Origin of the sequence: Paraburkholderia sp. CNPSo 3281 (assembly GCF_024206515.1) — a bacterium.
Taxonomy (GTDB): Bacteria; Pseudomonadota; Gammaproteobacteria; order Burkholderiales; family Burkholderiaceae; genus Paraburkholderia; species Paraburkholderia nodosa.
Map to the genome: position 1 here is coordinate 230687 of NZ_JAMBPS010000005.1, position 57402 is coordinate 288088.

General features: G+C 63.7%; 52 protein-coding genes and 4 pseudogenes. 35 read left to right on the top strand and 21 right to left on the bottom strand.

The window, feature by feature from the left end; genetic code table 11:
- Window positions 1–255 precede the first annotated feature (255 nt).
- Complete coding sequence (locus M3I56_RS08620) at window positions 256–594, top strand: L-rhamnose mutarotase (RefSeq protein WP_254353482.1); 339 nt, start codon at window positions 256–258, stop codon at window positions 592–594.
- A 138-nt stretch (window positions 595–732) separates the two neighbouring features.
- Here the strand turns inward: M3I56_RS08620 and M3I56_RS08625 are convergent, their stop codons facing one another.
- The 3 genes from M3I56_RS08625 to M3I56_RS08635 form a co-directional block, all read right to left on the bottom strand.
- Window positions 733–1320, bottom strand: a complete 588-nt coding sequence (locus M3I56_RS08625) for a hypothetical protein (RefSeq protein WP_254353431.1) — start codon at window positions 1318–1320, stop codon at window positions 733–735.
- 86 nt (window positions 1321–1406) lie between these two features.
- Complete coding sequence (locus M3I56_RS08630; RefSeq protein WP_254353432.1) at window positions 1407–1763, bottom strand: nuclear transport factor 2 family protein; 357 nt, start codon at window positions 1761–1763, stop codon at window positions 1407–1409.
- Complete coding sequence (locus M3I56_RS08635; RefSeq protein WP_254353433.1) at window positions 1757–1984, bottom strand: hydantoinase B/oxoprolinase family protein; 228 nt, start codon at window positions 1982–1984, stop codon at window positions 1757–1759. The genes M3I56_RS08630 and M3I56_RS08635 overlap by 7 nt, the downstream gene beginning before the upstream one ends.
- On the opposite strand from M3I56_RS08635, the gene M3I56_RS08640 reads away from it, so the two are divergent.
- Complete coding sequence (locus M3I56_RS08640; protein ID WP_254353434.1) at window positions 1978–2223, top strand: hypothetical protein; 246 nt, start codon at window positions 1978–1980, stop codon at window positions 2221–2223. The genes M3I56_RS08635 and M3I56_RS08640 overlap by 7 nt on opposite strands.
- Window positions 2224–2289: 66 nt before the next feature.
- Here the strand turns inward: M3I56_RS08640 and M3I56_RS08645 are convergent, their stop codons facing one another.
- From M3I56_RS08645 to M3I56_RS08660, 4 genes and pseudogenes are all read right to left on the bottom strand, one after another.
- Entirely contained in the window at window positions 2290–2613 is a 324-nt protein-coding gene (locus M3I56_RS08645; RefSeq protein ID WP_309249137.1) for a calcium-binding protein, read from the bottom strand.
- A gap of 66 nt (window positions 2614–2679) precedes the next feature.
- Window positions 2680–3099 carry a hypothetical protein gene (locus tag M3I56_RS08650; RefSeq protein WP_254353435.1) on the bottom strand — a complete coding sequence of 140 codons (420 nt, stop codon included), beginning with the start codon at window positions 3097–3099 and terminating at the stop codon, window positions 2680–2682.
- A 110-nt stretch (window positions 3100–3209) separates the two neighbouring features.
- Window positions 3210–6560, bottom strand: coding sequence for a DEAD/DEAH box helicase (locus M3I56_RS08655; RefSeq protein ID WP_254353436.1), 3351 nt, complete (start codon window positions 6558–6560; stop codon window positions 3210–3212).
- A 76-nt stretch (window positions 6561–6636) separates the two neighbouring features.
- A pseudogene (locus M3I56_RS08660) lies at window positions 6637–7727 on the bottom strand (tyrosine-type recombinase/integrase).
- Here M3I56_RS08660 and M3I56_RS08665 point away from each other — a divergent pair.
- Window positions 7713–8960, top strand: a pseudogene (locus tag M3I56_RS08665) (Tn3 family transposase); the annotation flags it as partial. The pseudogenes M3I56_RS08660 and M3I56_RS08665 overlap by 15 nt on opposite strands.
- 56 nt (window positions 8961–9016) lie before the next feature.
- Here the strand turns inward: M3I56_RS08665 and M3I56_RS08670 are convergent.
- The 3 genes from M3I56_RS08670 to M3I56_RS41590 all read right to left on the bottom strand — a co-directional run bounded on the left by M3I56_RS08670 (window position 9017) and on the right by M3I56_RS41590 (window position 12615).
- A complete protein-coding gene (locus M3I56_RS08670; RefSeq protein ID WP_254353438.1) occupies window positions 9017–11164 on the bottom strand; it encodes a molybdopterin-dependent oxidoreductase in 2148 nt (715 codons plus the stop codon).
- Window positions 11165–11684: 520 nt separating this feature from the next.
- Complete coding sequence (locus M3I56_RS08675) at window positions 11685–11867, bottom strand: hypothetical protein (RefSeq protein ID WP_254353439.1); 183 nt, start codon at window positions 11865–11867, stop codon at window positions 11685–11687.
- Window positions 11868–12303: 436 nt separating this feature from the next.
- On the bottom strand, window positions 12304–12615 hold the full coding sequence (locus M3I56_RS41590; protein WP_375541692.1) for a hypothetical protein: 312 nt from the start codon (window positions 12613–12615) through the stop codon (window positions 12304–12306).
- 145 nt (window positions 12616–12760) lie between these two features.
- Here M3I56_RS41590 and M3I56_RS08685 point away from each other — a divergent pair, with 145 nt between their 5' ends.
- The 16 genes and pseudogenes from M3I56_RS08685 to M3I56_RS08765 all read left to right on the top strand — a co-directional run bounded on the left by M3I56_RS08685 (window position 12761) and on the right by M3I56_RS08765 (window position 29398).
- Window positions 12761–13762: a succinylglutamate desuccinylase/aspartoacylase family protein gene (locus tag M3I56_RS08685; RefSeq protein ID WP_254353441.1), complete on the top strand. Its 1002-nt coding sequence runs from the start codon at window positions 12761–12763 to the stop codon at window positions 13760–13762.
- A gap of 234 nt (window positions 13763–13996) precedes the next feature.
- Window positions 13997–14548: a GNAT family N-acetyltransferase gene (locus M3I56_RS08690; protein WP_254353483.1), complete on the top strand. Its 552-nt coding sequence runs from the start codon at window positions 13997–13999 to the stop codon at window positions 14546–14548.
- Window positions 14549–14592: 44 nt separating this feature from the next.
- Window positions 14593–15522 (top strand): ABC transporter substrate-binding protein, encoded by a 930-nt coding sequence (locus M3I56_RS08695; protein WP_254353442.1) that lies wholly within the window; start codon window positions 14593–14595, stop codon window positions 15520–15522.
- A 156-nt stretch (window positions 15523–15678) separates the two neighbouring features.
- Window positions 15679–16374: an energy transducer TonB gene (locus M3I56_RS08700; protein ID WP_254353443.1), complete on the top strand. Its 696-nt coding sequence runs from the start codon at window positions 15679–15681 to the stop codon at window positions 16372–16374.
- Window positions 16375–16451: 77 nt separating this feature from the next.
- A complete protein-coding gene (locus M3I56_RS08705; RefSeq protein ID WP_254353444.1) occupies window positions 16452–17261 on the top strand; it encodes a MotA/TolQ/ExbB proton channel family protein in 810 nt (269 codons plus the stop codon).
- 35 nt (window positions 17262–17296) lie between these two features.
- Entirely contained in the window at window positions 17297–17722 is a 426-nt protein-coding gene (locus tag M3I56_RS08710; protein WP_254353445.1) for a biopolymer transporter ExbD, read from the top strand.
- Between the two features lie 12 nt (window positions 17723–17734).
- A complete protein-coding gene (locus tag M3I56_RS08715) occupies window positions 17735–18163 on the top strand; it encodes a biopolymer transporter ExbD (protein WP_254353446.1) in 429 nt (142 codons plus the stop codon).
- A gap of 701 nt (window positions 18164–18864) precedes the next feature.
- Complete coding sequence (locus M3I56_RS08720) at window positions 18865–21309, top strand: TonB-dependent siderophore receptor (RefSeq protein WP_254353447.1); 2445 nt, start codon at window positions 18865–18867, stop codon at window positions 21307–21309.
- 135 nt (window positions 21310–21444) lie between these two features.
- Window positions 21445–22446, top strand: a complete 1002-nt coding sequence (locus tag M3I56_RS08725; RefSeq protein ID WP_254353448.1) for an LLM class flavin-dependent oxidoreductase — start codon at window positions 21445–21447, stop codon at window positions 22444–22446.
- Between the two features lie 34 nt (window positions 22447–22480).
- A complete protein-coding gene (locus tag M3I56_RS08730; RefSeq protein WP_254353449.1) occupies window positions 22481–23803 on the top strand; it encodes an LLM class flavin-dependent oxidoreductase in 1323 nt (440 codons plus the stop codon).
- A gap of 32 nt (window positions 23804–23835) precedes the next feature.
- A complete protein-coding gene (locus tag M3I56_RS41020) occupies window positions 23836–25635 on the top strand; it encodes an amino acid ABC transporter permease/ATP-binding protein (protein WP_302056721.1) in 1800 nt (599 codons plus the stop codon).
- 46 nt (window positions 25636–25681) lie between these two features.
- A pseudogene (locus M3I56_RS08745) lies at window positions 25682–26433 on the top strand (transporter substrate-binding domain-containing protein); the annotation flags it as partial.
- Window positions 26434–26460: 27 nt separating this feature from the next.
- A pseudogene (locus M3I56_RS08750) lies at window positions 26461–26820 on the top strand (LLM class flavin-dependent oxidoreductase); the annotation flags it as partial.
- 237 nt (window positions 26821–27057) lie between these two features.
- Complete coding sequence (locus M3I56_RS08755) at window positions 27058–27402, top strand: DUF3088 domain-containing protein (protein WP_254353450.1); 345 nt, start codon at window positions 27058–27060, stop codon at window positions 27400–27402.
- 78 nt (window positions 27403–27480) lie between these two features.
- A complete protein-coding gene (gene argE, locus M3I56_RS08760; RefSeq protein WP_254353451.1) occupies window positions 27481–28704 on the top strand; it encodes an acetylornithine deacetylase in 1224 nt (407 codons plus the stop codon).
- A gap of 157 nt (window positions 28705–28861) precedes the next feature.
- Window positions 28862–29398, top strand: a complete 537-nt coding sequence (locus tag M3I56_RS08765) for a GNAT family N-acetyltransferase (RefSeq protein ID WP_254353452.1) — start codon at window positions 28862–28864, stop codon at window positions 29396–29398.
- Window positions 29399–29447: 49 nt separating this feature from the next.
- Here the strand turns inward: M3I56_RS08765 and M3I56_RS08770 are convergent, their stop codons facing one another.
- Window positions 29448–29990, bottom strand: coding sequence for a HisA/HisF-related TIM barrel protein (locus tag M3I56_RS08770; RefSeq protein ID WP_254353453.1), 543 nt, complete (start codon window positions 29988–29990; stop codon window positions 29448–29450).
- 28 nt (window positions 29991–30018) lie between these two features.
- Window positions 30019–30402, bottom strand: coding sequence for a hypothetical protein (locus M3I56_RS08775; protein WP_254353454.1), 384 nt, complete (start codon window positions 30400–30402; stop codon window positions 30019–30021).
- A gap of 50 nt (window positions 30403–30452) precedes the next feature.
- Between M3I56_RS08775 and M3I56_RS08780 the strand changes: the two genes are divergently transcribed.
- The 5 genes from M3I56_RS08780 to M3I56_RS08800 all read left to right on the top strand — a co-directional run bounded on the left by M3I56_RS08780 (window position 30453) and on the right by M3I56_RS08800 (window position 35689).
- On the top strand, window positions 30453–30710 hold the full coding sequence (locus M3I56_RS08780; RefSeq protein ID WP_254335039.1) for an H-NS family nucleoid-associated regulatory protein: 258 nt from the start codon (window positions 30453–30455) through the stop codon (window positions 30708–30710).
- 308 nt (window positions 30711–31018) lie between these two features.
- Window positions 31019–31543, top strand: a complete 525-nt coding sequence (locus M3I56_RS08785) for a spore coat U domain-containing protein (RefSeq protein WP_254353455.1) — start codon at window positions 31019–31021, stop codon at window positions 31541–31543.
- Window positions 31544–31560: 17 nt separating this feature from the next.
- Complete coding sequence (locus M3I56_RS08790) at window positions 31561–32298, top strand: molecular chaperone (protein WP_254353456.1); 738 nt, start codon at window positions 31561–31563, stop codon at window positions 32296–32298.
- A gap of 71 nt (window positions 32299–32369) precedes the next feature.
- A complete protein-coding gene (locus M3I56_RS08795; protein WP_254353457.1) occupies window positions 32370–34730 on the top strand; it encodes a fimbria/pilus outer membrane usher protein in 2361 nt (786 codons plus the stop codon).
- 35 nt (window positions 34731–34765) lie between these two features.
- The gene (locus tag M3I56_RS08800; RefSeq protein WP_254353485.1) at window positions 34766–35689 is read left to right on the top strand and encodes a spore coat U domain-containing protein; all 924 of its coding nucleotides are present in this window, start codon (window positions 34766–34768) and stop codon (window positions 35687–35689) included.
- A 30-nt stretch (window positions 35690–35719) separates the two neighbouring features.
- Here the strand turns inward: M3I56_RS08800 and M3I56_RS08805 are convergent, their stop codons facing one another.
- Window positions 35720–36010, bottom strand: coding sequence for a hypothetical protein (locus M3I56_RS08805; RefSeq protein ID WP_254353458.1), 291 nt, complete (start codon window positions 36008–36010; stop codon window positions 35720–35722).
- Between the two features lie 449 nt (window positions 36011–36459).
- Window positions 36460–37935: a sensor domain-containing diguanylate cyclase gene (locus tag M3I56_RS08810; RefSeq protein ID WP_254353486.1), complete on the bottom strand. Its 1476-nt coding sequence runs from the start codon at window positions 37933–37935 to the stop codon at window positions 36460–36462.
- 397 nt (window positions 37936–38332) lie between these two features.
- Between M3I56_RS08810 and M3I56_RS08815 the strand changes: the two genes are divergently transcribed.
- The gene (locus M3I56_RS08815; RefSeq protein WP_254353459.1) at window positions 38333–38845 is read left to right on the top strand and encodes a hypothetical protein; all 513 of its coding nucleotides are present in this window, start codon (window positions 38333–38335) and stop codon (window positions 38843–38845) included.
- A gap of 380 nt (window positions 38846–39225) precedes the next feature.
- Here the strand turns inward: M3I56_RS08815 and M3I56_RS08820 are convergent, their stop codons facing one another.
- The 6 genes from M3I56_RS08820 to M3I56_RS08845 form a co-directional block, all read right to left on the bottom strand.
- The gene (locus M3I56_RS08820) at window positions 39226–40389 is read right to left on the bottom strand and encodes an ATP-binding protein (protein ID WP_254353460.1); all 1164 of its coding nucleotides are present in this window, start codon (window positions 40387–40389) and stop codon (window positions 39226–39228) included.
- A gap of 110 nt (window positions 40390–40499) precedes the next feature.
- Window positions 40500–41702 (bottom strand): RsbRD N-terminal domain-containing protein, encoded by a 1203-nt coding sequence (locus M3I56_RS08825; RefSeq protein WP_254353461.1) that lies wholly within the window; start codon window positions 41700–41702, stop codon window positions 40500–40502.
- Window positions 41703–42177: 475 nt separating this feature from the next.
- On the bottom strand, window positions 42178–42489 hold the full coding sequence (locus M3I56_RS08830) for a hypothetical protein (RefSeq protein WP_254353462.1): 312 nt from the start codon (window positions 42487–42489) through the stop codon (window positions 42178–42180).
- Between the two features lie 685 nt (window positions 42490–43174).
- On the bottom strand, window positions 43175–43489 hold the full coding sequence (locus M3I56_RS08835) for a high-potential iron-sulfur protein (protein ID WP_254353463.1): 315 nt from the start codon (window positions 43487–43489) through the stop codon (window positions 43175–43177).
- Between the two features lie 56 nt (window positions 43490–43545).
- A complete protein-coding gene (locus M3I56_RS08840) occupies window positions 43546–44763 on the bottom strand; it encodes a c-type cytochrome (RefSeq protein ID WP_254353464.1) in 1218 nt (405 codons plus the stop codon).
- Between the two features lie 95 nt (window positions 44764–44858).
- On the bottom strand, window positions 44859–46586 hold the full coding sequence (locus tag M3I56_RS08845) for a methanol/ethanol family PQQ-dependent dehydrogenase (protein ID WP_254345643.1): 1728 nt from the start codon (window positions 46584–46586) through the stop codon (window positions 44859–44861).
- A gap of 437 nt (window positions 46587–47023) precedes the next feature.
- Between M3I56_RS08845 and M3I56_RS08850 the strand changes: the two genes are divergently transcribed.
- From M3I56_RS08850 to M3I56_RS08895, 10 genes are all read left to right on the top strand, one after another.
- On the top strand, window positions 47024–49378 hold the full coding sequence (locus M3I56_RS08850; protein ID WP_254353465.1) for a TonB-dependent receptor: 2355 nt from the start codon (window positions 47024–47026) through the stop codon (window positions 49376–49378).
- Window positions 49379–49658: 280 nt separating this feature from the next.
- Window positions 49659–51647 carry a sigma-54-dependent Fis family transcriptional regulator gene (locus tag M3I56_RS08855; RefSeq protein WP_254353466.1) on the top strand — a complete coding sequence of 663 codons (1989 nt, stop codon included), beginning with the start codon at window positions 49659–49661 and terminating at the stop codon, window positions 51645–51647.
- A 226-nt stretch (window positions 51648–51873) separates the two neighbouring features.
- On the top strand, window positions 51874–51948 hold the full coding sequence (gene pqqA / locus M3I56_RS08860; protein WP_006410019.1) for a pyrroloquinoline quinone precursor peptide PqqA: 75 nt from the start codon (window positions 51874–51876) through the stop codon (window positions 51946–51948).
- 66 nt (window positions 51949–52014) lie between these two features.
- Complete coding sequence (pqqB, locus tag M3I56_RS08865) at window positions 52015–52938, top strand: pyrroloquinoline quinone biosynthesis protein PqqB (protein ID WP_254353467.1); 924 nt, start codon at window positions 52015–52017, stop codon at window positions 52936–52938.
- Between the two features lie 2 nt (window positions 52939–52940).
- Window positions 52941–53660, top strand: coding sequence for a pyrroloquinoline-quinone synthase PqqC (gene pqqC, locus M3I56_RS08870; protein WP_375541693.1), 720 nt, complete (start codon window positions 52941–52943; stop codon window positions 53658–53660).
- Window positions 53657–53944 (top strand): pyrroloquinoline quinone biosynthesis peptide chaperone PqqD, encoded by a 288-nt coding sequence (gene pqqD / locus M3I56_RS08875; RefSeq protein ID WP_254353469.1) that lies wholly within the window; start codon window positions 53657–53659, stop codon window positions 53942–53944. The genes pqqC and pqqD overlap by 4 nt, the downstream gene beginning before the upstream one ends.
- 1 nt (window position 53945) lies before the next feature.
- The gene (pqqE, locus tag M3I56_RS08880) at window positions 53946–55064 is read left to right on the top strand and encodes a pyrroloquinoline quinone biosynthesis protein PqqE (RefSeq protein WP_254353470.1); all 1119 of its coding nucleotides are present in this window, start codon (window positions 53946–53948) and stop codon (window positions 55062–55064) included.
- 13 nt (window positions 55065–55077) lie between these two features.
- Window positions 55078–55833, top strand: coding sequence for an energy transducer TonB (locus M3I56_RS08885; protein WP_254353471.1), 756 nt, complete (start codon window positions 55078–55080; stop codon window positions 55831–55833).
- Window positions 55834–55846: 13 nt separating this feature from the next.
- A complete protein-coding gene (locus tag M3I56_RS08890) occupies window positions 55847–56545 on the top strand; it encodes a MotA/TolQ/ExbB proton channel family protein (RefSeq protein WP_254353472.1) in 699 nt (232 codons plus the stop codon).
- Window positions 56542–56970, top strand: coding sequence for a biopolymer transporter ExbD (locus M3I56_RS08895; protein WP_254353473.1), 429 nt, complete (start codon window positions 56542–56544; stop codon window positions 56968–56970). Before M3I56_RS08890 ends, M3I56_RS08895 begins: the two co-directional genes overlap by 4 nt.
- A 31-nt stretch (window positions 56971–57001) precedes the next feature.
- Here the strand turns inward: M3I56_RS08895 and M3I56_RS08900 are convergent, their stop codons facing one another.
- Window positions 57002–57232, bottom strand: coding sequence for a hypothetical protein (locus M3I56_RS08900; RefSeq protein WP_375541694.1), 231 nt, complete (start codon window positions 57230–57232; stop codon window positions 57002–57004).
- Window positions 57233–57402: the final 170 nt, after the last annotated feature.

The following is a 57402-nucleotide window of genomic DNA, read 5'->3' on the forward strand; positions in this document are numbered from 1 at the left end:
CGCGCGGACACGGGCGATGGAACTCACCGCAGAGATGTGCCAGAAACGACGCCTTGGGGTACCTGGCGTTCACGATTTTCACCTGCCCGCAGTGCTTCATCTCTTACGGCGATTCGGCGCTAGCGTTTAGCGATGCGACTGTGAGGGATAAGGTTTGCGATTCATTTGACGGCATGCATGGAACGCCATGCGGCAGCGAGGCACGCAAGGCGTGATCCCAGCTGGATGACTGCGGCATTTAAAACAGGAGTGATCGTGCGTTACTGCTTCGCCCTGGATCTGAAAGAAGATCCTGAGCTTATTACCCGTTATGAAGAACTTCACCGCCAGGTCTGGCCTGAAGTGATCCGGCACATACGAGACCATGGCGTTCTGGACATGGAGATTTACCGTCTGGGAACCCGATTGCTCATGGTGATGGAAACAGACGACGCAACATATGACGCTGACATGATGGCGACTGCTGCTCAAAATAACCCCGCGGTCCAGCGGTGGGAGACGTTGATGTGGCAGTTTCAGGCGCCCACACCGTGGACGCCGTCCGGACAGAAGTGGATGGCGATGAGCCGGATATTCGACCTGGCACATCATTAGAACCGCCGGCGAGTGCGGGCTCGGCGAAGGAGTGAATCAGGCTCATCGCGGACAGTGAATATGCCGTGGACAAACGGTGAGCCGCGTTAAAAGACGCGATTCAACATACAGCCAGGCAGCCGCCCGAGACTTTGTGCTTCACAATATGAGAAAGCTACGCTTTAGACAGCGCTTCAAAGAAGCTTCCACTCGAGTATGGGATATTGTCAGGGACGCGTCGCCGACATGCACGCCCATCTCGAGCATATCAAGTAGCGCTCGTAATCGACGCTGGCGAGCCAGTATTTCAGAGAACGCGGCATTCTCGCGAAAGATGCGCGCTTGCAGTGCTCGAACCGTCGTGTGAGTGTGTTCTGCGATAGTCGTCAACGCCCAGCGGTCACGCGGGTAGAGAAACATCTTGCGGGCAAGCGACAGGGAAATCGAGGCGGTCTTATTGCTACTCGCTTGGGCCAAGTCCGACCAATCCTCCGCCGTCATCGCACTGCCGCTATTGTGTTCGCAAAGAATGTGTGCCACCGCCGCTGCTGCGCCACTGACATCTGGCTGCAAATGATAATCGAAGCGACGACTTACCGGTATCTGAACGCAACGTTGTCGTAGACTCGGCGCCGGCTCAACACCTTCGACATTGTGGTGGCCTCGCGAACATTCGAGGATGACATCAAATGGGAAGCTCAGCCCATAAAGGTGTAGCGAACGGGTAACCGAAAAGTCGAATTTCATCGCAGTAGAGCCCCAAAACATCGACCACAACGTGGGTAAGATTCCCGCGCGAACTTCACGCGGGTGAAGATCATCGTTTCGACCGCTTAGACCCCGGCGACCGCCCCTTTGAAACTGCCTTCTACGTACATCTGCCCTTTACAGTTCCAGTTGCCGTCGATGCGTTCCCAAACGTAGAGAACCTTGTACGGATGACTTTCTTTCTGGCCATCCGTTGACACGAGTGTGACCTCAGCGAAGTCCCACCCCGCATCGCCGACCCGGCGGGCTGAGACGGACTTTGCCTCAAAGGTGTATGCGCCAACAAAGTCGGCATAGAGCGTCTCAATAGCCTTCGCACCAACGGCCGTCTCGTCTCCTTCGCCGATGGACCACGCATCGGGAGTGAAGAATTCGTACGCGACGGTAGCCGGGTTATTGTTAGCAAAGCCGTCGGTTAGCACCGAGTATTTGGCGGCAATCGCCTTCTGAAACTCCTGGTCCAGTTGCTCTTCAGTACGTCGGACTCGGGGCGCTCGTTGAAAATGGCGTTGCTGTAATCATGCGCGACGTTGAACACGCTCGAACGCGCGGTTTTTTCCAGCGTCATGGTCATTTCGCGCTGGGTCGTCTCCAGTACGCCCCGCACCACCGCCAGTGTGATCGGATCGACATCTCGTGCCATTGCTCTCTCCACTTTATAAGCTGTTGGTCGGGCGAAGGGCTGCCGCCCGAACCGTTGTTGCCAGCATCAAAAATAGAAAGGCAAAAAAAACCGGACAATGCACAGCGCTGCGCATGGCGAGCCACGCTGTGCTGCTCGCGCGCACCACACAGGCGAGGGCGCCCGGCGTGCACTATGCTGCGGCGGTGGCCGATCTGCTGGAAGAATGTGGCTATGTCTTCCCATCCCCCGAAATCTGAGAATCCGCCGCAACCCCTTACTTGACAAGGCTCCGCGTGGCCTTACCCGGGTGGGCGGCACGGGAATCAGAACGAATAGCCCTGATCGTGCCAGTAATGCCAGTCGGCCACCGCCTCCCGTGTGTTCCGGTCGGCTCCAACGGGAACAAGCTGGGCCAGAGGCGCGACAACTTCGCGTTCGCCGTGCCGTGCCATGACAAATATCGCGATGCGGCAAAGTTGGTCGTGAGCGAGGGCGATGACAGTGACGTTCTCGCCGCTCTTTAGCGGTGAGGCATCCATCGTCTTGCGCACCCGGGCCTTGAAAGGAAACGAGAGCTGATCTTCAAGGTAGCAATACCAGCCCATCGCGCATTCCTCTTCGGTATAGGTGTCGACCACGATTTCCATCGTGATCCGATGTTCGCGTCTGGCGTCGATTTTAGATCTGGCCATGATGGGGGCAGCGATGATGGGTTAGACATCGACAACGCGACGCAGCAATCCATACGACACACGCCAGTGCCCTTCGATGCCGCTGCACGCAATCGACGCCGTTTTCTGGTTGAGTCTGACGATGGTGCCGACGCGCTCGCGCAGGTGCTTGTCGGTAAAGCCAACGGTATCGCCGACGAAAAACTCTTCCGGGTTTGCGCGTGGCGGAGGCGCGGGTTCTGGTTGCGCTTCGGGGTACGAACCATCCGGTACGATGGCGGCATAACGAACGGCCCATCTCTGGCGCGAATTCAGGTCCTCGATGACGGCCTGGGTCGCGCGCAGTTCGACCACTCGACCCTGACGCGCTGCGCCGAAGGGGGCGTCCGCCACATAGCCGACGGTCATGCCCAGGCGCAGGCTCTGCCGCACCTGCAGGGTGCGCTGGGGATCGTCGAGCATTTTGCCGATGATCAGGTAGAGGCGATACAGTTCGCCGCTGGGCGCCTGCCGAAGGTTATCGAGAGAGGGCTGGATCATGGAGACGGGGATGTAGAAGGTGACTATGCTCGCTATGTTCCGGTCCGGGTACGCGAGGGACGTTGAGCGGCCGGTGCGCGCGCCGGTACGCCAGGAATGGGTTCGAACAGCGCCTCCAGATCATCGGCTGAGAACTTGACGGTACTGGCAGCATCGTCGGAGAGGATCGCATTGGCCAGTGCAGCCTTCTTTTCCTGGAGGGCGACGATTTTTTCCTCCACGCTGCCAGCGGTGATCAGCTTGTAGACAAACACGGGCTTGTCCTGCCCAAGCCGGTGCGCGCGATCGGTGGCCTGGTTTTCCACGGCCGGATTCCACCACGGATCGTAGTGGATGACGGTGTCGGCTGCGGTCAGGTTCAGACCCACGCCTCCAGCCTTCAGGCTGATTAGGAAGAGCGGTACCTCGCCCTGCTGGAAGCGGCGGACCGGGGCCGCCCGATCGACCGTCTCGCCGGTCAGGACAACGTAGGGAATCCCGGCTCTGTCGAACGCGGAAGCGATGAGATCGAGCATGCTGGTGAACTGCGAGAAGAGCAGGATGCGGCGACCTTCCTCGATGAGTTCAGGCACCATCTCGAGCAGCAGCGCAAGCTTGGCGGATTCCCGCACGCGAGCCGCCTGCGTGGTCTTGAGCAATCCTGGATCGCAGCAGACCTGCCGGAGCTTGAGCAGCGCGTCGAGCACGATCAGATGGCTGCGCGCCAGACCATTGACGGCGATCGCATCGCGCACCTTCTTCTGCATTGTGGCCCGCACGGTCTCGTACAGGTCGCGCTGTGCACCTTCAAGCTCGACCGTGCGTACGATGGTGGTCTTCGGCGGCAGTTCAGTGGCCACTTCGTCCTTGCGCCGGCGCAGCATGAAGGGGCGCAGGCGGCGCGCGAGCAGTTCACGTCGCACCGCATCGCCGCCTTTTTCGATCGGGGTGCGCCAGCGCCGCGTGAAATCGTCGCGCGAGCCCAGAAACCCGGGGAGCAGGAAGTCGAACTGCGCCCACAGTTCGCCCAGGTGATTCTCCAGCGGCGTGCCGGTCAGGCACAGGCGGTGTCTTGCCCGCAGGGCGCGAATGGTCGCGGCGGCCCTGGTGGCCGCGTTCTTGACGTACTGGGCCTCGTCCAAAATCAGCAGGTGGTATTCGTGCTGCACAAGGACGTCCTCGTCACGCCAGGCGAGTGCATAGGTCGTGAGCACGAGGTCATGCTCCGCGATCTCCTCGAAACGCGCGTGGCGTTGCGCGCCATGCAGGTTCAGCACGCGCAGCGCGGGCGCGAAGCGTTGCGCCTCGTCACACCAGTTGTGTACGAGCGTGGTGGGCACGACAATCAGCGCGGGCTGTCCGAGCCGGCCGGCCTCCTTTTCGGCGAGAAGGTGCGCGAGCGTCTGCACCGTCTTGCCCAGGCCCATGTCGTCGGCCAGCACGCCGGAGAGGTTGCGTTCGCGCAGGAACTGCATCCAGGCGAGCCCCTGACGCTGATAACCTCGCAGGTCGGCCTTCAGTCCCTGCGGCACGGACACCTCGGTGACGCCGGGTCCGGCCACCAGGCTCTGCGCGAGCTGACGGACCGACTCGTTGCCATGAAACTGCCAGCGGCCGGTATCGTCGAGCGCCGTCAGGCGTGCGGCATCCCACTCTGGAATCTGCATGCCGCTGCCAACGTGCTCGAGCAGATCGACCAGGACACGTACGACCGGTTTCAGGCGCCCGGCCGGCAGGCGCAACCGCTCGTTGCGTGGCGACCTCAGCTCCACCGCCTCATCGTCGGCAATGCTCTCAAGCTGCCCGGAGAGCCAGCGCCCGTCCCGCGCAAAAAGGCTGGCCAGCAGAGGCTCAAGGCGTACCATCTCGCCGTTGACCGTAATGCCCATCTCGACGTCGAACCAGCCTTCGTCGGTCTGCCGCAGGCTGCCCTCGATCGCGTCGATCTCGATTACGTTGTGGCGGAATTCCGGCGTCATCTCGACCTGCCAGCCCTTCTCGCGAAGCGCGGGTAGTGCATACGTCATGAAGCCGGACCAGCCGGTCTCCTGGGCGGGTTCGAGCATGCCCTGCGGAAACGGTCTCGGGCCATGGGCCTGGCTGGGTGGAATGGCACGCAGGCCGACGCGCTGCAACTCTGTCAGCCGGCGCTTCTCACCAACTGCATCGCGCTGGATCTGCATGACCTCACCGTTCGCACCGAGACGGATGAGCGCCGTCTCGCCCCTGGCTGGAATGCGTTCGCCGTCGTAGTCAAAGCTCACGGTCGCGAAATCGAGCGCATCCTGTGCCTTTGTCGACGCCCAGTTCATGTTCCAGGTTGGCAACGTATCGAGCACGAGCACCGGGACCGGCGCGCAGCCGATCATGCGCACGCGCGACCGGTCATGCGCGGGCGGCAGCGGCAGGCCGGGGGCCACTTCGCGCAGCACGTTACCCACAAGAGGCGCCTCGTCGAGGGTGATGGCGGGCATCGAGAGCACGTCCGCGATATTCCGGGCGGGCCCGGCCAGCTCGACGGGACCGGCAACGCCCGCCTGCGCATCCAGATACCAGCAGGGCTGCGTGGTCGTGATGAGCGCGGGGGCGGCTGGCTCGGTTTGCAGCACGGGACGCACCCGCATGTCGGGCAGTTTCTGCCAGGCAAGGTGCCCCGGGCGGGCCGGACCGCCCTGCAGCGCGCAGGGCTCTGCGTAATCCATGGTGCTGGCCGCGGGAAAAGCAAAGACGCGGCCGGTGGCAACGAGTTTTTCGAGCAGGGCTGCGCCCGTGGTGCCCTGCAGGGAGAACTGGCCGCCAAAGGAGTCACGCGAGCGCCCAAGCCACAGGCCGCGCAGGATCGGCAGATCGTCTTCACTCACAAATTTCGGTGGCTTGACGAGCGCTTTCTCGATGTTGTACCACGCGTCATCGAGCGAGCGGATCGTGCCGTCGGTGCTCACGCGTGACTTGTAGATCACGATCTGCGGATAGCCCTCGTACGCGCCGGTGATCACGTAGGCAAGCGCATGCGAGGCCCGGGGGCTCGCCCGCTTGCCAGCGGCAGATGTGTCCAGATTCCGGGCCCGGAAACCTTCGAGCCAGCCCACCAGTTCGGGGCGCACTCCGGTGATGGCCTGCCGGGGAACATGGGTCAGGCCCGCGAACAGGAGCGCGGCGACGTGCTTGCAGTGGCCGCCGACCGGGCAGGAGCATTCACTCTCGATCCACAGGTCGTCCTCGGGGGCGTTGAACCAGACCCGTACGTTGTAGGGCCGCGAGCGGGTGCCCTGTACCTTGCCGACAAGGATATCGTCACCCTGCCACCGTAAATCCGAGACAGCCTGCACATAGTCGCGCGCCTTCGCGACCGTGTAGGCGTCCAGCCATGCGGTGATCTGTTTCCGGTCGTACTGGATGGCCATCGGCGGGAGATCCTGATCAGTCGTACTTCGAGGCGCTTGCAGGCCTGCCTGGGTGCAGGCTGAAGCGCTGCGTATTTTACGCGGGCACGTCATCCGGTTGGGCGGCGGAATTTGTTGGGGTGTGCGCATCAGTGGTCTGCGCGTGCCGGCGGTCGTCCTCCGCGTGCAGGTAAAGCCCCGTTGTCTCGATCGAGGCGTGCCGCAGGTTTCTCTGGATAAAGCGGATGTCGGTGCCGGCGTCGGCCTGGTGCGAGGCTGCCGAGTGGCGCAGCCAGTGCGTGGAGGCGCGCCGCAGGGTTGCCGCGCCGACCGGGTCGGTCGCAGCGAGCGCGTCGGCCGCGCGCAGGAATACTTCCTTTGCGATCAGGTAGATTGCGGTCGGCGTCAGATGCCGCCCGGGATCACCGGCGATGCTCATCACCGCCGGGGAGATCTCATCGGGCGCGGGCGCCGGCGGCAGGCCGCAGAACGTGCGGTAGCGGGCGAACTCGGTCATCAACGTGTCGCTCACGGGCACCTCTCCCTCGGTGCCGCCCTTGCCGACCACATGCAACCACCAGCGCCCGCGCCGCTGGAAGAAGTCGGCCGCCTTCGCGTGAGCGGCCTCGCTGGCGCGCAGGGCCGTGTGATACAGCAGCCGCACCAGCCAGCGGCTGCGCTCGTAGTGCTGGCATTCGCGCGGCGTGTCGCGGGGCCAGCGCTCCACCGAGTCGAGCACGCTCTGCCAGAGCGCGTGATCGAGGTAGCGCTCGATGCGGCGCGTGCGAGCAGTGGACGTTGGGCGTGAGCGGCGCAGCGCCAGCGGGTTGCCGGCGAGATAGCCGGCGGCGACCAGGTAATTGAGCAGGCCGCAGAGGATGCCGAGGGCCTGCCGCTGGCTGCGCTCCGAGAGCGGTCCGTCAAACAGGCGCGGGTGCCCCCGCGGCGTGGCAGCGCCGGATCGGCCCAGTCTGCAGCGGGATCGGCCAGAAACCGTTCATAGAGCAGGAAATCCTCACGCGTGAGGCTCGAGAGCGGCTTGCCAAGGGTCCGGGTGGCCCACACGAGGAGGCGCACGGCTTCCTTGCGATAGCTGCGCAGCGTGTGCGGCGAGCCCGCGTATTCCGCGAGCCACAGGCGCACGGCCTCAACGTCCGTGTCGGCGGCGATCTCCACCGTTTCCGTCAGGTCAACGACCGCCTGATCGAGGCCTTCATCCGTCTCGTCAACGACCACGAGCAGACTGCCAGGCAGGCGGCCAGCGAGGCAGCGCAAAACGCGCTCACCGAAGCAGGCACGCACCTGAAGGCCGCAGGCGAAGTCCTCCATCTGTCTGTCGACGGGACGATCCCGTACTACACGCCCTTCGCCAGTGTGCGCACGAGCGCTTTCGCGATGCTCGCTCCCGAACTCATCGAGACCGTTTCGCAGTACATGCGCAACATCACCTTCGACAGGGCAGGCTTCGAGTGGTCGCACTATGCGGCGCTCTCACATGCGATCAAACGCAATCTGCGGCATCTGTTTGCCGGGCTGACCGGAGCCGGCCGCGTCGAAGACACACCACTGCTCGACGCGGTCGCCTTCCTGCAGGCGTGCCTGCGAAGGGGCACGCCGCTTCGGCAGCGCAACCCCTCGTCCTTTCCGACGGCGTTCATACCGAAAGCGCTGAAATCTCATCTCTATCGCCCCGGGCCCGGCAAGGCGAAGCAACTCGACATCGACCGCTACGAATTTCTCGTCTACCGCCTGGTACGCAACGCCCTTGAAGCAGGCGGCGTCTTCTGCCACGATAGCAACGAATTTCGTCGCCTCGAAGACGACCTGATAAGCGATGCGCGCTGGCAGCACAAGGACGCCATTCTCGGGGAGCTCAACCTGCCGGTCCTGTTCGCGCCCGTCGAGCAGACGCTTGCCGGGCTGCACGATGAAATCGAATGTCTCCTCGAGCGCGTGAACCACCACGTCGACGAAGGCGACGATCCCTGTATCAAGGTGCGGCACCGGGGCGGCAAGCCGCGCCTGAACCTGGTCTATCCGGAACCCGACGAAAACATCAATCACGCCTTCTACGGCCAGATTCCCAGCATCGACATCGCGCGGCTGCTCTGGTTTGTCGCCAGCCGCACTGGCTTTCTCAAGGCATTCACGCATGTGCTTGACCGGTATGTCAGGCATGAGGCCGATCGACGCGAGCTCCTCGCCTGCATCATCGCAATGGGCACCAACATGGGTCTGCGCAAGACGGCCGAAATCTCGGGGCTGAGCTACGCTTCGCTTGTGAGTTGCTCACACAACTATCTTCGCGTTGAAACGGTGCACTCGGCCAATGACGCGATCAGCAATGCGACTGCGGGGCTGCCTGCCTTTCACCTCTCCAACATCGGCGACCAGATTCATTCAAGCAGTGATGGCCAGCGCAATCGTCGTGCTCGAAACAAACCGTTCGATCCGAACGGTGGGTTCTCTCTTGCGATTCAGTCTGTAGCATCGATTCGTACAGGCACCGCGCTCATTACTGGCATGGCGTTGATCGGATCAAGGCCAACCGTCGTGCTGAGCAACTGGTTTGGATTGGCGCCGGCGTAGGTTTCGGGCTCCTCGTCGGGCATCGGTCCCCAGCCGTGCGGAATGGACACGACGCCTCGACGCAGTGCGGGGTCGGCTTTGACGATAGCGCGAATGCGGCCGTGCGGCGAAACAATGGCCACGCACTGTCCTTCGGTCAGTCCGTGAGCAGCCAGCTCATCGGGATGCACAAAGGCCGGATTGAACGGCATGCGTCGGCGGATGGCGGGCAGGTGGTGGTACATGGTGTTCTGCACGTCGCGCACGCGCCGCACCGCCAGGCGATGCGTGAACCCCGGTGGCGCCCCCGCTTCGTTCAGTATGCCCCCCAGTTCGCGCTCGACGTCGTCCGGCATCACGTCAAAGCGCGCGGTATTAGCTGGCTCGCCGGGCTGCACGACCATCGGTTCGACCTCGTAGATTTTCCCATGTGGGTTTAGCTTCAGTTCGTCAAATGAAATCGAGCCGTGGCGAACCAGGGTCGCAAGCAGTTCGTCGGTGGTCGGAGCTGCGCGCATATCGAGCGGAACGCCGTCGAAAATGACGGTCTTGCCCAGGCGCCGCGCCAGATCCCAGAACACGAACCAGTCGTCCACGACTTCGGATCCCTCTGGCGGCATCGCCACGGCGGCCGAGTATTGTGCGTAAGGCTGCAACATGATGTAGGACTCGTAGTCGCGCGAATGCAGGTCGGCGCGCTCGAACATCAGCTTCGGTGGAATCACATAATGCGCGAGCCGCGCAGTGTTAGTCATGAATGGCTCGATGCATACCAGTAGTTGCAATTGACGCAGCGCATCGGCGATGCGACGCTGGTCAGGCACGGCATCGACTGGATTGCCGCCGTCGACCAACAACGCACGGATCTGGCCGGCGCCAGGCGTAGTGATTTCCTGGGCCAGCGTGCCGCTCATCTTCTCGCCGAAAAGGATGCCATGACCGCCGACACGGCTCTTCCAGCCGGATTCCCAGGAACGGCGTGGCGGAATCACTTCGGCGCGGCGCTGGTAGCGCGGGGCGACCACACCGGGATTGGGTACAGGGTCGCCGGGGCGAGCGAAGCGGCCACACACGACGTTGAGGCATTCGACCAGATGTTCGGCCAGATTGGAGTGCGGCGCCATATTGGGCCCGGTTCCCGACGCGGCCGAGCCACGCTTGCGGCGCAGGCCGCCGGCCGCCCGGACGGGTTCCGCGAAGGCTGCAGCGGCGGCTTCTAGCCCTTCGACGCTTACGCCGGCGCGCTGGGCGACGTATTCGGGCGTAAACAGCTCGACCGCGCGCGCCAGTCGTCGCAGATCCTTGACGTAGCGCGCGCAGAATTCAGCATCGTGCCAGCCCCGACACAGAATGATGCGCAGCAGGCCAGCGAGGACGGTCGGGTCCTCGCCCGGCAACACCTGCAGGAAGACATCGGCATGGCGGGCGGTCTCTGTCTCTCGTGGATCGATCACCACCAGCTTCAGGCCGCGCTCCTTCGCTTCGTGGAGCTGCTTGACCGGATTCTGCAATGCAAAGTTGAATGTGGATAGCGACACCAGCGGATTGGTGCCGACGAACAATAGCGCGTCGGCGAGCGCGTACGGGTCTTTGCCGGCAGCCCAGCCGCCCAGTCGCTCAAATGCCACCCATTTGGCCGACTGGTCGATGGTCATTGTAGAGAAAAACGAATTCGAACCGAGCGCCGCCAGGAAGGCGGGCAACATATGATTGGCGGCGAGGTTAGAGTAGTTCATGGTGCCGCGAAAGGCTGCGACCGCATCGGCGCCGTGGCGCTCGATCAGTGCCTCAAGTTGCGCCGCGATCTCGGCCAGCATCGCGTCAAGCGGCATCTGCACGAAGCTGCCGTCGCGCTGCCGTTTCAGCGGGTGCAGGAGCCGCTCCGCGCTGTTATGCGCCTCATGCAGATACGCGCCCTTGATGCAGGCGTAGCCGCGCGTGAGCGGATTGTCGCGGTCGCCGCGCGCAGCAACGACGCGTCCGACGTCGTCGAGGGTCAAGCGCAGTGAACAGTTGCCGGCGCAGATGCGGCAGGCGGTGACAGCTTCCCGTGGCACGGCGAGCTCCTCCTGTACTGTGGCCCCACACCTTGTCACCACACAGCTTTTGGCGCAAAGGCTATAGCCGAGCCGGATACCTGTGAGATGACAGAGCACCTGCAAATGACTATGCGTTACATCGCCGCCAGACTGTCACCGCGCATTCGCGATGATAAACGACGTTCATATTTGTGGCAAATAGCTTGACGACTTGTTGCGAGCGCCGTTGCCCGCAAGTCCGGCACGCCGCGCCCCGGCGGGGACATCGGGCCTCGCGACGGCCCGTCCCACGACCCGACGGGTCTCTATTCGCGCTCATAACGCGCTCGCTCCCCCAGCCATGCAAATTTGATCGAATGCGCGTCGGTCAAATGACCGTTTGCGGCGCCTAACGCGACACCTGTCGATAAAGTGCGAGCGGCGCTTCATGGCCGACGGCTGCCCGACGGGGCCGCCGACGCTGCTCCAGGCGCAGTGCCAGCTAAATACGCCATGGATCCTTGCTGCCGTCGCCATGTGCATCGTGGAGGCTGCGCCATCATGCTGCAGCCGACGCCGCTATCCTCAACGAGCGGTGGCGCAAATACACGTTGTTCATGATTAGCGAGACGGCAGTCAATGTTGCCCCCCCGATCTGGATCGACATCGGTACTACTCCAGTCAGCGCGGACACGACGAATGCGGTGATCGGCACCACATCCATGAACAGCACGCCGTTCATCGGACCGAGGATCCGGTTTCCGGAGACCCGACAGGCGTCGCGTGATAGCCATGCTCCCAAAAGATGCGCGCAGCGGCGTCGATCGCCTGATCGACACTATGGCGGATGACAAGGCAATTTAGCGCTACCGCCTTCACCGCCTATCTGGCTGCCGCGGGAGGCGAGCCGACGCAGAAGGCGCTCCGCCAACAACCCCTAGCGATTCATGCGAGCGCTACGGCAGGTCGCAACCCCGGATGTCCTTATGTGCTGCGTCCGGGGCGGCGAGCTGTCGGTCATGTCTGAACGAACTCGCGAGCGAGTTTGACGACTGCGCAGACGACGTCCAATGAGAAACGCGAGAATATTAATTCCGCTTCTTACGTTCTGAGCGATTCTTGGTTCCGTATCGCGGTTGTGTTTCCTATGCTGGCAGGCTCGACGCGTCTGCTGCATCCTACACACGCCCCCGCTGCCGCGAGGACCCCGCCGGACTCGCCTGCGCCGTGTGCTGCCTGATCGCCCGGAAGGTGCCGTTAGCTGGCCGCGGGGAACCCGCCGAACGCAGTTGCTTTTGGAGGTAGATTTCGCCATGCCCGAGGAATATCGCTTCGATGTCTTTGGCCGGACTATTGCCGTCGCACGCAAAGCCGAGGTATGGACGGTCTTTGATATTGGCGAGGAAGGCAAACGCCGCCGAGCCGACATCCAGATCCCAGCCTTCATCGCTGCGGATGAACTGTTGCAATACCTCGACGACATCTTTCACGAAAGCGCGACCCCAGCGCGACCGAGTGTAAGGGTGCTAGCTGACGGGAGACCGGATCTGCCGCCCTCCGCGGAATGAAGTTGTCGCCGCCATAACTTCCATTCGTCCATTCGTCCATTCGTCCACGCGCCACGGAGACTTACGCATGGTCAATCCAATTCGCAGTGAAATCGATCTCGAAGCGCAAGGTCGTCATGTCGGCTATCTGCGACTTCCGCATTCCGTTCATCGCTCGGCGTATGGCTGGATTCCGATACCCATCGGTTCCGTGCGCAACGGCACCGGCCCGGTCGTGCTGCTCATGGCCGGCAATCATGGCGACGAGTACGAAGGGCAAATCGTCGTTTCGCAATTGCTGCGTGAAATCGAGCCGCAATGGGTGCGCGGACAGATCATCTATTTGCCGATGGCAAACTTCCCCGCAGCCGAAGCGGGACTGCGCACGTCGCCCCTTGACGGGGGCAATCTGAACCGCAGCTTTCCTGGCAACCCGCAAGGCACACCGACCGAAATCATCGCTGACTACATCGAGCACACATTGCTCGCCCGCGCGCAGTACCTCGTCGATCTTCATTCCGGCGGGAGTTCGCTGCTCTATCACGGCGCGAATATGCTCGCCATCGAGCCTCGTGATGAGGCGGAAAATGAGCGGCTGCGCACGTTGCTGTCCGCGTTCGGGCTGCCGCGTGCATACCTGCACGCGCCGAATCCGCTCCATTCAGCGACTGCCGCCCGGCGCCAGGGCGCGCTTTCCATCGTGACGGAACTGGGCGGCGGAGGTGCCGTGCAGTCGCGCCTGCTGCGCGAGGCACGTCAGGGCTTGCTCCACCTGCTCGGTGCGATCGGTGTGCTGGCCGGCCCACTTGTGCCGGAGGAGGCGCCCGGACCGACACGCTTCTATCGTGTGTCAGGCGCGCAGCACTACGTCTACGCCTACGAACGCGGCCTTTATGAGCCGCTCGTCGTGCTGGGCGACCAGGTGCGGGCGGGACAAGCGGCGGCGCGCATTCATTTTCCCGATACGCCTTTGCGCGAACCAGTGACGGTGTCATTCGAAGCGGACGGCGAGGTCGTCTGTCAACGTACGGTAGCGGCGGTTCAGCGTGGCGACTGCCTCTTTCATCTGGCCGAGCCTGTCGAATCGTGAATCGGGCAGTCAGGCCCGGCAATCCAGTTTCGAAAACGATGCGTTAAAAGACGGATAAATAAACACAATAAAGTTATTCGAATTACTTGGTTTTGAGCGTGGAGGTGAACGGCTAATCTTGCAGACAATTCGATGAGTCTTTACCTCGAATTCGATGCTGCAGTATCGGAAACGGCCAGACTGAGAGAACCGATCAAGCGGCTGGCCTTGAAGTTCACCTCGAGCGCAACGAACATGAGCTACCGCATTATTGATACTTCACCACTCGAATCCGCCGCGAAACCGCTGGTTGACGCGCTGCAACTCGAGTACGCGACGCGCTACAGTGAATCCCGCCGCGATAGCGCTGCATCCGCTGCGGAGGAACTGGCGCGTTACCCGGCTGAACTGTTTGCGCCGCCGGAGGGCGCCTTCATCCTGATGGAGCGTGATGGCGCGACGATCGGCGGCGGCGCGTTCAAGCGCTACGACGCCCACACTGCGGAACTCAAGCGCATCTGGACCCACGCGGACCACCGCCGCCAGGGTCTCGCGCGCCGGGTCGTGGAAGAGATGGAGGCGCGCGCGTTGCGGCAGGGCTATCGTCGCGTTTATCTCACGACTGGCTTCAAGCAGCCGGAAGCGTGGGGCCTCTATATCGACTCGGGTTACGTCCCGCTTTTTGATCGCTCGATTGCACCCGAAATCCATGTGCATCTGCCATTTGCCAAAGATCTGTTGAACCCGCAGTCGATCGAAACGCTCGATGATCTGCGAGCGCGTGAGCCGCTCGGCGCCCACCGCTAATTGCCTCGCCGCGTCTTTTTCTCCTCTTCATTCATAGAAGCCAAATGACTTTAAAACGTTCCCTTGTCGTGCTTGCGGGCGCGCTTGCATTAACCGCTGCCGGCCTCGCTTGCGCGGTACAGACGTTCGATCTCAGCCCGCAGCAGCCGGGACGCATCCGTGCGACACCCGACGCCGCAGCCGTCAAGGCTGTCCCGCCAAACTTCGCGTTCGCGGAAAAGGACACCATCACCATCGGCATCGTGCCGGCGCTGCCGCCTATCAGCAGTTACGCAACAGACGCGAAAACCGTCGTGGGCTTCGATCCCGATCTGTCGCAGCTTGTGGCGGATGGTCTTGGCCGCAAGCTCAAGCTCGTCACGCTCGCGTGGCCGGACTGGCCACTCGCGCTCCAGTCGGGCAAGGTGGATGCCGTGATCTCGAACGTGACTGTCACCGAAGAGCGCAAAGAGAAGTTCGACTTCTCGACATATCGCCGTGACGAACTCGGCTTCTACGTGAAATCGAACAGCGCTATCAAGTCCATTCGTGAGCCGAAGGACATTGCTGGCCTGCGCATCATCACGGACGCGGGTACCAATCAGGAAAAGGTGCTGCTCGAATGGGACAAGGAAAACGTGGCGCATGGCCTGAAGCCGGTCACCGTGCAGTACTACGACGATGAAGCCGTTCGCATCGTCGCCCTGCAATCGGGCCGCGCCGACGCGGTCTTCAGCGTCAATGCGGTCCTCGCGTATCAGGCCGCGGTGCAGGGAAAAACGCGGCTGGTGGGCACCGTGAGCGGCGGCTGGCCGCGCACGGCGGAAGTGGCAGTCACCACCCGCAAGGGCAGCGGGCTTGCTGCACCGCTCACGCAACTGCTCAACGACCTCATTCAGGACGGCAAGTACCGGCAAGTGCTGGATCGCTGGAGTCTCGACTCGGAAGCGGTTGATCGTGCGGCGACCAACCCGCCGGGTTTGCCAAAGACCTGAAAGACAGACGCCGCTCGCCTGGCCGAGTCCAGGCGGAATAATGGCGACCTTACCGTTATTGTCATTTGCATGACTAAGTGAAAATCGGCGTTGGTATGGACGGGATCGATTAAATGCGTCACGCAGCAACCTGACGTGTCCTGAAGGAGCATTTTTATGTCGGACGGAGTTCTGGAAGCGGCGAAGTGGGCGGCGCGTCCGCGACAGTACGGCGCACGCGCGGGTAGCCCCGTGCGGCGCTATGCGGGCATCGGCTTTGTGCTGCTGCTGCATATCATGTTCATCTGGGCACTGATGAACGGGCTCGCCACCAGGGTCGTGCAGATTATCCAGAAGCCCGTGGAGGTGCGAATCATCGAGCCGGTCAAGCCGGTAGTGCCGCCACCCGTGCCTGTCGTCAAGCTCGCGCCGCCCAAGCCGGTGCCACCGCGCCCCCGTCCCTTCGTCCCGCGGCCCGAGGTCGCCGTGACGCCGCCGCCCGCGCCAGTCATTTCGCATCAGGCGGCGCCCGTGCCGACGCCGGTCGCGCCACCGCCTGCGCCACTCGCGCCCGTGGAAGCGCCGGCGCCCGCGAAGCCGGTCAGCCATGAGGCGGGCGTCGTGTGCCCGAACTCGGACGCGGTCCGCCGTTCGATGGTCTACCCGCAGGAAGCGCAGGACAACAACATTACGGGCGACGTGGTGATTTCGTTCGTGGTGGACACCCAGGGTCACGTGACGGATGAGAAGGTCGAGCAGGCCGCCGATCCCGTCCTCAACCGGGCCGCGGTCAACACCGTGAAAAAATTCAACTGCGTGTCGCAAGGTGAGGCCGTGCGTGTGCGCGTTCCGTTTTCGTTCAACCTCAACTGAGCGCTGCGCGCCCGGTTTCAGGCTGGCTTGATCTTCCTTCCCAGGCGCGAGCGTGGGGAGTCTTATCTGGAGCATCCATGAAGAAGTCTACTTTTGCTGCAATGGCAGCGCGTGTGCTGATCCCAGCCGCAACCATCGGGGTTCTTCTGGCGCCGCAAGGCGCGTGGGCCGACGCTGGCAATGCGGCGGCGGGAGCAGAGGGTGCAAATCCCTACGGGCTGGGTGCGCTGTGGGCCAACGGCGATTTCGTCGCCCGATTCGTCCTGCTCGTACTCGTGGCGATGTCCATGGGCAGCTGGTACATCATGATCACCAAGTTCCTCGAGCAGGCGCGCGCGAGCAGGCGCGCGAAATCGGCGGACGACCAGCTCTGGAGTGCGCCGTCGCTCGCCGTCGGCGTTGCCGGGCTCGATGGCAATTCGCCGTTCCGCTTCATTGCCGAAACGGGGATCGAGGCGGCGGATCATCATGAGGAGGTGCTGCTTGAACAGGTTGACCGTAATACGTGGATTCAGGTTTCGATCGACCGCTCCACGGCGAATGTATCGAACCGCCTGCAGGATGGGCTCGCATTCCTCGCGACCGTGGGGTCGACCGCGCCATTCGTCGGGCTCTTTGGCACCGTCTGGGGCATTTACCACGCGCTGACTGCCATCGGCATTGCAGGTCAGGCATCGATCGACAAGGTGGCGGGGCCGGTAGGCGAAGCGCTCATCATGACGGCAATCGGGCTCGCGGTGGCGGTCCCCGCGGTGCTCGGCTACAACTTTCTCGTGCGTCGCAACAAGTCCCTGATGGAACGCGTGCGCGCTTTCGGGGCCCAGTTGCACACGGTATTGCTCTCGGGCCGCAAGCGCCCGGTGCGTGCTGTCGTCAACGCCAACTGAACCAGCTAAACGCGGCATGCGGTTGGAGTGAAACCATGGCCATGAATGCAGGGCAAGACGGGCCGGAGGACGAGGTCATCGCGGCGATCAACACCACACCGCTCGTGGACGTGATGCTGGTGCTGCTGATCATCTTTCTGATCACGATCCCGGTCGTTACCCATACGGTACCGGTCCAGTTGCCGAAAGAAACGGTGAGTCCGCTACAGACGAAACCCGACAGCATTGAAATCGCGGTGGACAAGGAAGGTCGCCTTTTCTGGAACGAGCAGGGCATAGACCGGACAACGCTGCTCGACCGGTTGAAGGTCGTTTCGCAGAAAGATCCCCAGCCCGAAGTTCACGTGCGCGGAGACCAGACGACGCGCTACGAATTCATCGGCCGAGTCGTGACCACGTGCGAGCGTGCGGGCATCGCGAAAATTTCATTCATCACACAGCCGCCCGCACGTGGCGGGTAAGAGGAGCCGGTAATGGGCATGAATGTGAGTTCCACGGAGTCAGCGAACGAGCCGGACGTGCTGGTCGATATCAATACGACTCCGCTGATCGACGTGATGCTGGTCTTGCTGATCATGCTGATCATCACGATTCCCATCCAGATGCATGCGGTGAAAATGAATCTGCCCGTGGGCGACCCGCCGCCGGCTGCGCCGCCTCTGGTGGTGCAGGTCAATGTGGGCCCCGATGGAGCATTGACCTGGAACGGCGCGCCGATTGCTGGCCGGGACGATCTCGAGCGACATATGGTGCAGGTGGCAGCGCAGGCCGATCAGCCGGAGATTCATCTGCTTCCCGACAGGCTCGCACCGTACAGCGCGGTTGCCGGTGTGCTTGCGGCGGCACAACGCGAGGGCGCGACCAGGATCGGCCTTATCGGCAACGAGCAGTATGTGCAATGAAGATGGAATGGCTGCACGACGCCAGGGGAAGTCTCGCGGCCATTCTGCAAACGCGTCGAGTTTTCCGGTTATCCAGGCACTGGCCGATCAGGTGACGTCATTAAACGCGCGATGACTTCGCCCGCCATGTAAATCGCGATTATCGGGAATATCGATGCGTGAAATGATTGGTTAATTCGGATAAGACAACACTGTTAATGTTCCAGTCACGCGCAAACAATGCGAGGCTCATAGAGGTTCAGCCGTGGCGACATGGGACGCTGGAATCCCGGATAGGGATTGTCATTTCTGTAAAGATAAATGAGCTGAAGTGCGGCTGAAGCAGAATTCTAAATATCAGTTAGCAATCCAGATGAAAGAAATTATAAATTATCATATTCGCGTATTCGATTCACATCCCGTTCTCCTGTCCACCCTGTTCGCCACGCCGACTGCGGCGGCAATGACCGCCGTCTTCAATGGCGTTGTACCGCCGCCGCCGCGGGTCACGGCAGGGCGGTAGGCAACCGGGTCGGCGGCTGACACCGCCAGACATCAGGCGTATTTCCACCCGTACTACTCGATGGCCGAATATCGGCCAGGGGATGTCGCACGCCTCGATGGGCGTGACGGCATTCCTCCAGATAGATCTGCTACCGACTGGAATAGTGATGCACGTAACCAGAAACAAAAGGCCCGGTGAGGGTCATCACGGGGTACGCATGAAGGTGCTGTCCTTCGCGGTGCTGGCCATCGCGTGCAATGGTGCGGCTCTGGCCCAGGACGCCGCAGCGACGGCGGATCCGGCCGCTGCGGCCAGCGCGCCGACGAACGCGGCGGCTCCCGCGGCAAGCGCAGCGCCACAGCATTCCGGCGCGGCGCAAACCGTGCAGCAGGACACGGTCGTCGTGACGGGCACGCGTACGGACACGAAAGCGAGTAAGAGCCTGACGCCAGTCGACGTCATCAGCGGCGAGCGTCTGCGCTCCACCGGGCAGAGCAATCTGCGCGACGCCCTCGTCCAGCTCTCGCCCTCCATAGTGCGCGAGACCTACGCCGGGGACGCAGCTGTGCTCACGGACGCGCTCTCGCTGCACGGCTTGAGCCCCGATCACGTGCTCGTGCTCGTGAACGGCAAGCGCCGTCACTCCACGGCGAACCTCGCGCTCGACGGCGGGCTCAACCAGGGCTCGACCGGCGTTGACGTGTCCATGATCCCGGTCGCGCTTGTCGACCACATCGAGATCCTGCGCGACGGCGCGGCGGCGCAATATGGCTCTGACGCAATCGCCGGTGTCATCAACATCATTCTGCGGCGCGCGTCGAGCGGCGGGGAGATCGAATCCACGACGGGGCAGACCTACGCAGGCGATGGCCTCCAGAACACCACGTCGGCCAATCTCGGGCTGAATCTTGGTGATAAAGGGTTTCTCAACCTGAGCGCGGAATACGCGCGCCAGAACCACACCGTGCGCACGGGACCCGACGACTACTTCGGCACGTTCCCGCCGGGGCACGGTTACTACAATCCGATCGAAGGCGACCCGTCGAGCACCCGCGGACTGGTTGGCTTCAACTCGGGCTACTACCTCAACGACAACGTCCAGCTCTACGGCTTTGGTACGTACGGACACCGGAACGCCAGCGCCTATCAGAACTTTCGGCCGCCCTCGGTGCTGCCGGAGATCTATCCGAACGGGTTCGTGCCGCAGGAGACCATCAACGAGAACGATTTCTCGGTCACAGCCGGCGCCAGGGGCGAGAACCTGTTCGGCTGGTCGTGGGATCTGAGCACGACCTATGGCGGCGACCACAGCAGGCTGGGCATGGTCGATTCAGCCAATACCGGATTGTTCGCGGCAGAGGGTTACACGCCGACATCGTTCCACCTCGCGACGGTCAGCAACACACAGTTGACGAACAATCTTGACTTCTCGCGCGCGTTCGAGCTGCCGCTACTTCCGGCGCCGGTGCAGTTCTCATTCGGTTTCGAGCAGCGCCGCGAGACTTACACGGTGGGTGCGGGTGACCCGGCCTCGTATGTGTATGGCGGTTCGCAGGCGTTGCCTGGGCTCGCGCCTGTGAGCGCCAGCGACAACTCGCGCAATGTGATCGGCACATACATCGATCTCCTGACGCACATTACGCCGAAGTGGCAGATCGATCTCGCGGGGCGCTACGAACATTACAACGACGTAGGCGACACCACAAACGGCAAGATCTCGACGCGGTACGACTTCACGCCGGCCGTGGCGGTGCGCGGCAGCGTAAGTACGGGTTTCCGTGCACCGTCGCTCGCGGAGGAGTACTACACGAATATTAACGTGTCGCCGGCTTCGGCGAGCGGCCTGCTCGCTGCGAATTCAGGAGCCGCGAAGCTGATCGGCGCGCAGGCACTGAAGCCCGAAGAATCGACGAACTTTAACGTCGGTTTCGTGCTCACTCCGACGAGCAACATCCACCTTGCGCTCGACGTCTATCAGATCGATATCCGCAACCGCATCGTGCTGGGCGGCACGGCCTCCGGTGCGGAGGCGATCGCGGCGATGGAGGCGGCCGGGCTGTCGGTGCCAGGCTCGATTCCGGCTTCCGCGGTATCGGCAAGCTACTTCACCAACAGCGCCAGCACGCGCACACGCGGCCTCGATCTCACGGGCACCTGGCACATGGGGCTGGGCCTTTACGGGCAGGTCGACTGGGATCTCGGTGTGAACCTGAACACGACGTCCGTCACGCATGTCGCAACGGGCGCCAACGGTGCGCCGGCGCTCAATGCACAGCAGATCGGCTGGCTCACGACTTCGACGCCGAAGAACAAGATCATCGTCGGCGGTACGTGGCGGCGCGACAAATGGGCCGTGACCATACACGAGACGCGATTTGGCGAGACCTCAAGCGAGGCAACCTACATTGTCGGGCCCAACGCATTCTCGACCACTCAGTTCATTCACGTCGAGAACGCGGCGCGCTATGTCACGGATGTCGAAGTTCGCTACGACGTCACGAAGAAATTCCAGATCGCTGTAGGCGCAAACAACCTGTTCGACGTCTACCCGACGAAGCTGCCGTACCAGGCGCAGCTCGAAGGCGCGCAGTACGACGCGTTCGCTTCGACGATCGGCGTGAATGGCGGCTTCTATTACCTGCGCGCGCGCTATCAGTTCTGACGTTGATGACTATGCATAGAAGAATTCGCTCGTACGCTTCTTCGTGGTCCGTGGACATAATGGCCAGAAGATACTCGAGCGGATTAACCGAAACCGTTTCCTCCATGCGCCGCGTGTGCATGGAAAGGGAGTGACATGAGCTGGTCCCTTTCGATTCTCGACAAAAGCCCGATCGCGGAAGGCAGAAGCGCGCACGAGGCATTGCAGTTCACGGTGCAGCTCGCCCAACGCGCGGAAGCGCTGGGCTACCGCCGCTACTGGGTCGCCGAGCACCACGGCGCACCTGGTCTTGCCAGTTCCGCGCCCGAAATCGTCGTCTCGCATCTGCTCGCGCACACGTCGCGCATTCGTGTGGGCTCCGGCGGCGTGATGCTCCAGCACTACAGCCCTTTCAAGGTTGCCGAGACGTTCCGCGTGCTCGCTTCGCTTGCGCCGGGCCGGGTGGACCTCGGAGTCGGCAAGGCGCCCGGCGGCCTGCCGCTCACGACGCGCGCGCTGCAGTGGTTTCACGACAAGGCAAAGAAACCCGATTTTCCGCATCAGCTCGCGGAACTCGATGCGTTCCTGAAGTGGGGCGTCGCGGAAGATCATCCGCTCGCGGGGGCGGTGGCGTTGCCAGCCCCGCCCGAAGCGCCCGAGCGAATCCTGCTCGGCGGCAGTCCGGACAGTGCGCGACTCGCCGCGCAGCACGGCTGGCAGTTCTGCTATGCGGGCCACTTCAACGGCGACGAGGCCAATATCGGCCGCTCGCTCGATGCCTATCGCAGCGCGAGCGGTCGCGCGCCGCTGCTGGCGCTCTTTGCGTTCGCGGCAGCGACGCGCGACGAGGCACGCCGGCACATTGGCGCATTGCGCATCTTCAAGCTGCAACTGGCCACGGGCCAGAGCGTCAACCTGCCCAGTCCCGAGGCCGCGGCGGAGTTCGCGCGCCAGACCGGCGTCTCCGACTACCGGCTGGATGAACTGCATCCGCACGTGATTGCCGGCACGGCCGGAGAGGTGCGTGCGGAGCTGGATGCACTGCACGCACGCTTTGGCGTAGAGGAATTCGTTATCGACACACCGGTGGCCGACTACGCATTGCGGCTCGCCTCGGTCGAACGTCTCGCGGGCGCAGAAGTCGCCGCTCGTACGTGATCTCACCTTTCAATCCTGCTCGACGGATCCAACCATGACTCAGCGCAATCTCACTTTCGGCATCATGCTGCACGGCCCCGGTGGCCACATGAACGCGTGGAAGCATCCGGGCGGCCCCGCTGATGCAAGCGTCAATCTCGACTTCATCACCGGAATCGCACAAAAGGCCGAGGAAAATGGCGTGGCATTCGCCTTCGTGGCGGACGGTCTCTACATCAACGAGAAGTCGATACCGCACTTCCTGAACCGCTTCGAGCCGATTTCCATTCTGTCCGCGCTCGCCGCGTCCACTTCGAAGATCGGGCTTGCGGGCACGCTGTCCACGTCGTACAGCCATCCGTACACGGTGGCCCGGCAGTTCGCGTCGCTCGATCTGATCAGCGGGGGCCGAGCAGGCTGGAATGTGGTGACGTCGCCGCTCGAAGGCTCAGCAAAAAACTACGGCGGCGAGCATCCGAACCACGCGCTACGCTATGAGATCGCCGACGAGTATCTCGACGTCGTGCAGGGGCTCTGGGACAGCTGGGACGACGACGCGTTCGTGCGCGACCGCGTGACGGGCCGCTTCTTCGAGCGCGACAAGCTCCATACGCTCGACCACAAGGGGCGTTTCTTCGAAGTCGCCGGCCCGCTCAACATCCAGCGCTCGCCGCAAGGGCAGCCCGTGATCTTCCAGGCCGGCTCATCGGATGCGGGGATCGATCTGGCCGGGAAATATGCGGACGCCGTGTTTACCCATTCGCCGTCGCTCGAAGAGACGCGCGAGTTTTCGGAGCGCGTGCGCGAAAGCGCGGTCCGGCATGGCCGTGCGGCGACCGACGTGAAGATCTTCCCGGGCATCGGCCCGATCGTCGGCACGACGCAGGCGCAAGCCGAGGCGAAGTACGGCGCGATCCGCGACCTGCTGGATATCGATGAGGCGCTGGCCTATCTCGGCCGCTTCTTCGAGCATCACGACTTCTCGCAGTATCCGCTCGACGCGCCGTTCCCGGACCTCGGCGAGCTCGGCACCAACAGCTTCCGTTCGACCACGGATCGCATCAAGGCCGAAGCGCGCCGCGATGGCAGTACGTTGCGCGAAGTCGCGCTGGCTGTGGCGACGCCGAAGACGCAGTTTCTCGGCACGGGCGAACAGATCGCCGACGAACTGATCCGCTGGATCGACGCGGGTGCCGCCGATGGCTTCATTCTGGGCTTCCCCGTGCAGGCAGAGGGCCTCGACGACTTCGTCAGGCACGTGATTCCCGTGCTCGAAGCGCGCGGGCGCTACAGCCGCCGGCTGACCGGCAAGACGCTGCGCGACCACCTGGGCCTGCCGCGGCGCGAGAGCCGCTACGCGCTCGCCGACGCGCAATGACCGACTGACCCGCCGCGCAGGAAGCCCAGATCATGAGCGATACGACCCAGATTGCTTCAACCGCGCCGCTGCACGGCGGCCACACGGGTGCGGACGTACCCGACTATGCCCACTACCGCGTCGTGCCGGCGCGTCATCGCGCACGCACGGCGGGCACGGTGCTGGCGATCGTGCTGATCGGCATCGTCCTCAACTCGGTGCTGGGCAATCCGCGCTGGGGCTGGCATGTGTTCGCGCAGTGGTTCTTCGCGGAGCCGGTGCTGGAGGGGCTCGGACGCACGCTCGTGCTGACCGCGCTTGCCGCCGCTATCGGCTTCGCGCTTGCCGTGCCGCTCGCGCTCGCGCGGCTTTCGCATTCGCCGCTGCTCGCCGCTTGTGCCTGGGCCTTCATCTGGCTCTTCCGCTCGATCCCGCCGATCGTGCTGCTGCTGTTGCTGAACAACCTCGGCTACCTGTACGAGACGGTGTGGATCGGTGTGCCGTTCACGCACATCACCTTGCTGAGTACACCGACGACCGACCTGATCGGACCGTTCCTGGCCGCGGTGCTTGGCCTCTCGCTCAATCACGCGGCGTTCGCCGCCGAAGCGATTCGCGGCGGCATCCTCTCGGTCGATCACGGCCAGCGCGAGGCCGCAGCGGCGCTGGGCTTGCCGCGCGCGCGCCAGACTTTGCGCATCGTGCTGCCGCAGGCGATGCGCGCCGTGTTGCCGACCGCGTTCAACGACGTGATCGGGCTGGCGAAGGGCACGTCGGTCGTCTATATCCTCGCGATGCCGGATCTGTTCTATACGGTGCAGATCATTTATCACCGCAATCTGGAAGTGATTCCGCTGCTGATGGTGGCGACGATCTGGTACCTCGTCATCCTGACCGCGCTTTCGGCGATCCAGGTGCACGTCGAGCGTCACTATGCGCGCGGCGCGACGCGCGCGCAGACCAGGCGTTCGACGCTTGGCGCACTGGTCACCCGATTGCGCGCTGCGCGCCGGGCGCATTCCGGCGCTGCATCCGCGGCCGAAGCTGACGCGGCCGAAACCCCTGCTGCCGACGCAGGCTGGGCGCAGCGGCGCGTGGGCGGCAGGGTGGGCATCCATAACGTTTCGAAGAGCTTCGGGACGCTGAAGGTGCTCGACAACGTCTCGCTCACGGTTCCCTCGGGCAGCGTGACGGTGATCCTCGGCCAGTCGGGATCGGGCAAGTCGACGCTGCTGCGCTCGATCAATCACCTCGAAAGCGTGGACGACGGCTTTATCGACATCGACAGCGAACTCGTCGGTTACCGGCGCGAGGGCCGCACGCTCTACGAGCTGAAGGAAAAGGACATTCTGCGGCGGCGCGCCGAAGTGGGGATGGTATTCCAGAGCTTCAACCTGTTCCCGCATCTGACCGTTCTCGAAAACGTGGTCGAAGCGCCACTCGCCGCTGGCGTGCCGCGCGCCGAGGCCGAGGCGCAGGCGCGTGCGCTGCTCGCGCGCGTGGGGCTCGCTGGCAAGGCGGACGCGTGGCCGCGCCAGCTTTCCGGCGGCCAGCAGCAGCGCGTGGCGATTGCGCGCGCGCTTGCGCTCAAGCCCAAGGTGCTGTTGTTCGACGAGCCGACCTCCGCGCTCGATCCCGAACTCGTGAACGAAGTGCTCGACGTGATCCGGCAACTGGCGCGCTCGGGGACGACGCTCGTCATCGTCACGCACGAAATCGGCTTTGCGCGCGAAGTGGCGGACACGATCGTGTACATGGACGGCGGAAGGGTCGTCGAGTCGGGTCCGCCCACGCAGGTGCTCGGCAATCCGGCGCACCCACGCACGCGCGAATTTCTTTCGAAGGTGTTGTGATGAAGGCTGCCAATGCACGTCCTGATCGCGCGGCGCCGCAACGCCATCATTCGATTTCAGTCCGCAGCAGGCGGCACGCGTGCGCGCGTCGAAAGATCTGCAGGCCGCGGGTGCCCTTGGCGGCTTGCGGCTCCTGGAGCCCGGCGCGTTCACCGTGGCCATCGCGCCGTTCGGCGCGCCGATCGCGAGTTATGCCACCGACGCGCGCACGGTGGTCGGGTCCGATGCCGACTACGCCTGGCTCCTGGCCGACGTGCTCGCGCTCACGCTCCAGCTCCTGCCGATTGCGTGGGCCGACTGGCCGCTGGGGCTCAGCAGCGGCAAGTACGATGCGGTCATCTCGAACGTCGGCGTGACCGAGCAGCGCAAGCGCAAGTTCGACTTCACGACCTACCGGCTCGGCCTGCACGCGTTCTATGTCGCGAACGAAAGCGCGATTCGTTCGATCCGCGAGCCGCGCGATATTGCGGGCCTGCGCATTGCCACCGATACGGGGACGATCCAGGAGCGCATCCTGCTCGAGTGGAACCGGCAAAATGAGGCAAAGGGGCTCAAGGGCGCAGAAATTTCGTACTACGACGATTTTGCCTCGATCCGTCTCGCGCTGCTGTCAAAACGCGTGGATGCCGTGTTCAACCCGGACGCGCCGCGTACAGTAGCGGCGCGTCCGGGTTGAACACGGCGACCAACGGTCTGATACGCGGCGGCCAGTATCGTGCATCGCTCACGCGCTGGGGGCTGGAGGCCGAAGCGGTGGCGCGCTCCGAGACCAATCCGCCCGGCCTGCGCGACGCCTGATTACGAACGGAACCTGGGAGACTACGCATGGGCGCTGTCCAGATCGATCACATCGCATTTCTGACGCCCGCAAACTACGACGGCGAAGCGCCGCGGGCGAGCTTCGAGCATTCACTGGAGCTGTTCCGCTTCGGCGAGTCACTGGGTTACGACAGCGCCTGGGTGAGGCAGCGCCACCTCGAGCATGCGGTTTCGTCGGCTGCGACGTTTCTGGCGGCGGCGAGCCAGCGCACGACGCACATCGGGCTCGGCGCCGCGGTCATCCAGATGGGCTACGAAAATCCGTTCCGTGTTGCCGAGGACCTCGCAACCGTCGACGTGCTCTCGAACGGGCGGCTGCTCGTGAGGCTCAGTGCGGGTGCGCCGGCGCACGGCCCACTGCTGGGCTAACGGCTCTTCGACGTCGATCCGGGACCTCCCTTTCACGTACTACCGCCAGATTCTCGACGATTTCGCCACACGCATCGCGCCTGAACTCGGCTGGCAACGCGCGCAGAGCCGCAGGGCGGTCGCAGCTTAGCAGCAGCGCAGAAATGGTTGGCGCGATTTGTTCGTAGCCGGTTTCAGGGTAGAGCGCGACAATCCTTTGCTCTACTGAACTACGAGACGGAGTATTCGTTCACCATGACTCGAGATCTGCTGTTGTTGCTGGAACCTGGTTTTACTGACCCGGCTCATCCGGGCGAACGGTTCGTCTGTCCGCATTGTGCGCTTATCGAAGGGCTGCTGGCGAGCGATCCTGTGCGAGTCGCGCGGCTTGACGTCAAGCGCGTGGCGTTTCCTCGCCCGCGGGCGGAAGTCGTCGCCGTGCTCGACGAAGCGCATCAGGGACTGCCGGTACTCGTACTGGGTGACGAGTACCCGTTGCCCGAGGATCCACAAACACTCGGCGAGCGGCACTTCGTGAATGACCCGAAGCGCATCCTTGCGCTGCTCGCGCAACGCCACGGCTTTCCCAGGGTGCACTGAGTTTCCCCCGCTTCTGGCGCCGGTGAGGCGCTGCCGTCTGCATCCGTTTTCCGTCTTCACTATCCGCAGGGATCTTTCATGTCCGTTCACGCAGCCGCGCGTACGCACGCGGCGAACGCGCCTTCGCAGGCGACACTCGATTGGGTCCGCACACTCGTCGCGATCGATACCACCAGCCATGTGCCAAACCTGGGGCTAATCGAGACCGTGAGGGACGCGCTGGCGCGCGAGGGCGTCGAAGCGACGCTGATCCACGACCGGCGCGAAGGATGGGCGAACCTCTTCGCCACCGTGCCCGCACATGACGGCGCTCTCGACGGCGGCATTGTCCTCTCGGGGCACACCGATGTCGTGCCTGTGGCCGGGCAGCAGTGGGACAGCGACCCGTTTCAGCCAGTCGTGCGCGACGATCGTCTGTACGGACGCGGCACCTGCGACATGAAAGGTTTCATCGGGACGGCGCTTGCCCTGTTGCCGCAGATCCGCGCGGCGCGGCTCTCGCAGCCCGTGCACTTCGCGCTCTCGTATGACGAAGAACTCGGCTGCGTGGGCGCGCCGCACCTGATCGCCGAGCTTGGGCGGAGAGGGCTGCGTCCCGCCGGCTGCATCGTCGGTGAACCGACGGGAATGCGGCCGGTGATCGCGCACAAGGGCATCCACACCTATCAGTGCTGCGTGCGCGGTCACGCAGCCCATTCGTCGCTGACACCGAATGGTCTGAACGCCATCGAGTATGCGGCGCGGCTCATCTGCCACATCCGCGATCTCGCCGACCAGTTTCGCGCGCAGGGCCCCTTCGACGATCTCTTCGACGTGCCGTACACGACCGCGCAGACGAGTCTTATCGAAGGCGGCAATGCGATCAACACAGTGCCCGCCGAATGCCGCTTCTCGTTCGAATTCCGCAATCTGCCGAGTGTGGCGCCTGAGGCGGTCTTCGATCGCATCGAAAGCTGGGCGCGCGAAAACGTGCTGCCAAAGATGCGCGCCGAGCATCCGGACGCGGCCATCGAGTTCCGGCGGATGTCATCGTCACCGGGGCTCGACGCGGCCGAAGAGGCGGCCATCACGCAGCTTGTGCGAGCGCTGACCGGCGATCCGCAGCGGCGCAAGGTGGCCTACGGCACCGAAGCGGGCCTGTTCGCGCAGGCGGGCATTCCGACGGTGGTCTGCGGGCCCGGCCACATCGAACAGGCGCATCGCGCCAATGAATATGTTTCGCTCGAACAGCTTGCGAGCGGCGAACGTTTTCTCCAGCGGCTCATCCAGGGGCTGGAGTCCGGCACGGGCGAAACCGCATGAAGGCGGTAAACGCGGCGTCCGATGCCACACGCCTGAGCACGCTTTCTTCCTGAACATCCAAATGACACGACTCTTGCTTCCGCAGGCCTCGCCGCGGCTGCGTTCATGCGCGGGACGTTTCTTGCTGCCCCGTCTTGCGCGCGTGGAGGGCTGACACATGGCTGCGGTTTTGCCTTCCACTGGGGTGGACGAGCGCTTTGTCTACGTGTCGGTGCACGATCCGCGTGCGCGTCCGCTTTTCGACGAACTGACCGGCGAATACGGCTCGCGCTATGCCGATGTGATTCCGGCCGAAGCGTTGCGCGCGGAAATGAGGCGCTATCCCGACGATGCGTTCGCGTCTCCGCATGGCGCGTTCGTGCTGCTGTTGCGCGACGGCGTGGCCGTGGCGGGTGGGGCGTTCATGCGTCACGCCGATCCCGGCACCGCCGAATTCAAGCGCATCTGGGCGAGCCGGCACTGCCGCCGTCGAGGGCTCGCACGGCGCGTGCTCGTCGAACTGGAGGCACAGGCGGCGCGCCAGGGCTATACGCGCGTATACCTCGGCACAGGACCGCGGCAGCCGGAAGCCATCGCGCTTTATCGCACGAGCGGCTACACGTTACTTTCGGCGCATGACTTTGGCGAAGACGCGCCGCCGGGCTTTCTGTTCGAGAAGCATTTGCCGCGCACGGAGCGAGCGGATGGTGTTTGAAGTGCGTGGGGCCGGCTGGGCAGGAATGTTGCGCCCTCGCGCGAGCGGATTACTCCACAACAACCACTTCCTTAGCGAGCTTAAACCAGCCTTTCGCCGCTTGAATGGCGCCCCATAACTTGTCGGGGATCGCCAGTAGCGGTACGCGGTCAGAATCGAGCATCGTGGTAATTTCTGTTTCTCGGCCATCACCGGCGATCTCGACCCACGTTGGGTTCATCACCAAGCCCTGTCCGATTGCGACCAGCGACAGGCCGGTGGTTAATGCTTTTTCGGCATCCCGCGGTGTCCGGATAAGGCCCCCCGCAAGTAAAGGAATGCGGTCACCAACGTGTTCAACAAGCAGCTCGGCGGTCGTGTGCTCGCCGGTATAGTCCGCAGGTCTGGCATTCGGAATGTCAAAGAGTGACGCATGGAGGTAATCGACGCCAGCTTCAATCAGCCGGTCGATCAGCGCGTAGCTATCGCCGATACGCAGCGCTCCCTCGCCAGCCTCTTCCGGTGATATGCGGTAGCCAAGCAGGAAAGGCCGCTTGGCGTGTCCGGCTATTACCCGCTGCGCTTCGCGCACCACGGCCAAGGGGAAGCGCATGCGGTTTTCGAGAGAGCCACCCCACTCATCATCGCAACATGGGCGAGAAGAAATTCTGGATGAGAAAGCCATGAGCGCCATGCAGCTCGATGCCATCGAAGCCCGCCTCGATGGCGCGGCGAGTCGCTTCGCCGAAAGCCATGATGATCTCTTCAATTTCTTCCCCGCTCAGCGCGTGGCTGGTCACTTCCGCGTCATTGAACGGGCTGGGCGGCACCTTTAGCGCACTGGCACTGACAACGCGGCCATCCGGCACGAGGTGTGGCAAGGCTTTGTTGCCAGCGTGGAAGATCTGCAAGATGGCGGGAGCACCCCCGCTCTTAGCCGCCTCCGAGAGGCGACGGAGGCTGGGAATGAAGCGATCATCATGACTGGCGAACTCGTCAGTGAAGTCTATGCCGTCCGGCGTCACGTGCGTGCAGCCATCCGCGAGGTGAATATGGGTCGAGTATAAGCAGGCATATGAGCAAAGGAAAAATCGTCGATGAGGAGGCGCGTGAGCGCCTGATTATCTGGCTGCGTCGGCGCATGACGGAATTCGGCGTCACGCCCGAAGCACTCGCGGCGGCGATCGAGCATGACCGCGAACATCCGCCGCTTTTCCACGACGCGCACGGCAACAAATGGGACGGCGAAGGGGAGAAACCAGGGTGGCTCGCGGCCGCCGAACGGGCGGGCGTTGATCCGGCGTTCTTCCCCATCCGGCCAGAGCAGAACTAGCCAGTACCGATCGGCTAAGGGTGAACTCAAGATTCGGACGAGAACGTACGATAGCCGCGCCGCAGAATCATATGGATCAATCGATTCTCGCCATCGCCCCGCGCAGCGCCTCGCCGGCCAGACAAGAACCACACAATCCCTTACCTCTCATGGGGAAGTTATTGTAACTTTTTGTTAATGCGGAATTTATTTAATTGATAAACGGATGCTTTCGTATGAACATCTCCGGCAATCGCGCGCCAGCGCGATTGTGAAGCCGTAGCGGCCATCACCAATACTTCACCGTGCCACCGCCGGAGGACCGATCAATGAAACTGCAGATTCTCTCATCAGCGCTCGCCGTTGCCCTGGCATTCGGACCGGTCCAGCCAGTCGCGCAGGCCGCGACCTACAGTAACGGCACGGCTACGGCGACCTTCAACGTCACCCTGACGCTGCAGGCCAACTGTTCGATCTCGGCGACGCCGCTGAACTTCGGCACAAACGGCGTGCTGGCCACCGCGTTGAACCAGCAGACCTCGGTCGCGGTGACCTGCACCAACACCACGCCGTACAACGTCGGCCTTGATGCCGGCACGGTGGCCGGTTCGACCGTGACGAGCCGTTTGATGGCGGGCACCGCCACCGGCAATACCGGCACGACAGTGGCCTTCCAGCTCTATCAGGACGCCGGCCGCACGACGGTCTGGGGTAACACGCAGGGCACGAATACGGTAGCGGGCACCGGCACCGGGTCGGCGCAGTCGATTCCCCTCTACGGCCAGGTGCCGGCGCAAACCACACCGAAGCCGGATACCTATCAGACCAGCGTTACTGCGACGGTCTACTTCTGACCGCCCGCCGGGATCGTATGGCCGGATCCAGCCGCTATCTGGCCATCCTGCTGGCCGCCGCCCTGCTGCCGTGGCCGCTGGCGACACTCGCCGCCACGCTGCAGATCTCGCCGGTGATGGTCGACCTGCAGGCAGACGAGAACGCAACCGGGATCACGTTGCGCAACCCGGGTGACAGCCCGCTCTACGGACAGGTGCGGGTGTTCCGCTGGGATCAGGTTAATGGTGAAGACGCATTGACGCCGACACAGGACCTGATCGCCAGCCCGCCACTGATCCAGATTGCGGCGCAGACCGACCAGCTGGTCCGGCTGGTGCGCGCCACGCCTGCCCCCGTCGCCGCCGAACAGTGTTTTCGTGTCCTCATCGATGAACTGCCGCAGCCAGGGGCCGCGCCGACAAACGGCGTGACGATCCGGCTACGCTACTCAGTGCCGGTCTTCGTCGAACCGGCCGGTGCGGCCGGCCAGCCCAGGCTTGCCTGGCATCTGGTGCGGACCAGCCAGAGGTGGGCAATGCGCATCGGAAACACCGGCACGCGACGCGCGCAGATCGCGGCGGTTCAACTGGTGAATGGCGCCGGCAAAGTCTACGTGATCAACAAGGGACTGCTCGGCTATGCACTGGCGGGACGTGTGGGGCAGTGGCCGGTGCCGCTGCCGGCGGATGCGGACCTGGGCGGCACCCTGAAGGTTCGGGCTACCGTCAATTCGCTGCCGGTCGAAGCCGCCGTGACGGTGGAACCGTCCAGCTGACCCGGCCGCCATTCGTTCATCGCTTGCCTGTGTACTGCCTGGAGTTGCCACCATGCGCTGCCGCCCGACCCATGCGAAACATGCGACAGCATCGATTTCCCGTGCGCCGGCTTCACGCAGTTCTCGCCGCGCTGGGGCTGCTCGCCCTGGGATGCACGCGGGTCTACGGGCAGGGCGCTCTGCAGATGGCGGATGCCAGCGCGAATTCGCCCCATGACGTGATCCTCGAAGTGGACCTGAACGGCCAGCGCACCTCGCTGCTTGCCCATTTCCGTGAGCTGAATGGCCACCTCGCCGCGACCGGCAGGGACCTGAGCGATATCGGACTGGCCACTGCTGCCCTTGGCATTGCCGATACCGCGGAAGTGCAGCTGGATTCGATTTCCGGCCTGCACTACACCTATGACGCGGCACGTCAGGCCGTCGACCTGCAGATCCCCGACAGCATGCGCAAACCCTACACGTTCGACAGTCGCTCACTACCCAGGACGGCGCCCGCGAGCTCGTCGCGTGGACTGGTGATCAACTATGACGCGTTCGCGCAGACGAACACCGATGAGCAACTCGCCCTGTACACCGAGGAGCGTTACTTCGATCCGGCGGGTGTCTTCAGCAATACGGGCATCGCGTACCTGTACCGCAACGATCAGCGCTACACGCGCTACGACACATCGTGGAGTCGGTCCGATCCGGCCACGCTGGGCACGACGCAGTTCGGCGACACCATTTCGTCGTCGCTTGCGTGGTCGCGCTCGATCCGCATCGGCGGGTTCCAGTGGCGCAGCAATTTCGCGTTGCGTCCGGACCTGGTCACGTTCCCCGTGCCGGCGCTGGCGGGCTCGGCTGTCGTGCCGTCGGCAGTCGACCTGTACATCAACAATGTCCGGCAGTTCAGCGGGAACGTGCCAAGCGGGCCGTTCATTGTCAGCGACGTGCCCGGCATCACCGGGGCCGGCCAGGCGACCGTCATCACGCGCGACGCACTCGGACGCACGATCACCACCTCGGTGCCGCTTTACGTCGACACGCGGCTGCTGGCGCCAGGACTGTCCAGCTATTCGTTTGAAGCGGGCTTCCTGCGCCGCGCGTATGGGCTCGAATCGTTCGACTACGATCCGCGCCCCGCGGTAAGCGGATCGGTTCGCCGCGGCCTGAGCGATTCGATAACCGTCGAAGGTCATGCGGAGGCCACAGGCGGCCTCTATAACGCAGGCGCGGGCGCCCTGATACGCCTCGGCATGGGTGGCGTCGTCAACGGGTCGTTCTCGGCGAGCACAGGGCGTCTTGCCGGCACGCAGGCGAGTCTCGGCTACCAGCTGATCGAGCCGCGCTTTTCCATCGACGCGCAGACCATCCGGGCGTTCGGCAACTACGGCGACCTCGCCGCACGCGACGGCACGCCGGTGCCGAGTGCGACTGACCAGGTGACGCTCGCGCTGCCATTCCTGCGTCACCAGACGTTTTCCGTCAGCTACATCGGCTTCAGGTTGCCGCAAGGGCCGGCCTCAAGGATCGGCTCTGTGTCGTACACGCTCAATCTGGGCGATCTGGCCACGCTCAATCTCAGTGCCTACCGGGACTTCAAACAGCACGACTCGCGCGGCATGTTTCTGAGCGTGAGCTTCGGACTCGGGCATAACACGTCGGTCAACGCCACGGTCGGCAAACAGAATGGCCAGTCGGACTACAACGTCAATGCGATCCGTCCGCCCGACTACGGCGGTGGTTGGGGCTGGGGGGTGCAGGCGGGCGGCACGGGCGCGATGCAATACCGCCAGGCACAGGCGCAATATCTCGGGCGGTACGGCGAGGTCACCGCGGTCGGGCAGAATCTTGGCGGGCGTTCCAGTGCGTCGCTGGACGTGGCCGGCGCACTTGTGCTGATGGATGGCAGCGCCCAGCTCTCGCGCCGCATCGATGACGGCTTTGCGCTGGTGTCGACTGACGGCGTCGCGGGCATCCCGGTGCTGCACGAAAACCGCCTGATCGGCTCGACCGATGGGTCCGGTCATCTGCTGGTGCCGGATCTCAATGCGTATCAGAACAACGAGGTCAGCATCGACAGCATGAAGCTGCCGGCCGATGCGCGGATCGCCGCCACATCGATGGATCTCGTGCCGAAGACGCAATCGGGTGTGCTCGCCCATTTCGGCGTGACGCGCTACAGCGCCGCGTCCGTCACTCTTCACGGTCCGGACGGCAAGGCGTTGCCGCCTGGCGCGAGCGTGCATCACGTGGAAAGCGGCAAAGACACGATCGTCGGCTATGACGGCCTGGCCTTCATCGACAGCCTGCAGCGCGACAACCGTCTCGTGATCGATAGTGGCACGCTGCATTGCGCGGTGGAATTTCCCTATACCCGCCCCAGCAACGGCGCACTGCCGACGATCGGGCCACTGATCTGCGACCCGGTGTCCGGAGACCACCCATGAAGCGGATCACCTTCGTTCTGCTGGTCCTGGGCCTGATGCTCGGCCTGCCCGGCCGCGTAAGCGCGCAGACGTGCTCGGCGAGCGCCTCGGCGGTCAGTTTCGGTTCAGTCAGCCCGATCAGCCGCAGCGCGGTCAGCGCAACCGGCACGGTCAGCGTGACGTGTACGTGGCCGGCGATCACGTTCACGCCCAACGTTCGCGTGTGCCTGAACCTGGGCGGCACCAGCCCGCGCGGCCTCGTGAACGGCTCGAACCAGATGCAGTATGACCTGTATCAGGACTCGGCCCATTCGCTCGCGTGGGGCTCGATCTACTATGGCACGACGCCGATCCCGCTCACGCTGACCAAACCAGCGGCCGGGACGACCGCCACACAGTCCGTCACCATCTATGGCCTGATCGCGGGTAGCCAGCCGACGGTGCCGACCGTCGGCAACAGCAGCACGACCTATACCCAGAGCTTCGGCGGCACCACGACGTCGATCAACTACGGCTTCTATCTGTTCGGCGAACCGGCCTGTGCATCGCTCACCGCCGCCGGGGGCAGTTTCCCGTTCAGCGTGTCGGCCACCATCGTTAACAACTGCAACATTACGGCGACGAACGTCAGTTTTGCGACGTCGAGCGTGCTGACGAACGCACTGAGCGCCGCAGGATCGATCACCGCGCAATGCACGAATGGCGATGCCTACCGCATTGCGCTGAACGGCGGCACGAGCGGCAACGTGGCAGCCCGGCAGATGCAGCGTTCGGGCGGCGGCGGTGTGGTGAATTACCAGCTGTATACCGATTCCGCCCATACCACCGCATGGGGTGACGGCACGGCGGGCACCACAATGGAAACCGGCACGGGTTCCGGCAACCAGCAGGTGATCAGCGTCTACGGCGTCGTTCCGGAGCAGACCACACCAGCGCCCGGTAGCTACAGCGACACCATCACCGCGACGATCAGCTTCTGACGCTGTGCCGTCGACTATGTCTGCCCGCAATCAGAATGCCACCATCCAGACGGCGCGTTGCGTGGTGCGATCCGCAAGTTGCAGGGTGGAGAGGAGCTGCGTGGGTTCGCGCGGCGCAAGCGCCACACTGTAAGGCGTGCCATGCAGACAGGAGACGCCGGGCATCGTGGTGGGCACCGCATCGGCCGCGGACTGGATCACGCAGCTCTCCTGGATGACCAGGCTGACCTGGATAGGGGCCAGTGGTGTTGACGATCCGTGCGACGTGGAGGCGCCCAGCAGGCATACCGCGATCGCGAAGGTTTTGATGTTGCGCAACATGTGAGGGATTTCCGCTGCCGTCTCTGTTTGTCGCGCGGCCGGACGTTCGATGAACAGCCCAGGGCGATACCTCGATATCGGCAGATCAGGGAAAAACCTGAGTGCGCAACCCGCATATGCGAACGACAACCGCATTCGCAGTTGCACCCGGCTATTGCGTGGCAGAGGCAGATGGCCGTTCGTGCGTCAGCCGCGGCAAGCCATCTCCAGGCGCCAATTCAAGATCAGGCTACGGTGCGGGGAACAGGCTCTCAGGATGACCGGCTCACGCTGTGTGTACCTGACGCGGCTTCCCACCGGCGCGCGCCGTCCGGGCGGGAATCACCGCAGCATCCCTGCCGCAGACTGTCTGGCGAGGGGATGCCCGTCAACCGGAGGCGTGTCGCGATTTTAGCCCTCTGTGAAAGCTACCTGCCGATGGCTGCCCGCTGATGCTGGCTGGAGCCCGTTCACGCCGACGAGAACGTCGAAACCTTATTGCGACCGGTAGCCTTGGCGGTGTACAGCGCCTCGTCGGCAGCCCTGATCACGGCGCTTACATCACTGTCCTGCTCCGGCATCCAGCAGGCCGTGCCGATGCTGGCGGTGACGCGGCCGTATTCGCTGCCCGCGTGCTCGATGGCCAGATCGCTGATCGCTTCGCGAATCTGCTCGGCGATCAACTCGGCCCCTGCCGGCGGGGTATCAGGCAGCACCACCACGAATTCCTCCCCGCCGTAGCGCGCGGCGCTGTCCGCGGGTCGCCGGATGTTCTCGCCGATGCATCGTGCAACGGCAGCCAGCGCATCGTCACCGGCCTGGTGGCCGTAGGCGTCGTTGTAAGCCTTGAACCGGTCAATGTCGACGAACAGCAGCGAAAACATGCTGCGCGTACGGCGGGCCCGGCGCCACTCCTGGTCGAGAATCTCGCCCAGCGTACGGCGGTTGTTCAGTCCCGTGAGGCCGTCGGTCCTCGCGAGCATCTGTAACTCCGATTCCGCGCGCATCCGGCGCCGCAACTGGGCGCCCAGCAGGAACGCAAGCGCGATGAACCCCAGGCCGAAGGCGACCATCAGCGAGCCGATCGTCAGCGCACGCTGCCGCCAGCCGGCAAAGATGTCCCGCTCGGCCTCGGCCACCATGATGATCAGCGGCAGATCCGGAAAATTCCTGAACAGGTACAGTCGCCGCACGCCGTCGATCGATGCGGTGTCGCTGAAGCTGCCTTCCGGGGCCGACCTGAAATGATGGAACGTGCTGGCGTTGCTGATGTTGCGCCCGATGGTACGCAGGTCATACGGCTGGCGCATGACCATGACGCCGTCCCGGCCGATCAGGGCCACCGATCCGTGCGGCCCGAGCGACAGTCCGGCGAACAGCGTGTGGAAATACTCGAGATTGACGGCGATCAGTACGATGCCGGCAAACGAGCCGTCCGGATGGGAGAGCCGCCGGGTCAGGGCAATGCTGGGCGAGCCGTTGCGCAACCGCGAGCGAAAGGGATCGCTGATGTAGAGACCCACATCCGGATTGTCGCGCTGGACGGTGAAATACCGGCGATCGGCGAAGTTGCCCTGACGTGGAATATCGCCGTTCGAATCGATCACGATGTTGCCCGATGCATCCAGCACCAGCATCGCGCCGAGATATTTCGCGGTCGCCGCGCGATCGAACAGCACCTGACGCCGCATGTGGGGCGGCAAAGCCAGTACGTCAGGATCGCGCATGCCATCGACGACTGCCTGCAGCGACAGGGCGTACAGCTCGAAATTCCGTTCGATGTCCCGTTCGGCGATCAGGGCAAGGTTGCGCGAAGTTTCGCGGGCCCGCTCCATTGCGTCCAGACGCCCTTCGTACAGCACCGTCGCGCACAGGAAGACCATGACCAGCGCGATAAAAATCCCGCCCCAGATGATCGCCTGTGGCTCGAGGCGACCGCGCCACAGGCGGCCGGCAAAGGACAGCAGAAGCCCCGTGTTCTTTCTTGTTACCGTCTCCACCGTGCCCCCACCTCGTTCCGGAAATCCGGCCGCATGTGTATGTGCACGAAGCCGGCCGGTGGCGAAGTCATATGCCGGGATCAGGGATTCCTGATCCGGCCGTTGAATGCGCCGGATGTTCTACTGCTTCACCCATGCGTTATCGGCAATTCGTTCCCTTTCTTGATCCGTGTCATGCAGGCGGCATTTCGTCACCATGTTACGCGACACCCGCCAACGCCTGCCGCGGACACCCGGTGACCAGGTGTTCAGCGCCGCACAGATTTCCTCCCGAAGACGAATCAGACTCAATTGACGCCGCGTCAGCCTGTCGCAGCACAAGAGAAACCGTCAGGGGGTGACGATGACCGAACGCCTGTTTCGACCCGGCCGGGTCGCGGATGAATCGCCCGAAGCCGCGACGGCGCGCAAGGTGGGCGCCATCGTCGCGACCCTGGCGGCCCGCACGATCGCGTGTTCCGGGCTTCACGGCAGTCCGTTATCCCCCGGCGTGGTGCCTCGGCTGCTCGGCTATTTTCGTGGATTTTCCGACGCCATCTGTACAGGCTGGGCCGTCACCGGGGTCGGTGTGTCAGCTGACGCGAGCCGCTTTGCCATCTCATCGGTTTTTCCGCGGATGCGGGAATGCTGTATGGCCCGGGTCAGCGATGAGGTTACGGCGTCCGGCACCTTCAGGCACGGGCGCACGGCGGGCCGCACCGATGGGGAACGTTACGTTACCAGCGGGTGCAGTAGCACCGCGTTACGTGAAATGCTGACAGCAGACATCCCGGTTGCATGCAACACGCGCTTCAGTATTGCCCTTCCGGGGTGCGCTCTGGATCCGGAGTGCGTATCCTGGTTCAACCCCGAATAATGGTGCGAAGCGTTTCATTTATCTGATTCTGCGGCGCGCCGATCGTACGTTTTCGTCCGAAACCTGAGCGCACCCTGACCAACGACGAAACCGTCAGATTTGGGCCTGAGACGTTGATTCGGAGGCGTCAACCAATGGCGAAAACGACTCTCATTTGACGCGTTTTGCGCGACGCCCTGACGTCCGGTTGAAGGATGCTTTAATCTGACAATTGCCTGCTAACCAGGGCCGTGAGTCGCCTGCGGATGCTCGCCATGGGACCGAGTCCGGTCATGAAGGCGACCGACACAAAATTGGCGGCCGGGGGGCATGCAGCAACTGCACAGGAAGTAACGCCTGTCGCTTTGACCTGGTTTGGGTATGCGGGCGGGCCCTGTCCTTCAACCGTCGGCAGGTCGAATGCCGTCATCCGCGACGAGCCTGGCCATGATGTCGTTGAGTGAGCCGAAATCAACAGGCTTGACCAGATAGCCGTCGAAACCCGCTTTCTGTGCCCGTACGCGCGCTTCGGCCGAACCGTATGCCGTCAGCGCAACGAGTCGCAGATCCCTGAGTTCCTGCTGCGCACGAATGCATTCGGCCACCTCATAGCCGCTCAGGTCCGGCAACTCGATGTCGAGCAGGACAACGGCGGGCCGAAAACCCGCAATGACCGCCAGGGCCGCGCGAGCGGTATGCGCCTGCTCCACCCTGTGCCCCGCCAGGGTCAGCAATGTTGCAAGGCTTTCCGCTGCATCCACGTTATCCTCGACAATCAGGATGCGCAGCGTGGGCGGCATGGCGTTGGCGACCGGTGTTTCGTGACTGCCGGGCGAGCCGGGTTGGCCCGTCACCGGCAAGGTCAAGGTGAAGGTGCTACCCCGTCCGACGCCGGCGCTTTGCGCCTCAAGGGTGCCGCCATGCAGTTCAGCGATACTCCGGGCGATCGCCAGGCCGATACCGAGCCGACTGGCGCGTTCCTGGTCGCCGCGTCTGACGGCTGAAAACAGGTTGAAGACATGCGGCAGGGACCCGCTCGGAATGCCCATGCCATTGTCGCTTACGCGAATACTGAGCCGGTCATTGCGCACCTCAATCGCCAGTTCAATGGTGCCGCCCGCGGGCGTGTACGTCACCGCGTTATCCAGCAGGTTATCAATCGTCTGCCTCACGCGCACCGGGTCGCATTCCATCTGCACGTCACCAGTGGGCAGCCGGGCTTCGAGATGCAGCGCCTGCGCGTCGACACGCGCCTGGATCGCCTCGAGCGCGTGCCGGGCGATGCCAGCGATATCGACCCATTGCCTGCTGAGCGTGACCAGTCCGCGTTCGAGCCGCGCACCGTCGACCAGGTCGTCGATCAGATGGGCAAGGTGTGTGACCTGCCGGTCAATGATGTCGAGCGCGTGACCCTGCTTTTCGTCCGTTGCCACCATGCGCAGAAACGTCGATGAATGGCGAATCGGCCCCAGCGGATTGCGCAGTTCATGCGCGAGGAGCGACAGGAATTCCGCGCGCGACTGAGACTTCGGACGCACGGACTTCTGTCGTTTTCCAGACATCATGTAATAACTCCCCAATGCGCCCGCAACAGCGTCATCGATCTGTTCCGTCGCTTCTCTCCATGAAAGCCCGAAAGATCTGTTCCGTCAGGTTCGTCACGGAGACCGGCAGGTCATGGCGCGGAGCCCAGCCGGAACGGCAGCGTCACGGCGCACAGGCTGTTTGTGTCTTCCGTCGCAATGGTTCGGACGCTGCCCCCCAGACGCGTGACCATTTCCTTGACAAGTGCTATACCGAACGCCTCGCCGGGTGTCAGATCCGTTCCGGGCTCCTCGGCCACCTGACGACTGCGAGCAATGTGCATGCCTGTACCCGACACTTCAATCACCCATCGTTGCATATCGGCCTGCGAGAAAGACATTCGCAGTTCATAGCGATCCGTATGCCGCAGTGCGTGCAGTAGCAGGTTGTGGAGAATCTGTCGGATATACGAGCGGTCACCGGTGACGTCCGCGAGCGTCTCGTCGAAATCCGCCGCCAGGGCGAGTCCTCGCTGTTCGGCGATGACGGCAAACGCGTGCACCGTCTCGTCAAACAAGGGCCGCAAGGCAAAGCGTTCGGACGCCGGAGCGGCCCGGTCGGCAAGAAGCCTCCCGTATTGCTCCAGCTGATCGACGAGTGCGTTCAGCTCGGCGACATGGTGATTGGCAACGAGCTGCAAATTGGGATGGCCGTCGCATTCGGACGTGGCGACGCTGACGGCGAGCGGGTTGCCAATGTGCTGTATCTCGCGCGCGATGGAATGCAGCAGCTGCGCGCGCGAGGCGGCAAGTTCGGCGAGTCGCCCGCCGCTGAGCTGAAGCTGCCGGTTCGACTCCTCCAGCTGCTCCAGATAGGCGGTGGTTTTCTCGTTCTGCTCAGTGACGAACTGCTGCACGGAACTGCGGGAAACGACGCTGAAAAACTCTTCGATCAATGTCCTCGCTGTGCTTTCCCCGCTCCTGGCAATCTCCGGGTCCAGTTCGGGTAAGGCGTCGCTGACGGCCGCGAGGACAATCCGGCGCAGCACATCGAGCTCGCGCAACAGCTCTTCAAGCCGGTATCCCTGTTCCCATCGATGGTGCCCATGCTCCTGCGCATCGTCCCGGACGTCACCGGCAAGCAGCGCCGCATCCCGGCCGCGCAGGAAACGGCAGAGCTCGTCAAACAGCACCGGCAGATGATCAATCAGTTGCGCATGGGTCAGACGGTCGGATGCATCGATGTCGGCGTCGGCGTGCACCGTGCGTAGCCACTGCGCCGCGAGCGTGTCCCGTTGAGAAGCAACGTGGGCAGCGATCTGCGTGACTGGCGACGGGGAAGGGGTAGGGGTCATCGCGTTTCATATCTAAGCAGGCGGATCACGCGAGTATGCACGCATCTGTGCCGGCAGGGCGCTGTTCACGCTGAAATGGCCGCAGGAGCTCGCGCTGTGCCGCCGCGTGTCGATCGGGCTCAACAAGGACGAGGCGCCCGCAACTCGTTGACGAAGGCGGTCTTCTTCCATCGCCTCGAAGAGGTTCGAGACCGTTCATGCGAGAGCCAGCGTTACCCGGGGGCGAACAAGGTAAGCACTTATGCGCTGCAGGGCATAATGCAGAGGTTTTTTCGGTTAGCGATCGCGGCCGCAGACGCCTGAACAGGCTAAGCGAGGCCAATCCGAGATCGGTAATCAAAAAAACGTTTGTGCTAAACCGCTCCCCGGGCCGCTCGCATCATAAGGGTTGATCATGCTTCCGGTCATTGTGGCTTTCACCGTCAACCGTGAAAAGCGCCTCATACGCCTTATCGCCGCCTTGCAGTCCCGGGCGCTATGGGATCGCGTAAGTCCGATCCTGCGTACCGGACGGGACCTCCAGCCTCCGATCGCCGACGGCTTCGCGTCGGATCTCTGGCCCGCTCCAGCGGAGCATGTCCGGCATCTCGAGTCCGAAACAGTCAAGCGCCCGCCCCAAGGAATGATCCTCGATATCCTCGATAGTCTGGGGGTGGGTATAGAAAGCCGCGGCCGACGCGACCAGGTCGTTGTAGCGTAGTCGTTTCTGCTGCTCCTCTGGTTCGTTCTCGGCGATCACGTCGCCGCCGAACGACAGCCACTTCGAGAAGCATTTAGCGTAACCCACGGGTAGGTGGGGAGGATCATCTCAATACGATGAAAAGGATGCCGAAGCAATCTGCGCGGCAGTCTCGCGGGCGAACTGCGCTTCGTGCCACGCAAGACCGTCGAGCCGCAATCGGTATCGTCGCTGCATCGCGTGCGCCTGGGTTTTTGTCCAGCCTCGGACAGCGCAAGCCAACCAGATTTGCGGACTCCTCGCCGATTTCGGGATCGCTATTCCCAAGGGAGTCAGGCATCTCGATGCGTCAGGGTACCTGAACTGATCGAAGATGCAGAGAACGAACTGACAGACTCGTTTCGATTGCTCATCCAGCGCCTCATGGACAGTCTGAAGGAGATCGACAGGCGGGTTCGGGAACTCGAGCGCAGATTCAGGCCACGTCACCGCAATGACGACACGGGTCGACGGCTCGCATGAGTCCCGGCATCGGGCCACTTACCGCGAGCGCCCTTGCGACCCAAGATCGTCTGAAGTAAGGGAAAGGCGCCCAAGGCGTGCGCCGGGAGCGCAGAGTCGCTGCTCAATGAAAGAGAGCTGCAAGACGATGCCGGGCTAGCATAGACGGCCACCGCGGGGGTGCTGTCTACTGTTATGAACTGCCAAGCCTGGATCTACGCGTGACCAACGTGGCAGACTCCGTGCGCGCCAGCCTTGCCATCGACGGCCGCACGGTGCTGTCAGTGCCGTATCATGCGCGCATTGCGTAGACATTGCACCAGCCTTCGGCCGCAACAACCTTGCCGGGGAACATCGGGCAGGTGCCCGTTGCGTCGCTGCGCGCGCCCGCAAAGAAGCGGCAATTTGCGCAGCGCTGGCCTGCGGCGTACTTCGGAAACTTGCTGGCGTCGACGCTACTTGCATTGCTGCGATATCCAAGCGACTTTGCTGTCGTGTCGTTATCGTCGACGAGGGCCGGCGCGGCGAGCGAGCGTCCGGCGATGGCAAGCGTGGCACAAAGGCCGGCGGCGTTAAGTATGAAGGTTCTGCGATTGCGGGTGATCATGCTGGTTTCCTGATTCAAATAGCTGATAGTGCGAGGTAATCGGATAGCAAGACCGACTAGTGCCGGGGTCCGGCATTGAGCGGTGTGTTCGACGACTGCGCGGTTTCCGCGGTGAGTTTCGCGTTGCCCGCGTCGTAGCCGTTCGTGTAGAGGAGGAATGCCATCAAGTCGGCGTATTCCTGATCGGTCATCTTGCCGGGGCGGTCGGCTGGCATGTTGGTCGACATGTACTGGTAGATGCCGCCTATGGTCAGATGCGAATTCGCAGCCGGAGCGAAGGCCGGGCCGCTCAGCGCGGGCGCGGTGATGCCTTCGAGTTGCGCGCCGTGGCATTTTGCACAGGATTCCGAATAAAGATGCTGGCCGTGCTCGACCTGTTCGTGGTCAAATGCGGGCGCATTGCCGCCAGTCGTTGCAGAGACCTTGATGAAGGCGCCTGGGGTGTGCATGGCGGCGCGCTGATAAGACGCCTTCGTGCTTTCGAGCGCGGGTGCATTCGAGCGCGCCTCGCTTGCGGCGCTGGCCGGCAGCGTCCAGCCACGCGTGAGTGCCGCGAGACGGCCGTCGTCATTCATGCGCGCAAGGGCGTCGTCAATGCGCGCTTGCAGCGCACGCATGCCAGGCCCCGAAGCGAACACGAGATGCCAGTCCGCATACGGCGAGGTTGTCGCCGCGACCGCGAATTGATGCTGCGGATGCGCGCGCTGGTACGCCACGACGGCCGGATACCAGACGATCGCGCGCTGCGCGCGCCCTTTCGCGAGCGCATCGACCGTCAGTTCGGAGGTGTTCTCCAGGTCGAAGCGCGCGTTCTTCTGCTGCACGGCGATGAGTTGCGACGGGCTGGACCAGGTTGCCGCGACCGTTTCCTTGCCGTCGGCCGGTACGGCGGCGCGCGGATGACGTAACGTGACGCTGACATAGCCTGAGCGTAAGTAGCATTGCGAGAAAATCATCTGCGAGCCCGATGCGTCGGCGATGCTCGAGCGCGGAAAGCCCGCAACGAGGTCGCATTCGCGGCCCAGCGCGCTGGCGAGTTCGTGCGCCGAGATGCCGTCGTCGCCGCCATCATCGTCGATGCCGTGTGTGACGAACGTTGCGGCCACGCCAGCGGCTTTTAGCACGGCGCGCGCGACGGCCTGGTCGAGCGCGGCCGTGGGGCTGCCCGGCAGCGTGCAAACACGCACGATGTTCGCCGCTGCATATGCGCTGGTGTGCGCGCCGCCTGCCGCGAGCGCGGCGGCCACGGCGAGCCAGGTGATCCGGATGTTCATGATCGTGTGTTCCAGTGAAGTCGGGGCCGCACGCACGCGCGGGGGGCTTGCGCGTGTGCGTGCGGCGGAAGGCGAGAGTCTCGTTCGGCCCTGGTTCAGCCCCGGTTCAGTGCGAACACGTAGAGCGTGCCGCCGCGCGGGACATCTTTTGCCACATCGGCCATCGGGCCGCCCCAGATCGGATTTGCGCCGCCGTAGCCCGCAAGCACGGCAACGTACTCCTTGCCGTCGACTTCGAACACGGAAGGCTGCGCAATGATGCCGCTCGCGAGTTGCGGGCTTTCCCAGAGCACCTTGCCGGTGGCGACGTCGAATGCATAGAGATGGCCGTCGAGCGAGCCGCTGAACGCAAGGCCGCTTGCCGTGGTCGCTACGCCGCCGTTCCAGGGCATCTTGCTCCAGTGGCCCCAGAGCTTCTTGCCGGTGTTCACGTCGATGGCCTGCAGTTCGCCGTAGCCTTCGCTGCCCGGTTCAGGCTTGATTTCGAAGCCCTCGCCGAGATAGGGCAGGCCTTCCATGTAGCTCACCGACTTGCCCGAGAGGCTCATGCAGGCGTGCAGCGCGGGCACCACGGCAATGTGCCGCGCCGGATCGTAGGACACCGACCACCAGTTCTTGCCGCCCAGAAAGCTCGGGCAAGTGTCGATGGTCGTGCCGGCCTTCGGGTACTTCGATGGGTCCTGAACCGGCTTGCCGTCGTCCGTGTAGCCCGTGACGGACGTCGCCTTCACGAATGGCTCCGCGTAGATCAGCTTGCCCGTTTGACGGTCGATAGCGTGGAAGAAGCCGTTGCGGTCGGCGTGGATGATGGCGTCGTAATCCTTGCCCTTGTACTGGATATTCGCGAGGACCGGCGTGTTGACGCCGTCATAATCCCACGTGTCGTTGCTCGTGTACTGGTAATGCCATTTGAGCTTGCCGTTCTTCGGGTCGAGCGCGAGAAGTGAATCGGAGTACAGATTGTCTCCTGGGCGCAGCGCGGCGAGCCACGGGCCGGGGTTGCCCACGCCCCAGTACAGCGTGCGGCTCGCGGCGTCGTAGGTGCCGGTGAGCCACGCAGCGCCGCCGCCATGCGCCTGCATACCGTCGGGCCAGGTCTCCGCGCCTTTTTCGCCGGAGCCCGGAATGGTGTAGCGCTTCCACACGATCGCGCCGTCGTCGGGGTTCAGCGCGGCGATGTAGCCGCGAATGCCGTACTCGCCGCCCGAGGTGCCGACGATGATCGAGCCGTCGAGCGCGAGCGGCGCGAGCGAGAACGCGTAGCCGAGGCCCGGCTCGAACATCTGCTTCTTCCAGACCACGTCGCCGGTCTTCGCGTCGAGCGCGGCGATTTCGCCGCTCAGCATGGCGATGTAGACGTTCTTGCCGTAGAGTGCCACGCCGCGGTTCACCACGTCGCAGCACGCGGTCTTGAACGACTCCGCACCGAGCTTCGGCTCGTATTTCCAGAGCTGCGCGCCGGTCTTTGCATCGAAGGCGTAGACGTTATCTTTCGGCGTGCTGACGAAGAGATAGTCGCCATTGACGATGGGCGTCGCCTCGAAGCCCTGCTTCAATTCGGCCGGAAACTGGTAGCTCCACGCCTGTTTCAACTCACCGACGTTCGACGCGTCGATCTGCTTGAGCGGCGAATGCGACTGGCCGTTGTAGCTCCGGTAGTACGTGAGCCAGCCTGGGTCGCTTTGTGCGCGGGTCAGGCGGTCGTAGGTCACGGGCGGATAGTCCGAGGCGGCATCCACTGGGCCCGCGTTCAAGGACATCGCCGCTGCGATGGCCATTGCACAGGTCGCAAGCCGGCTTGCCGCAGCCGAGCGTCTCTTCATCTTCGTCTCCTGAATATTTGTCCATGCACGGCCGGGAAGCGGTCAGGCTGGATGCGCGGGGATGGGGCCGGTCCGGGTGCAATGGCGTTCTTGCAAGTCGTATGCCATTCGCCGCGAAGCATTGCGCGGCGGGCGATGCAGTCCGTTGAGCGACATACCGCCGAGGTGCCCCGCGTGTGGCCGATCTGTTGCATTCCGGTACAGGCCGCGGAGAAAAGTGTTGGCGAACGTGACAGTGGGCCGGTCGCGCAAAAGGGCGCTGCGCGGTAACGCGCGTGCCGATACACCAGCGCAGCAAAGCAAAGCGCGCCGCCGTGCACGCTGGCACGTTCCTGGCTAGATCACGGCAAAGAGGAGACGGTTGTGTGCGCACCGGTCGGCGCTCGTCGCTTCGGCGTTGAGCTCGCGCGACCGCATAAAACAGATGGAGACGAAAGTTGATCCCAGAGAAGGCGGTGGGCGCGAGCCGAGGCAGCGCGAGGCGCGCGTATGCGACGCTTGGCACGAGCCTCGCGCTCGGCGCGCTTTGCGCCGGTACTTCCACGCCGGCCATCGCGCAAGCACAGAGCGTAGCGGAGAAGAGCGCGGATACAAGCACGGATAAAAGCGCGCTGAGTCAAACGCCGAGCCCGCCCGTGCTGCCCGCTGTCGTGGTGGTCGGCACGACGCCGCTGCTCGGCATCGGTACGCCGCTCGCGAAGGTACCGGCCAACGTGCAGACCGTGAGCGCGCAGGACATCGCGACACAGCACCGCGAAACGTTGACCGACTTCTTCGCCGCGAACCTGCCGGGTGTGAGCGTGACCGACGCCGAGGGCAATCCTTTCCAGATGAACCTGAATTATCGCGGCTTCACGGCTTCGCCAGTGCTTGGCACCCCTCAAGGATTGTCGGTGTTCGTCGACGGCGTGCGCGTGAACGAGCCATTCGGCGACGTCGTGAACTGGGACCTGATACCGACTGGGGCGATCGACAAGATCCAGCTCATTCCGGGCTCGAATCCTGTCTACGGCCTCAACACGCTGGGCGGCGCCATCGCGATCACGACGAAGAACGGGCGCACGAGCCCCGGCGGCGACATCGATCTCTCGGGCGGCTCTTGGGGGCGCAAGAGCGCGCAGTTCGAGCAGGGCGGCACGTTCGGGCCGCACGTCGACTACTACGCGAACGCGAATGTCGCGAACGACAACGGCTGGGCCGACCACAACGCAAGCCGCGTGCGCCAGGCATTCGGCAAGCTGCGCTACAGCGACGACGACACGACGCTGTCGATCTCAGGGGGCGGCGCGGACAACCAGTTTTACGGCAGCCAGACGATTCCGCGCTCGTTCCTGGACAACCCGAAACAGGCCTACACGTTTCCGGACCTGAACCGCAACAGCGTGGGCTATCTCACGCTCACGGGCGAGCATTTCTTCAACGACAACGTGGAGCTGAGCGGCAACGCCTACTATCGCCATCTGCGCAACGAGAACGTGAGCAGCAACAACAACACGGACTACGGTTCGATCGACGCAGACGGCAACGTCGACACGCTGGAGGGCACCAATGTCGACTCCATCGTCACAACGGACAGTTTCGGCGCGAGCCTGCAGCTTACGCTGCTCGGCAAGCTAGGCGGGATGGGGAGCCAGCTCGTTGCGGGCGTGGCGGCGGACTTCGCGAACTCGCGCTACGTTTCGTCTTCGCAGGACGCCGCCTTCACGCTCAATCGCGCGACGGTCGGCATCGGCGATTTCGTTCAGCAGACCGATGCAAAAACGCGCAACGCGAACTATGGCGTCTACCTGAACGAAACGCTCACGTTCACGCCGCAATGGACGCTCACGTTGTCGGGGCGCTACGACTGGGCGACCGCGCGCATTGCAGACGAAAGCGGCGTGCAGCCGCTGCTCAACGGCTATCACACGTTCTCGCGCTTCAATCCGGCCGTGGGACTCAACTGGAATCCGCTGCCTGCCGTCACCGTCTACGCGACCTACAACGAAGGCATGCGGGCGCCAACCGCAATCGAGCTTGCGTGCGCGGACCCGGCTGCGCCGTGCTCGCTGCCGAACGACTTCGTGGCCGATCCGGCGCTGCAACCCGTGGTCTCGAAGACGTTCGAGGCAGGTGCGCGCGGTCGTATCGGCGCGCAGACCAGTTGGAGCGCCGCCGCGTTCAGCACCACGCTCTCCAGCGACATCGAGTTCGTGAGCGCGGCGGGCAGTACGCAGGGCTATTTTCAGAACGTCGGCAAGACGCGCCGCCAGGGTGTCGAACTGGCGGGTCACACGGCGTTTGGCCCCGTTGGCATCAGCCTGAACTACAGCTATGTGGACGCGACCTACCGCTCGGCATGGACTGAGCAAAGCCCCGCGAATTCCTCGGCGGATGCGAACGGCGTCGTCACGGTTCGGCCGGGCGACCACGTGCCCGGCATTCCGGCGCATGCCGTCAAGCTGCGGCTCGACTACGCGGCCACGGCGAAGTGGAGCATCGGCACCAACATCATGTGGCGCAGCGGCGTGTATGCGCAAGGCGACGAAAACAATCAGGATGCCAATGGAAAGATCGCGGGCTATGTGCTCGTGGATCTCGACACGCGCTATCACGTCACGAAACGGCTGGAGGTCTACGCAAACGTGACGAACCTGTTCGACAAGCGCTATGCGAGCTTCGGTGTGCTGGGCCAGAACTTCTTCAACGGGCCCGGCCACACGTTCGACGGCGCGAATCCGGTGAACGAGCAATTCGTCGGACCAGGCGCGCCGCGCGGTTTTTGGGTGGGGCTTCATTACGCCTGGGATTGAAGGCAGGTGCTGCATATGCGCGCATCGGGGTGAGTCCGCATTCCTCCACGCAGGCCATTTGCGGTAATACACAGGCTGGCGAATCGCCGCGGCGCGTGTTTCGATCGACGCTCGCTGCCTTGCATACGGTTCGCTTACACACTGTGTTGCGCTTCGCGTGCGCGTTTGGCGCAAACCGGCTGCGTAGAATCGATGGCCGGATGGCCCGGAGCTTGCTAATAGAGGACACCGAGAAATACCAAAGTGTCCGGCAAGGTACCGGCCAATCGTGGAGGAGAGCATGCGCGACGACGTACATATGGCCGCGGGGCAAGCGGTCCTGGTGTCCAATGGCTGGCCCGCGCCAGCCATTCAGAAGGCGCACGAGCGGTCGGAGACCTTCGGTCTGCGCGCGAAGGCGAGACCGGATTACGATGTGCTTTCGGGTGCAGGGCTTGAGCTCAAGCGCGAGCAGAATCGCGTGCTGTGCATGCATGCCACGCCGGTCATGGAGACGCTGCACGAGCAGATCGTCAACACGCAAAGCATGATCGTGCTGACCAATGCCGAAGGCTTGATCCTGCATTCGATCGGCGACGACGATTTCCTCCAGCGCGCCGAAAAGGTCGCGCTGCGGCCCGGCGCCAACTGGGCCGAGGACCGCCAGGGCACCAATGCGATCGGCACCGCGCTCGCCGAGCGCTGTGCGATGGTCGTCCATGGCGATCAGCATTACCTCGCGGCGAACCGCTTCCTCACCTGCTCGAGCGTGCCGATCTTCGACCCATACGGCGACGTGATCGGTGTGCTGGACGTGACGGGCGACCATCGAAGCTATCACCAGCACACCATGGCGCTTGCGCGCATGTCCGTGCAGATGATTGAGAATCATTTGTTCGCGACGACTTTTCAGGAGACGCTGCAGGTCTCGTTTCATGGCCGCCCGGAGTTCCTCGGCACGCTCATGGAGGGCATCGCCGCCTTCACGTGCGATGGGCGTTTTCTCTCGGCCAACCGCAGCGCGCAATTTCAGCTCGGCCTTTCGCTCGCTGCGCTACGTGCCCATACGCTCTCGTCGCTATTTCAGACCACGAGTGCGCAACTCATAGACCGCATGCGCGCGGGCCTGGAGTCGCACCTCATGCTCAATCTCGCCAGCGGGGCGGTGGTTTGCGCGCGCGTGCAGTTCAGGCGCGCAACGCTGGCCGAAGGCGCCCGACCGGTTGTGGTGCATGGCGCTGCTTCGCAGCCGGCCGCCCGTGCGGTGGCGCAGCCGCCTTCGATGGGCCTCTCGCGCCTGGGCTACCTCGATACGGGCGATCCGCAAGTGGCGCTCGTGATCGCGAAGGTGCGCAAGGTGATCGGCAAGGACATCCCGATTCTCGTCACCGGCGAAACCGGCACGGGCAAGGAGTTGCTCGCCCAGGCCATTCACAACGATTCGCCGCGCCGCGACCAGCCGTTCGTGGCGGTGAATTGCGCGTCGATTCCGGAAACGCTGATTGAATCGGAGCTGTTCGGCTACGAGGAGGGCGCGTTTACCGGCGCACGGCGCAAGGGCGCGGCGGGCAAGCTGTTGCAGGCGAACGGCGGCACACTGTTTCTCGACGAGATCGGCGACATGCCGTATCCGCTGCAAGTGCGCCTCTTGCGCGTGCTGCAGGAGCGCATGGTCAATCCGCTCGGTTCGACGAAGACCATCCCCGTCGATATCGCGATCATCTGTGCGACGCACCGCGATTTGCGCGAGATGATCGCGCAGAACCGCTTCCGCGAGGACCTGTATTACCGGCTCAATGGCCTCGTGGTCCGCTTGCCGCCGCTGCGCGACCGCACGGATCTCGCGGTCGTGATCCAGAAGCTCTTGCACCGCGAATCGCACGGGCGTGCGGACCGGCAGCCGCTCAGCGTCGCAGCGGACGTGATGGCGCTGTTCGAGCGCTGTGCGTGGCCCGGCAACTTCCGGCAGCTCGGCAACCTGCTGCGCACGGCAGCGGCCATGGTCGACGACGACGGCCAGATCCGGCGCGAGCACCTGCCCGACGACTTCTTCGACGATCTGCGTTGCTGCGGCCAGACCCAGGTATTGCCCCCAGCGCTTGCCCACGCGGAGCCGTTGGTGCCGGAGGACGCGCGCCTCGAAGACGTGACTGCCTCGACCATCGCGGCCACGCTCGCGCGCCATGGCGGCAACGTGTCGGCTGCTGCGCGGGCGTTGGGCGTGTCGCGCAATACCATCTACCGCAAGATGCCCGCTGCCGATTCCGGGCGCGGTTCGGGCGACGCCTGAAGTGCCGTTCGCGCGCGCGGCCAGGTCACTTCCTTTCTCCTCCGCTGTCCCACGGGTGTTGCATCCTGTAGCACCCGTGTTCCGAAACGCAACACCCTTTCCCACGCCGGCAGCACTGGCCGCATCGGGCGAGCGCTGGCTCACACCGGCATGCCCCTTGCTTTGAAGAGACTGGCCGCACATTCGATGCGGTATGCAGCCTCAATCTCAAACAAGGAGACATGTCATGCAGTGGACCACCCCCGCTTATACCGATCTGCGTTTCGGCTTCGAAATCACGATGTATATCGCCAACCGCTGAGCGCACGGCAGTGTGCCGTCCGCGCGACCATCGAGGCGTGGCGGGCGGCATGCCGCGAGAACGATCATGAAGATCAGGATACTGGGTTCAGGTGCAGGCGGTGGCCTGCCGCAATGGAACTGCAACTGCGCGAATTGCCGCCGCGCGCGGCACGCGGGCGGCGATGTGCTGCCGCGCACGCAGTCGTCGATCGCGGTGAGCGGCAACGGCGTGGACTGGGTGCTCGTCAACGCGTCGCCGGATCTGCTTGCGCAGTTGCGCTCGCATCCCGATCTGCAGCCCGCGCGCGCAACGCGCGATAGTGCGCTCACGGCCGTCGTGCTGACCGACGCGCAGATCGACCACGTGACGGGCCTGCTGATGCTGCGCGAACGCACGTCGCCGCTGCCGCTCTATGCTTGCGCGCCGGTGCTCGGCGATCTGTCGAGCGGGTTGCCGCTCGTGCCGCTGCTTGGCTATTACTGCGGCGTGGAGGCACATACGGTCGCGCCGGGCGAGCCGTTCACGATTGCCGGTTGCGCCGGCCTGCGCTTTACCGCACTGCCTGTGGAGAGCAAGCCTCCGCCATATTCGCCGCGCCGCGAGGAATCCGCGCCGGGAGACAATATCGCACTCCTTATCGAGGATATCGTGGCGGGAACGCGCGCGTTCTATGCCCCCGGTCTCGCGCAGATGAGCACCGACGTGCTCGGCACCATGCGCCACGCCGACCTCGTGCTCGTGGACGGCACGTTCTGGACCACCACCGAGATGATCGACCTCGGCCTCTCGACGAAGCACGCGGCCGACATGGGGCATCTCGCGCAGCGCGGCGGCGACGGCCGGCCGGGCATGATCGACTGGCTCGACACGTTGCCGCGCGGCACGCGCAAGGTGCTTACGCATATCAACAACACGAACCCGATTCTCGACCCGCATTCCGTCGAACACGCGCAACTGCGCGCACACGGTATCGACGTGGCCCACGACGGCATGCAGTTTCAGGTATGACGATGAACGCACCTCACACGTTGCCGGACACGCACGTAATACCATGGACTGCGAATGAATTCGAATCGCATCTTCGTGCGCTCGAATCGCGCTATCACATCCACCATCCGTTCAACCGGATGCTCAACGGCGGGCGTTGTTCGCCCGCGCAGATCCGTGGGTGGGTCGCGAACCGCTTTTACTATCAGATCAACATTCCGCTCAAGGATGCAGCGATCCTTTCGAACTGCCCCGATCGCGCCACGCGCCGCCGCTGGATCCAGCGCCTCACCGACCACGATGGGCAAGGCGGGGACGAAGGCGGCATCGAAGCCTGGGTGCGGCTGGGCGAAGCCGTTGGCGTCGATCGGGAAACGATGTGGTCGCAACGACTCGTGCTGCCCGGCGTGCGCTTCGCGGTGGACGCCTACGTGAATTTCGCACGCCGCGCGCCGTGGCAAGAAGGCGTGTGTTCGTCGCTCACCGAGATGTTCGCGCCGCAAATTCATCTGGACCGGCTCGCGGGCTGGCCTTCACATTACCCGTGGATCGAGCCGCGAGGTCTTCAGTATTTTCGCAGCCGCGTGCCGCTCGCGCAGCGCGACGTCGAACACGGGCTCGAAGTGACGCTGAGCCATTTCCGCACGGCCGCCGAACAGCAGCGTGCGGTGGAGATTCTGCAGTTCAAGCTCGATATTCTCTGGTCGATCCTCGATGCGGTCGAAAAGGCATGGCCCATATGAACCCGATAGTGCCCGATGCAGGCAGCGGCGTGCCGCTGCGCCCGTGTTTGCGCGGCATGTACCGCTTGCAGTGGGAGGCCGCCCAGGACGCGTATGTGCTGCTCTATCCCGAAGGGATGGTGCAGCTCAATTCGAGCGCGGGCGAGATACTCGCGCGGTGTGACGGCGCGCACGAACTCGACGAGATCATTGGCGAGCTGGAGCGGCTTTTCAGCACCTCGGAGCTGGCTCCCGACGTCTATCGCTTTCTCGATCACGCGCGGCTGCGCGGCTGGCTCGACTGACATGGCGACCGATACCGCTCTCCCGCCCAAGCCGCTCTGGCTGCTCGCCGAGCTGACTTACCGTTGCCCGCTGCATTGCGCGTTCTGCTACAACCCGGTGGACTTTGCGCGGCACGGCGAAGAACTCGACACCGACGCATGGCGCGCAACCATCAGCGCCGCTCGCGAACTGGGCGCCGCGCAGATCGGCTTTTCTGGCGGCGAGCCGCTGCTGCGCGATGATCTGGAAGCGCTCGTCGCGCATGCGCGCCAGCTTGGCTTCTATACGAACCTGATCACGTCGGGAATCGGCTTGAACGTCGAGCGCATCGAGCGGCTCAAGGCGGCTGGGCTCGATCATATTCAGGTGTCGATGCAGGATTCCACGCGCGAACTCAACGACTTTCTCACGAGCACGCGCACGTTCGAACTCAAGCGCAACGTTGCGCGGCTCGTGAAGGCGCATGGCTATCCCATGGTTCTCAACTGCGTGCTGCATCGCTTCAACCTGCCGCACATCGCGCAGATTATCGATATGGCGCTTGAACTGGGCGCCGATTACCTGGAGCTTGCGAACACGCAGTATTACGGCTGGGCCATGCTCAACCGCGATCAGTTGATGCCCACCGCCGAACAGCTTCGCGAAGCCGAGGAGACCGTGAACCGGTATCGCGCCCGAATTGGCGAGCGGTGCCGCATTCTGTTCGTCGTGCCCGATTACTTCGAACAACGGCCGAAAGCGTGCATGAGCGGCTGGGGGAGCGTGTTTCTCGGCGTGGCGCCAGACGGCGCAGCTTTGCCTTGCCACGCGGCGCGTTCGCTGCCGGGCCTCGTGTTGCCGAACGTGCGCGACGTGCCGCTGCGGCAGATCTGGTATGAGAGCGAAGCGTTCAACGCGTTTCGCGGCGATGGCTGGATGCACGAGCCCTGCCGCAGTTGCGACGAGCGTCACGCCGATCATGGCGGCTGCCGCTGTCAGGCCTACCTCTTGACCGGCAACGCTGCTGCGGCCGATCCCGTGTGCGCGAAGTCGCCGCATCACGACCGCATCGTGCAGGCCGTGGAATTCGCAAGACGGCCAACACGCGACGACGAGCGGCCAATCGTGTTCCGCAGCAAGCAGAACTCGCTCGCGCTTTGAGTGGAGAATCGACATGGCGACGGTCGTTGCGCGCTTCGATCGTGGTGAGCGAGCGGTATTCGGCCACCACGCGTTCGGGCGACGTGCCGCAATCGCCGGTGTGGTTGCAGGCGTGGTCGCGCTGCATGCCGCGCTGATTACCGTGGCGCGGTGGGAGACGCCAGCATCGCACGCCGCGCCGACGCGCGTGAGGATCGTAGACGCCGTGCTGATTGCGCCGATCCCGCTGGTGCCGCATAAGAGCGAAGAGCCTGCGCAAACGTCGTTGGCGAGCCGATCGATTCATGAAGCCGTACGAAATGATGTTGTGCAGCCGGCTCGAACACGTCCAGCGGCGCGTGTGCATGCGCAAGACGTCACACGCACGACCCCGCCGCGAGCGGCACCACCGGCCGCAGATGCTGCACCCGAAGCCGCGATGCCAACGGAACACATAGCCGGGCCGCAGCCGCAACCCGCGCCCGTCGCCAAGGCGCCTGCTATCGACACGCCGCGCCGCGTTGCCCATCTGGATTGCATGCTCACGAAGCCCGACTACCCGGCGCAGTCCTTGCGCCGCGCCGAGGCGGGCACGGCCATCATCGAACTCGATACCGCAGCGGACGGCCACGTGGTCGCCGCGCGCGTAGCGACGACCAGCGGCTACACCAGGCTCGACGAAGCGGCGCGCGACGCGGCGCTTGCGAGCCGCTGCCAGCCGTATGTCGAGGACGGCAAGCCGGCGCCGGCACGCGCCGACGTGCCGTTCACGTTCACCCTCAGCGAATGAAACGGAGGACCTTATGCCAACCTATGGAATCGCGCACCTGTGGGCCCAGGGCGATCCGATGACGCGCTTCGTTGCGGCGCTGCTCGTAGCGATGTCGGTCGTGTCGTGGTCAGTGATCGTGTTGAAGACGGTCGAGTTTGCGCGTCTGCGCCGCCATGCAGGCTCCGCGCAAAGACGCTTCCGGGATGCATGCGAACCTGACGAAGACGTCGACGCGTTGGGCCGCCCCGGCACACCGTTCTTCGAATTGGCCAGCGCAGGGCAGCACGCGCTGGCGCACCACGAGGCGAGTGGCGCCAGGCACCGGGGGCGCGTCGACTTGAGCGAGTGGCTGCTGCGCAGCCTCAGGGCTTCGGTGAGCGACAGCTCGACGCGTCTTCAGCGCGGTCTCGGCCTGCTTGCCTCGATCGGCAGCACGGCGCCGTTCGTCGGCCTGCTCGGCACCGTGTGGGGCATCTACCATGCGCTGCTCGCACTCGGCGCGAGTGGCGACGCCAGTCTCGAACACGTCGCGGGGCCGGTTGGCGAAGCGCTCATCATGACGGCGCTCGGCCTGTGCGTGGCGATTCCCGCCGTGCTTGGCTATCACGCGCTCGCGCGTGTCTCGCGCGATATCGTCGCGCAGCTCAACCGCTTCGCATACGGCGTGCACGCGCAGTTGCTCACAGGTAGCGCGCCAGCGCCGTGTGCGACGATGAAGGAACGGGTATGAATGACGATCGCGATCTGGAATACGAAGCGATGCCGGCGGCCGACATCAACATGACGCCGCTGATCGACGTGATGCTGGTGCTGCTCGTCATCTTCATGGTGACGTTGCCGGTATTGCACCATACCGCGAAGCTGGCGTTGCCGCGCGCGAGCAGTCAGCGCGAGGATCTGGTTGCGCCGCACGTCGATATCGTCGTCGATGCGCTTGGCCATATGAGCTGGAACGCGCAGCCTGTTCAAGAGTCCGGTCTATCGGAACGACTGGCAGAAGCCGCGCGGCTCACGCCGCAGCCCGAAATCCGGCTTTCGGCCGATCGCGCCACGCCGTACGGGCGCGTCGCGAAGCTCCTCTCGGCGGCGAGCGCCGCGGGACTCGCGAAGGTCGGCTTCGTGACCGAACCGGATTCGGCGCGCCATGGCGGATGAACACTGCGTGTCTTGTGCTGCAGGTTGCTCGTTAAGCTCGAAATGATGAGCGGCGTATCCGCGCGACGCGCGCGACCTTGCCGCCTTTGCCCGTTGCGCGCAGCCAGTGATCACCGCGTGCGTCGGTCTCGACACTTTCTAGCGTCACTCCAACCGGTTCACTCGCGCGAAGCCCGATCGCGTATCGCACCTTCGCGCCAGCGAGCGGATTGGCAAGCACGTAGTGCTGCTCGACGCGCCAGCGGAACAGGGCGCCGAGCATCGACAGCGCATCCGCGAACGAGCGCGCTGAGAGGCAGCCGTTGAACGGTTGCCTCTCAGGTGACGCGCACGCAGTTCGAAGACGCGAGGGTCCTCGCGCGGTTTGCGCAAATGCCGAGAGCTACGTCTTTCTGACTGGGCCCTCACACCGCCGCATAGATCGAGAGCTCA

Excerpts from the sequence above, each read along its gene's own strand:
- M3I56_RS08625 (WP_254353431.1), bottom strand. The coding sequence starts at position 1,320 with ATGAAATTCGACTTTTCGGTTACCCGTTCGCTACACCTTTATGGGCTG.
- M3I56_RS08635 (WP_254353433.1), bottom strand. The coding sequence starts at position 1,984 with ATGGCACGAGATGTCGATCCGATCACACTGGCGGTGGTGCGGGGCGTA.
- M3I56_RS08645 (WP_309249137.1), bottom strand. The coding sequence starts at position 2,613 with ATGGAAATCGTGGTCGACACCTATACCGAAGAGGAATGCGCGATGGGC.
- M3I56_RS08650 (WP_254353435.1), bottom strand. The coding sequence starts at position 3,099 with ATGCTCGACGATCCCCAGCGCACCCTGCAGGTGCGGCAGAGCCTGCGC.
- M3I56_RS08655 (WP_254353436.1), bottom strand. The coding sequence starts at position 6,560 with ATGGCCATCCAGTACGACCGGAAACAGATCACCGCATGGCTGGACGCC.
- M3I56_RS08675 (WP_254353439.1), bottom strand. The coding sequence starts at position 11,867 with ATGAACGGCGTGCTGTTCATGGATGTGGTGCCGATCACCGCATTCGTC.
- M3I56_RS08685 (WP_254353441.1), top strand. The coding sequence starts at position 12,761 with ATGGTCAATCCAATTCGCAGTGAAATCGATCTCGAAGCGCAAGGTCGT.
- M3I56_RS08690 (WP_254353483.1), top strand. The coding sequence starts at position 13,997 with ATGAGCTACCGCATTATTGATACTTCACCACTCGAATCCGCCGCGAAA.
- M3I56_RS08695 (WP_254353442.1), top strand. The coding sequence starts at position 14,593 with ATGACTTTAAAACGTTCCCTTGTCGTGCTTGCGGGCGCGCTTGCATTA.
- M3I56_RS08700 (WP_254353443.1), top strand. The coding sequence starts at position 15,679 with ATGTCGGACGGAGTTCTGGAAGCGGCGAAGTGGGCGGCGCGTCCGCGA.
- M3I56_RS08705 (WP_254353444.1), top strand. The coding sequence starts at position 16,452 with ATGAAGAAGTCTACTTTTGCTGCAATGGCAGCGCGTGTGCTGATCCCA.
- M3I56_RS08710 (WP_254353445.1), top strand. The coding sequence starts at position 17,297 with ATGGCCATGAATGCAGGGCAAGACGGGCCGGAGGACGAGGTCATCGCG.
- M3I56_RS08715 (WP_254353446.1), top strand. The coding sequence starts at position 17,735 with ATGGGCATGAATGTGAGTTCCACGGAGTCAGCGAACGAGCCGGACGTG.
- M3I56_RS08720 (WP_254353447.1), top strand. The coding sequence starts at position 18,865 with ATGAAGGTGCTGTCCTTCGCGGTGCTGGCCATCGCGTGCAATGGTGCG.
- M3I56_RS08725 (WP_254353448.1), top strand. The coding sequence starts at position 21,445 with ATGAGCTGGTCCCTTTCGATTCTCGACAAAAGCCCGATCGCGGAAGGC.
- M3I56_RS08730 (WP_254353449.1), top strand. The coding sequence starts at position 22,481 with ATGACTCAGCGCAATCTCACTTTCGGCATCATGCTGCACGGCCCCGGT.
- M3I56_RS41020 (WP_302056721.1), top strand. The coding sequence starts at position 23,836 with ATGAGCGATACGACCCAGATTGCTTCAACCGCGCCGCTGCACGGCGGC.
- M3I56_RS08755 (WP_254353450.1), top strand. The coding sequence starts at position 27,058 with ATGACTCGAGATCTGCTGTTGTTGCTGGAACCTGGTTTTACTGACCCG.
- argE (WP_254353451.1), top strand. The coding sequence starts at position 27,481 with ATGTCCGTTCACGCAGCCGCGCGTACGCACGCGGCGAACGCGCCTTCG.
- M3I56_RS08765 (WP_254353452.1), top strand. The coding sequence starts at position 28,862 with ATGGCTGCGGTTTTGCCTTCCACTGGGGTGGACGAGCGCTTTGTCTAC.
- M3I56_RS08770 (WP_254353453.1), bottom strand. The coding sequence starts at position 29,990 with ATGCGCTTCCCCTTGGCCGTGGTGCGCGAAGCGCAGCGGGTAATAGCC.
- M3I56_RS08780 (WP_254335039.1), top strand. The coding sequence starts at position 30,453 with ATGAGCAAAGGAAAAATCGTCGATGAGGAGGCGCGTGAGCGCCTGATT.
- M3I56_RS08785 (WP_254353455.1), top strand. The coding sequence starts at position 31,019 with ATGAAACTGCAGATTCTCTCATCAGCGCTCGCCGTTGCCCTGGCATTC.
- M3I56_RS08790 (WP_254353456.1), top strand. The coding sequence starts at position 31,561 with ATGGCCGGATCCAGCCGCTATCTGGCCATCCTGCTGGCCGCCGCCCTG.
- M3I56_RS08795 (WP_254353457.1), top strand. The coding sequence starts at position 32,370 with ATGCGAAACATGCGACAGCATCGATTTCCCGTGCGCCGGCTTCACGCA.
- M3I56_RS08800 (WP_254353485.1), top strand. The coding sequence starts at position 34,766 with ATGCTCGGCCTGCCCGGCCGCGTAAGCGCGCAGACGTGCTCGGCGAGC.
- M3I56_RS08805 (WP_254353458.1), bottom strand. The coding sequence starts at position 36,010 with ATGTTGCGCAACATCAAAACCTTCGCGATCGCGGTATGCCTGCTGGGC.
- M3I56_RS08815 (WP_254353459.1), top strand. The coding sequence starts at position 38,333 with ATGACCGAACGCCTGTTTCGACCCGGCCGGGTCGCGGATGAATCGCCC.
- M3I56_RS08820 (WP_254353460.1), bottom strand. The coding sequence starts at position 40,389 with ATGATGTCTGGAAAACGACAGAAGTCCGTGCGTCCGAAGTCTCAGTCG.
- M3I56_RS08825 (WP_254353461.1), bottom strand. The coding sequence starts at position 41,702 with ATGACCCCTACCCCTTCCCCGTCGCCAGTCACGCAGATCGCTGCCCAC.
- M3I56_RS08835 (WP_254353463.1), bottom strand. The coding sequence starts at position 43,489 with ATGATCACCCGCAATCGCAGAACCTTCATACTTAACGCCGCCGGCCTT.
- M3I56_RS08840 (WP_254353464.1), bottom strand. The coding sequence starts at position 44,763 with ATGAACATCCGGATCACCTGGCTCGCCGTGGCCGCCGCGCTCGCGGCA.
- M3I56_RS08845 (WP_254345643.1), bottom strand. The coding sequence starts at position 46,586 with ATGAAGAGACGCTCGGCTGCGGCAAGCCGGCTTGCGACCTGTGCAATG.
- M3I56_RS08855 (WP_254353466.1), top strand. The coding sequence starts at position 49,659 with ATGCGCGACGACGTACATATGGCCGCGGGGCAAGCGGTCCTGGTGTCC.
- pqqB (WP_254353467.1), top strand. The coding sequence starts at position 52,015 with ATGAAGATCAGGATACTGGGTTCAGGTGCAGGCGGTGGCCTGCCGCAA.
- pqqC (WP_375541693.1), top strand. The coding sequence starts at position 52,941 with ATGAACGCACCTCACACGTTGCCGGACACGCACGTAATACCATGGACT.
- pqqD (WP_254353469.1), top strand. The coding sequence starts at position 53,657 with ATGAACCCGATAGTGCCCGATGCAGGCAGCGGCGTGCCGCTGCGCCCG.
- pqqE (WP_254353470.1), top strand. The coding sequence starts at position 53,946 with ATGGCGACCGATACCGCTCTCCCGCCCAAGCCGCTCTGGCTGCTCGCC.
- M3I56_RS08885 (WP_254353471.1), top strand. The coding sequence starts at position 55,078 with ATGGCGACGGTCGTTGCGCGCTTCGATCGTGGTGAGCGAGCGGTATTC.
- M3I56_RS08890 (WP_254353472.1), top strand. The coding sequence starts at position 55,847 with ATGCCAACCTATGGAATCGCGCACCTGTGGGCCCAGGGCGATCCGATG.
- M3I56_RS08895 (WP_254353473.1), top strand. The coding sequence starts at position 56,542 with ATGAATGACGATCGCGATCTGGAATACGAAGCGATGCCGGCGGCCGAC.
- M3I56_RS08900 (WP_375541694.1), bottom strand. The coding sequence starts at position 57,232 with ATGCTCGGCGCCCTGTTCCGCTGGCGCGTCGAGCAGCACTACGTGCTT.